At 29.7% G+C, this 57,671-nt stretch carries 48 protein-coding genes (1 of these 48 running past the window's edge); 28 read left to right on the top strand and 20 right to left on the bottom strand.

The features are described from left to right. The 6 genes from FJR74_RS07810 to FJR74_RS07795 form a co-directional block, all read right to left on the bottom strand. Nucleotides 1–125, bottom strand: partial view of an ABC transporter permease gene (locus tag FJR74_RS07810; protein ID WP_371688437.1) — the start only. 688 nt of this gene lie to the left of the window's left edge; 125 of the gene's 813 nt are visible here — the first part of the coding sequence; the start codon lies at nt 123–125; its stop codon lies off the left edge, out of view. Between the two features lie 70 nt (nt 126–195). Beyond that, nucleotides 196–1,578 carry an ABC transporter ATP-binding protein gene (locus FJR74_RS07805; protein ID WP_140914850.1) on the bottom strand — a complete coding sequence of 461 codons (1,383 nt, stop codon included), beginning with the start codon at nt 1,576–1,578 and terminating at the stop codon, nt 196–198. Nucleotides 1,579–1,595: 17 nt separating this feature from the next. Continuing rightward, complete coding sequence (locus tag FJR74_RS07800) at nt 1,596–3,263, bottom strand: hypothetical protein (RefSeq protein WP_140914849.1); 1,668 nt, start codon at nt 3,261–3,263, stop codon at nt 1,596–1,598. A 1-nt stretch (nt 3,264) separates the two neighbouring features. Next, nucleotides 3,265–4,152, bottom strand: coding sequence for a GTPase Era (era, locus tag FJR74_RS01825; RefSeq protein WP_140914848.1), 888 nt, complete (start codon nt 4,150–4,152; stop codon nt 3,265–3,267). Nucleotides 4,153–4,160: 8 nt separating this feature from the next. Continuing rightward, nucleotides 4,161–4,613: an rRNA maturation RNase YbeY gene (ybeY, locus tag FJR74_RS01820; protein ID WP_140914847.1), complete on the bottom strand. Its 453-nt coding sequence runs from the start codon at nt 4,611–4,613 to the stop codon at nt 4,161–4,163. Between the two features lie 58 nt (nt 4,614–4,671). After that, on the bottom strand, nt 4,672–6,741 hold the full coding sequence (locus FJR74_RS07795; RefSeq protein ID WP_170178329.1) for an Mbov_0121 family peptidase domain-containing ABC transporter: 2,070 nt from the start codon (nt 6,739–6,741) through the stop codon (nt 4,672–4,674). 97 nt (nt 6,742–6,838) lie between these two features. Between FJR74_RS07795 and FJR74_RS07790 the strand changes: the two genes are divergently transcribed. The 10 genes from FJR74_RS07790 to FJR74_RS07760 all read left to right on the top strand — a co-directional run bounded on the left by FJR74_RS07790 (nt 6,839) and on the right by FJR74_RS07760 (nt 16,759). Continuing rightward, the gene (locus tag FJR74_RS07790; protein WP_140914845.1) at nt 6,839–7,675 is read left to right on the top strand and encodes a variable surface lipoprotein; all 837 of its coding nucleotides are present in this window, start codon (nt 6,839–6,841) and stop codon (nt 7,673–7,675) included. 18 nt (nt 7,676–7,693) lie between these two features. Continuing rightward, a complete protein-coding gene (gene gltX, locus FJR74_RS07785) occupies nt 7,694–9,088 on the top strand; it encodes a glutamate--tRNA ligase (RefSeq protein WP_140914844.1) in 1,395 nt (464 codons plus the stop codon). Continuing rightward, on the top strand, nt 9,079–9,459 hold the full coding sequence (locus FJR74_RS01800; RefSeq protein WP_140914843.1) for a hypothetical protein: 381 nt from the start codon (nt 9,079–9,081) through the stop codon (nt 9,457–9,459). Before gltX ends, FJR74_RS01800 begins: the two co-directional genes overlap by 10 nt. Before the next feature lie 69 nt (nt 9,460–9,528). Then, entirely contained in the window at nt 9,529–10,203 is a 675-nt protein-coding gene (gene plsY / locus FJR74_RS01795; protein ID WP_140914842.1) for a glycerol-3-phosphate 1-O-acyltransferase PlsY, read from the top strand. Nucleotides 10,204–10,364: 161 nt separating this feature from the next. Next, a complete protein-coding gene (locus FJR74_RS07780) occupies nt 10,365–11,378 on the top strand; it encodes a hypothetical protein (protein ID WP_140914841.1) in 1,014 nt (337 codons plus the stop codon). A 69-nt stretch (nt 11,379–11,447) separates the two neighbouring features. After that, nucleotides 11,448–12,305, top strand: a complete 858-nt coding sequence (locus tag FJR74_RS07775; RefSeq protein ID WP_211333931.1) for a methionyl-tRNA formyltransferase — start codon at nt 11,448–11,450, stop codon at nt 12,303–12,305. Continuing rightward, entirely contained in the window at nt 12,295–12,936 is a 642-nt protein-coding gene (locus tag FJR74_RS07770; protein ID WP_140914840.1) for a uracil-DNA glycosylase, read from the top strand. The genes FJR74_RS07775 and FJR74_RS07770 overlap by 11 nt, the downstream gene beginning before the upstream one ends. A 111-nt stretch (nt 12,937–13,047) precedes the next feature. Beyond that, a complete protein-coding gene (locus FJR74_RS01775) occupies nt 13,048–14,412 on the top strand; it encodes a M17 family metallopeptidase (protein ID WP_140914839.1) in 1,365 nt (454 codons plus the stop codon). Between the two features lie 13 nt (nt 14,413–14,425). Then, nucleotides 14,426–15,799, top strand: a complete 1,374-nt coding sequence (locus FJR74_RS07765) for a M17 family metallopeptidase (protein WP_140914838.1) — start codon at nt 14,426–14,428, stop codon at nt 15,797–15,799. 96 nt (nt 15,800–15,895) lie between these two features. Beyond that, a complete protein-coding gene (locus tag FJR74_RS07760) occupies nt 15,896–16,759 on the top strand; it encodes an ECF transporter S component family protein (protein WP_140914837.1) in 864 nt (287 codons plus the stop codon). A gap of 54 nt (nt 16,760–16,813) precedes the next feature. Here FJR74_RS07760 and FJR74_RS07755 read toward each other — a convergent pair whose 3' ends face one another. The 3 genes from FJR74_RS07755 to FJR74_RS07745 all read right to left on the bottom strand — a co-directional run bounded on the left by FJR74_RS07755 (nt 16,814) and on the right by FJR74_RS07745 (nt 22,709). Further along, the gene (locus FJR74_RS07755; protein WP_140914836.1) at nt 16,814–19,099 is read right to left on the bottom strand and encodes a hypothetical protein; all 2,286 of its coding nucleotides are present in this window, start codon (nt 19,097–19,099) and stop codon (nt 16,814–16,816) included. Between the two features lie 174 nt (nt 19,100–19,273). Beyond that, nucleotides 19,274–21,952 carry a DNA gyrase subunit A gene (gene gyrA, locus FJR74_RS07750; protein WP_442785835.1) on the bottom strand — a complete coding sequence of 893 codons (2,679 nt, stop codon included), beginning with the start codon at nt 21,950–21,952 and terminating at the stop codon, nt 19,274–19,276. 142 nt (nt 21,953–22,094) lie between these two features. Further along, complete coding sequence (locus tag FJR74_RS07745) at nt 22,095–22,709, bottom strand: DUF402 domain-containing protein (protein ID WP_306766869.1); 615 nt, start codon at nt 22,707–22,709, stop codon at nt 22,095–22,097. 338 nt (nt 22,710–23,047) lie between these two features. Here FJR74_RS07745 and trmB point away from each other — a divergent pair, with 338 nt between their 5' ends. Then, a complete protein-coding gene (trmB, locus tag FJR74_RS01745; RefSeq protein WP_140914834.1) occupies nt 23,048–23,659 on the top strand; it encodes a tRNA (guanosine(46)-N7)-methyltransferase TrmB in 612 nt (203 codons plus the stop codon). An 86-nt stretch (nt 23,660–23,745) separates the two neighbouring features. Here the strand turns inward: trmB and FJR74_RS07740 are convergent, their stop codons facing one another. The 5 genes from FJR74_RS07740 to FJR74_RS07730 form a co-directional block, all read right to left on the bottom strand. Further along, on the bottom strand, nt 23,746–24,459 hold the full coding sequence (locus FJR74_RS07740) for a variable surface lipoprotein (protein WP_140914833.1): 714 nt from the start codon (nt 24,457–24,459) through the stop codon (nt 23,746–23,748). Between the two features lie 82 nt (nt 24,460–24,541). Continuing rightward, nucleotides 24,542–26,746 carry an ATP-dependent zinc metalloprotease FtsH gene (gene ftsH, locus FJR74_RS01735; RefSeq protein ID WP_140914832.1) on the bottom strand — a complete coding sequence of 735 codons (2,205 nt, stop codon included), beginning with the start codon at nt 26,744–26,746 and terminating at the stop codon, nt 24,542–24,544. A gap of 82 nt (nt 26,747–26,828) precedes the next feature. Continuing rightward, nucleotides 26,829–27,773 (bottom strand): tRNA lysidine(34) synthetase TilS, encoded by a 945-nt coding sequence (gene tilS, locus FJR74_RS07735; protein WP_140914831.1) that lies wholly within the window; start codon nt 27,771–27,773, stop codon nt 26,829–26,831. Beyond that, complete coding sequence (gene pth, locus FJR74_RS01725; protein WP_140914830.1) at nt 27,773–28,318, bottom strand: aminoacyl-tRNA hydrolase; 546 nt, start codon at nt 28,316–28,318, stop codon at nt 27,773–27,775. The genes tilS and pth overlap by 1 nt, the downstream gene beginning before the upstream one ends. A gap of 1 nt (nt 28,319) precedes the next feature. Continuing rightward, nucleotides 28,320–30,599: an ATP-dependent DNA helicase gene (locus tag FJR74_RS07730; RefSeq protein ID WP_306766868.1), complete on the bottom strand. Its 2,280-nt coding sequence runs from the start codon at nt 30,597–30,599 to the stop codon at nt 28,320–28,322. A 119-nt stretch (nt 30,600–30,718) separates the two neighbouring features. Between FJR74_RS07730 and serS the strand changes: the two genes are divergently transcribed. Beyond that, nucleotides 30,719–31,984: a serine--tRNA ligase gene (serS, locus tag FJR74_RS07725; RefSeq protein WP_140914829.1), complete on the top strand. Its 1,266-nt coding sequence runs from the start codon at nt 30,719–30,721 to the stop codon at nt 31,982–31,984. 55 nt (nt 31,985–32,039) lie between these two features. Here the strand turns inward: serS and pyk are convergent, their stop codons facing one another. Next, complete coding sequence (gene pyk, locus FJR74_RS01710; RefSeq protein ID WP_140914828.1) at nt 32,040–33,461, bottom strand: pyruvate kinase; 1,422 nt, start codon at nt 33,459–33,461, stop codon at nt 32,040–32,042. A 236-nt stretch (nt 33,462–33,697) separates the two neighbouring features. Here pyk and FJR74_RS07720 point away from each other — a divergent pair, with 236 nt between their 5' ends. The 4 genes from FJR74_RS07720 to FJR74_RS01690 all read left to right on the top strand — a co-directional run bounded on the left by FJR74_RS07720 (nt 33,698) and on the right by FJR74_RS01690 (nt 37,721). After that, the gene (locus tag FJR74_RS07720; protein WP_140914827.1) at nt 33,698–34,888 is read left to right on the top strand and encodes a phosphopentomutase; all 1,191 of its coding nucleotides are present in this window, start codon (nt 33,698–33,700) and stop codon (nt 34,886–34,888) included. 98 nt (nt 34,889–34,986) lie between these two features. Next, nucleotides 34,987–36,420 carry a proline--tRNA ligase gene (gene proS / locus FJR74_RS07715; RefSeq protein ID WP_140914826.1) on the top strand — a complete coding sequence of 478 codons (1,434 nt, stop codon included), beginning with the start codon at nt 34,987–34,989 and terminating at the stop codon, nt 36,418–36,420. A gap of 49 nt (nt 36,421–36,469) precedes the next feature. Then, on the top strand, nt 36,470–36,775 hold the full coding sequence (locus tag FJR74_RS01695) for a thioredoxin family protein (RefSeq protein WP_140914825.1): 306 nt from the start codon (nt 36,470–36,472) through the stop codon (nt 36,773–36,775). Between the two features lie 130 nt (nt 36,776–36,905). Further along, nucleotides 36,906–37,721 (top strand): Cof-type HAD-IIB family hydrolase, encoded by an 816-nt coding sequence (locus FJR74_RS01690; RefSeq protein ID WP_140914824.1) that lies wholly within the window; start codon nt 36,906–36,908, stop codon nt 37,719–37,721. Between the two features lie 105 nt (nt 37,722–37,826). Here FJR74_RS01690 and FJR74_RS07710 read toward each other — a convergent pair whose 3' ends face one another. Beyond that, nucleotides 37,827–38,036 carry a TM2 domain-containing protein gene (locus tag FJR74_RS07710; RefSeq protein WP_140914823.1) on the bottom strand — a complete coding sequence of 70 codons (210 nt, stop codon included), beginning with the start codon at nt 38,034–38,036 and terminating at the stop codon, nt 37,827–37,829. Between the two features lie 214 nt (nt 38,037–38,250). Here FJR74_RS07710 and asnS point away from each other — a divergent pair, with 214 nt between their 5' ends. The 7 genes from asnS to FJR74_RS01650 all read left to right on the top strand — a co-directional run bounded on the left by asnS (nt 38,251) and on the right by FJR74_RS01650 (nt 48,307). Continuing rightward, nucleotides 38,251–39,597, top strand: coding sequence for an asparagine--tRNA ligase (gene asnS, locus FJR74_RS01680; RefSeq protein WP_140914822.1), 1,347 nt, complete (start codon nt 38,251–38,253; stop codon nt 39,595–39,597). A gap of 5 nt (nt 39,598–39,602) precedes the next feature. After that, entirely contained in the window at nt 39,603–40,604 is a 1,002-nt protein-coding gene (locus tag FJR74_RS07705) for a glycosyltransferase family 2 protein (RefSeq protein WP_140914821.1), read from the top strand. Between the two features lie 224 nt (nt 40,605–40,828). Continuing rightward, nucleotides 40,829–41,251, top strand: a complete 423-nt coding sequence (locus FJR74_RS05470) for a hypothetical protein (protein WP_306766867.1) — start codon at nt 40,829–40,831, stop codon at nt 41,249–41,251. A 188-nt stretch (nt 41,252–41,439) separates the two neighbouring features. After that, complete coding sequence (locus tag FJR74_RS07700) at nt 41,440–43,647, top strand: ATP-dependent helicase (RefSeq protein ID WP_140914819.1); 2,208 nt, start codon at nt 41,440–41,442, stop codon at nt 43,645–43,647. Continuing rightward, entirely contained in the window at nt 43,640–45,232 is a 1,593-nt protein-coding gene (locus tag FJR74_RS07695) for an MHO_4530 family protein (RefSeq protein WP_140914818.1), read from the top strand. The genes FJR74_RS07700 and FJR74_RS07695 overlap by 8 nt, the downstream gene beginning before the upstream one ends. Nucleotides 45,233–45,244: 12 nt before the next feature. Continuing rightward, a complete protein-coding gene (locus FJR74_RS07690; protein WP_140914817.1) occupies nt 45,245–47,155 on the top strand; it encodes a M13 family metallopeptidase in 1,911 nt (636 codons plus the stop codon). 51 nt (nt 47,156–47,206) lie between these two features. Next, complete coding sequence (locus FJR74_RS01650; RefSeq protein ID WP_140914816.1) at nt 47,207–48,307, top strand: potassium channel family protein; 1,101 nt, start codon at nt 47,207–47,209, stop codon at nt 48,305–48,307. Between the two features lie 43 nt (nt 48,308–48,350). Here FJR74_RS01650 and FJR74_RS01645 read toward each other — a convergent pair whose 3' ends face one another. From FJR74_RS01645 to FJR74_RS07685, 3 genes are read right to left on the bottom strand one after another with little or no spacing between them, the layout of a single operon-like run. Further along, nucleotides 48,351–49,259: a nucleotidyltransferase gene (locus FJR74_RS01645; RefSeq protein WP_140914815.1), complete on the bottom strand. Its 909-nt coding sequence runs from the start codon at nt 49,257–49,259 to the stop codon at nt 48,351–48,353. A gap of 37 nt (nt 49,260–49,296) precedes the next feature. Continuing rightward, nucleotides 49,297–49,548: a hypothetical protein gene (locus FJR74_RS01640; protein ID WP_140914814.1), complete on the bottom strand. Its 252-nt coding sequence runs from the start codon at nt 49,546–49,548 to the stop codon at nt 49,297–49,299. Between the two features lie 29 nt (nt 49,549–49,577). Continuing rightward, nucleotides 49,578–50,909 (bottom strand): hypothetical protein, encoded by a 1,332-nt coding sequence (locus FJR74_RS07685; RefSeq protein ID WP_140914813.1) that lies wholly within the window; start codon nt 50,907–50,909, stop codon nt 49,578–49,580. Nucleotides 50,910–50,966: 57 nt separating this feature from the next. Between FJR74_RS07685 and FJR74_RS01630 the strand changes: the two genes are divergently transcribed. From FJR74_RS01630 to FJR74_RS07675, 5 genes are all read left to right on the top strand, one after another. Further along, a complete protein-coding gene (locus FJR74_RS01630; protein ID WP_140914812.1) occupies nt 50,967–51,737 on the top strand; it encodes an LD-carboxypeptidase in 771 nt (256 codons plus the stop codon). Further along, nucleotides 51,728–52,027, top strand: a complete 300-nt coding sequence (locus tag FJR74_RS01625; protein ID WP_140914811.1) for a S66 peptidase family protein — start codon at nt 51,728–51,730, stop codon at nt 52,025–52,027. The genes FJR74_RS01630 and FJR74_RS01625 overlap by 10 nt, the downstream gene beginning before the upstream one ends. A 342-nt stretch (nt 52,028–52,369) precedes the next feature. Further along, the gene (mnmE, locus tag FJR74_RS01620; RefSeq protein WP_140914810.1) at nt 52,370–53,710 is read left to right on the top strand and encodes a tRNA uridine-5-carboxymethylaminomethyl(34) synthesis GTPase MnmE; all 1,341 of its coding nucleotides are present in this window, start codon (nt 52,370–52,372) and stop codon (nt 53,708–53,710) included. 1 nt (nt 53,711) lies between these two features. Further along, complete coding sequence (rlmD, locus tag FJR74_RS07680) at nt 53,712–55,037, top strand: 23S rRNA (uracil(1939)-C(5))-methyltransferase RlmD (RefSeq protein ID WP_140914809.1); 1,326 nt, start codon at nt 53,712–53,714, stop codon at nt 55,035–55,037. Between the two features lie 173 nt (nt 55,038–55,210). After that, nucleotides 55,211–56,431 carry a protein NO VEIN domain-containing protein gene (locus tag FJR74_RS07675; protein WP_140914808.1) on the top strand — a complete coding sequence of 407 codons (1,221 nt, stop codon included), beginning with the start codon at nt 55,211–55,213 and terminating at the stop codon, nt 56,429–56,431. Between the two features lie 96 nt (nt 56,432–56,527). Here FJR74_RS07675 and FJR74_RS07670 read toward each other — a convergent pair. After that, on the bottom strand, nt 56,528–57,671 hold a 1,144-nt coding region (locus tag FJR74_RS07670), incomplete at its 5' end, for a site-specific integrase (protein ID WP_306766866.1).

Raw genomic sequence — 57,671 nt, 5'->3', positions numbered from 1 at the left:
TCTAATCTTTGTTCTCCGTTTAATGGTTTAAACGCATAAACAAAGATTAAAATTAAAGGCAAGATAATAAATAGAATTGAAAAAATTAAATAAGGTACTAAAAGCGAAGCCTGTAACTTTGTCATACCACCTAAACTTCTAGTTTTTTTCTTGCTTTGTTTATTATTATTTAAACGTTTTGAAGTGTTTAAAGCATTACTCATTTTCGATTTTGCTTTCTTTCTCTTCGGCTTCTAATTTCAAATCTTTTTTCATTAAATGGATTGAATCAATATCTCAATCTAAATATACTTCTTTACCAACGTTATGTTTTGATGAAGTTTCTACGTAAATAATTTTGTCTTTTACTTGAACATCATAGTTGTAGTAACTTCCGCCATAAGTTGATTTTACAATTTCACCAATTAATTTAGCACGACTCTTAACACGGGTAATCATCACATCTTCTGGTCTGATTAATGCATCAAGTCTTTCGCCTGGTTCAAATTCTTCATGAATAGTGTCGAATGTTTTATTCATGAATTTAACTTTACCTCCCTTAACAAATGTTGCATCAAAAAAGTTTGAATCACCGATGAAGTTAGCAACTCATTTGTTAACTGGATAGTCATACAATTCTTTTGGAGTTGTGAATTGTTCCACCTTACCATCACGAATAACAGCAATTCTATCGCTTAATTGTAGAGCTTCGTTACGGTCGTGGGTAACAAAAATAAATGTAAGTTTTAATTTTTGCTGAATATCACGTAGTAATATTTGCATCTTTTCACGTATTTTAGCGTCAAGTGCAGAAAGCGGTTCATCCAATAAAAGAATTTCCGGTTCAATAACCAAAGAACGAGCTAAGGCAACACGTTGTTTCATACCACCTGATAAGAAGTTAACATTTTTCTTTTCATTTCCTTCTAACCCGACAAGTTTCATGATTTCTTTAACATCATTATCCATTTCTTTTTCAGTAATACGACGTGTTAAATATCTTTTTTCATAGTCTTCGGTTTTTAAATCTTTATAGTTTTCTCAATATGAGTATTTGAAGTCCAAATCATCAATTCATGATTGATATTTGTCACGTTTTTTCTTAGAAAGTTTGTCATTTTCTAATAATTTTTCATATTGATCCATTGTTTTGTCAAGATTTTTCATCTCGGTTTGGGCTTTTTTAGTTCATTTCTTTTGTTGAACTTTTAATTTATTATAAAAAGATTTGGGAATATCATCTTTAGGTATTCTTTTTAGTCTTAAACCATATTTAATATTGTTTTCAACATTTAAATGAGGAAATAGGGCGTAATCCTGGAAAATAGTTGATACATCACGTTTGTGAGGCGCTAAATCTTTAATATCCTTTCCAAAAAATTTAACTTCACCCCTGGTTACTCATTCAAAACCACCAATTATTCTTAAAATGGTAGTTTTACCTGAACCTGAAGGTCCTAGAAGGGTAATAAATTCACCCTTTTCAATAGAAAGATTGACATTGTCTAAAACAGTTTTGTCTTCGAACTCTTTAACAACATCAACAAGTTGAATGATAGGTTCATCATTCTTATTTATTTTTCGAACTTTTCTATCCATTGTTATCCTTTCATTTATTAAGATTTAGTTTTTTGATAGTAGTAATCAATAAACAATGTTTTCAATTCAAGGTCTAGAGGTTGATATGCGCGATGTTGAACTGTTGAATTTGATTTAGGATTAAAAATTTCTAATGCTTTCGCATCAACAATTTTATTATCATTTAAAAAATATCATTTCTCTAAAAAACTATTTACATTAGCAAAACCTGGTGTGTAATTAATGGTGTTAAAATTGTTAATTACGGGCAGGCTTTCATCAGCGAATGCTTCTTGGAAAAAATCATAATTTTCTTTGAAAAATTTCTCCGTTATTTCGCTGATATCTTTAGCTTCTGTTCTTTGTGAATTTTTATACAAGTTTTGAATGTAATAATTTTCATTATTATTATTTTCAATTAAAAGTTTATATACGTTATCTATATATTGTTTTTCAATTTCCTTGACACTTAAGAAACTGCCGGCAAATAAATTATCGTGTAAGATTTTTAATAATTTGTTTGCATCTTCATCATCAGTATCACGAGAAATAATTCATGCATCGATGTTCATATAATTATGCTTAGGGCGAATAAAACCAATATGAGGATCGTCTCCTAAACGTTCAAAGTTATCTTTGCCATAATAAGCATCGAGTGCGTCTCCATTGTACATTATAGAGATATCAGATTTGCCGTCTCGAGGTTCTATAATTGAACTAACTAATTCTTGACCGTCGGTTACTAATTTATTTATATTAGAATCTTTAATTGAAGCAGATGTTGCAGTTTTTACTAATTTTAAAAAGTAATCAATGATTTGCTTGTAATTATCTGCGGCCATCGGTGCTCATTCACCATTAACTAAATAATTAGGTTCTTTGTTAGATTCGTAGCCATAAAATTCTCCAATCATGGCATTATCTTGGAATCAGTTTGTTCAATAAACTCTGGGCTTTTTATATTTTGAAGCAAGTGTTTTGATTATGTCTTCTCAAGTCGTTTGTGACTTGACATCATCAAATGTTGAACCAGGCTTTAAGTTACTGCGAGAAGTGCTATCGCTTGGCTCCTTATCGGTATTGTAGACAATCATTTTATCTAGAATAAAATAAGGTATTAGAAAATGATAAAAATGATCTTGTCCGGGTTTACCATCGATTTCGAAACCTGTTATTTTACCTGTCGCTTCATCTTTGTAGAGGAATGGTTTGAAATCGTCGTAATTCATTTTATCTCAATTAGCTTGAACATTATTTTGTGGGTTATCTTTTTTAATTTTTTCAATGATTCAGTTATCAAAGTGATTAAATTGGTTATTCACTAGATCTGGGTAATTATTTTTAATATCTTCGTCAGTATTAAATTTTTTACCGTAAGCTAATTCAAAGTTTATTTTTCTTAGTTTTTTATCATATATTAATTGCGCTATTTGATAATCGGAGCCGATACCAGCTACTGCTTTTTTATTATTAATAGCTCTTGTGAATTCATCTAAATTTGTAAATACGTGATATGAATAATTTTTCTTGAGTTTGTTAACAATTTGCTTATCTAGATATGATTCATAGTTATATATACTTACTTTAAATGGGTTAGCAAATTTTAAAGCAAGGATAAGTATAAACAACCCAAACGTAAAGACAACAAAAATTGAAATTAAAATTAATCTTGTTCTGTGGGTTGTCAATCTTCTTTCAGGAAACATTTTAGTAGCCTAACTTTTTGATTTTTTGTTCATTGTCAACTCAGTCTTCATCAACTTTTACCTTAACAAGTAAATATATTTTATGGTCAAAAACATCTTCCATTTTTTTTCTAGCGTTCATGGAAATAGTTTTTATCATTGTTCCGTTTTTACCAATAACAATAGCTTTTTGCGATTGTTTTTTAACAAAAATAGTCGCATCTAGAACATAAGGTTTGCTATCATCTTCAGGTTCTTTGAATTCATTAATCTCGACAGCAATTGAATGTGGAACTTCAAAATATAAATTTTTTAAGGCGATTTCTCTAATAATTTCTTTAGCCATGAATCTTAAAGAAACATCACCAATTTGATCTTCTGGGTATAGTGGTTCAGATTCATATGCATAAGTTTTTAACTCATCAATTAAATCTCGATAAGTATTTTGCATATTCAAACCAACACCGAATACTTTTTCGAAACCTAAATCTTTTAGTTCATGAGCTTTTTTATCTAAAAGTTCACGATCGTCAACTAAGTCAACTTTTGAAATCAATGCTATTTTATTTTCAATATCTAGGCTATTTAATTTATTTATAATGAATTTATCACCCTTACCTGTTTGTTCATTTGCCGGAGTGAGAAATAAAACAACATCAACTTCTTCTAAAATAGAGAATGATTTTTGGTTAAGTTTTTCAGAAAGTAAAAATTCTGACTTATGAATTCCTGGAGTGTCAACAAAAATTATTTGATATTCATCATCGTTATAAATTCCTCTAATGTCATCCCGAGTTGTTTGGGCTGTATTAGAAACGATTGACAAATCATATCCCAAAATATGATTCATCAATGTACTTTTACCAACATTTGGTCTACCAATTAAACCAACAGTACAAACTTTTTTCATATATCTCCTTACACTCTTTTTATATTTAATCTATTCATGATATTGTCAACATGTCCGTTCATAACATTTGCTTCTTCTTCTGTCATGTGATCAAATCCGTATAGGTGAACAATTCCATGAGCAAATATATAACAAAATTCTCTTCTTAAACCGTGATTAAATTCTTTTGCTTGTTTTTTAATTTTTCATGGCGAAATTATAATTTGTCCTAATTGAACTTCATCAAGAAAATCAAGTTCTTTTTCAGATTCCAAAGGGAAACTTAAAATATCTGTTGTGTAGTTTTTATTTCTATGTTCATTGTTTAATTTTTTCATTTTATTTTTAGTTACAAATAGAACATCAACACTGACTGGTTTTTTAGTGCCAAATTCCTTTCTTGCTTCCTCTAAAATATTAAAAAAATCTTCTTTAAATTTGAAACAATGAAAGCTCTTATTTTTAAATGCTAAATTATTCATATCGTAAATTATAAATAATATTTTTTTATTTAAACAAATTACCAAGATGTTTTTTATATTAAAAAACAGTTAATATATCATTATTGGGGTTAATATAACGTAAAGAATGGCTTATTTCAAGTAATATTTTACTTTTAGTGTATTGTTGAATTTTTTGTTGAAAAATTTCAAAAATTTCTTGAGAAATGTTCTCAAAAGCTTCATCAAATAATATCAATTTATAGTCTCGAGCAAAAAGGCGCAATAAAATCAAAATTTGCTTTTGGCCTGCTGATAAATTTTCACCATTATTTATCACGCGAAAATTTAAATCCAGATTGGCTAATTTTAGTATTTTTCATAACTCAAATTTATAATAATTATTTTGAAAGTAAAAAGCTGCATTTTTATCGTTAAATGTTATTAAATTTATTACTGTATCTTCTGGGAAATGCGCATTTAGATTATTAATAAATATGTGCTTTCTAAAAGCTTCAAGATTTATTAAATTCATCGGAATATTATTAATCAAAATATTACCCGTTTGCGGACTATAAAGGTGATATATTAATTTAAAGAGAGTACTTTTACCAGTTCCGTTTTTTCCTTTTATAATCAGGCTATTTTTAATTAGAGCCGAAAAGTTTTTAATTATTTTTGAAGAACCATAAGAAAATGTCGCTTTTCTAAATTCAATAGATTGAATTGGAACTTTGAATAAATATTTACCTCTGTGTTCTGATTTTAAATTTAATAGAAACTTTAATTTAATAATGTTTGCTTTATTTATTTTTCTTTCCGATATCAAATTTGCCATATTTAAAATTGGATTATTTAAAAATATACTTACTGAACTTAATAATAAAATATTTCCGATGTTAAATTGCTTTTGCAAATAAAGCAATGCTGTGGAAAAAACAATAATTAATTGTGTAAAATCAAAGATAAATAAATTTATATTATTATTCGTTTCATTAACTGTTCAAAGATGATTAGTAGAATCTTTAATATCTTTCAAAGAGGCAAAAAACTTGTGGGAATTATATACATTATAAAAAATGTCTTTACGACATTTATAGTCATTAAAAGAATTATTAAGAGATTCAAATCAAGACGTTTGATATTGCATTAGTTTGTAATATTTTTTTGCTAAAATTGCATTCGAGAAAATACTAATTGAAAATATTATTAAAGAACCGGTTAATGTTATCAATAATACCAAATAATTTAAAACAATCAATAAGCAAAAAGCAGCCAGTACTGCGATAATATTATTTAATAAAAAAATCATAAAAGTGGCCTTATATTTAGCTACAGAACTTATTAAAATAAGTTGTTGATGAAAATCCTTTTTATCAATCTTATCCAATTGAATTTGTTCAGAATTATTGAGTGAATTAAATGCTTCAATATTTAAATTTTGTTCATAAATTAATGTTATTTTTTTATTAATAAACCGGGCAAAAAATGCAGTCAATGTTTTTAATATTAATATTCACAAGAAAATTATAAAGATTACTATTACTCGATTTTTTGCTCCAAAATCAAATATTGCATCAAAAATATATTTTAAATAGAAACTGCTAGAAAAAGTCAAACAGTTTACTGTAGTATTCAAAATCACAAAAAGAATTAAATACATTGGATTAATATTGGTTTTCAATTGATAATTTTGCTTTGGAAAATTTATTTCGAAATTAGGTATTTTTTTAACTTTTATAATGAAATTCAAATACTTTTCTTTTAATTCTTCTTTTGAAAGATAATATTTCCCTCTAGCAGAATCTAATATTTCAAATGTATCTGCTTCTTTTTTAGAAATTATTACATAATGTAAAAAACCTTCAATATTCAATATCGTTGCTACATTTTTAAGGTCTTTAATTTTCAAAAATGCTAAAAAATCATCTTCTAAAATTTCACACTCTAAACCAATTAAATTCCCGAGTTTTTCAAAAGACGAAAGCGAAATACCGCAAGCATCATAAGTTGCTTTTTCTTTCAAAAAATTTATATCGCATTTTCTTTTGTAAAAAAGTTGTCCAAATGCTTGTAATACATACAGACCACAGTCTTTAATATTTAATTGTTTATCAATAGTCATACTCTGATTTTCTCGGAAATTTTTAGGCATTTTTATTAAAAGCAAAATATTTAAGAAAAGTTAACGAAAAAATTTAATAAATTTTAATATGACAATAAAAAAGGTATTCCTTTACTAAAAATAATCTATAATTTAAATTTATATGAAAAAGAGAACATTATTAAGAACTATTTTATTAAGTGCTGGAACTTTGACACCCTTGTTAGCAACACCTTTAGTTGCTGCCGCATGTCAAGCCCAACCAGAATTATTATTGAGTAATTCAGCTAAAGCAACCTATAAATCAAAAGGATATAATATCGCCGGTTCGGCAAATGACTGAAATCGTCAAAACTTTCAAATTCAAAACCCTATTTCACCAAAAGATCCACTATACTTGGTTCAAAAATATGCAGTTAATGAAAAAGGCGAACCAATTTATGTAACCAATGCTGAAGGTAAAATAATTTATTACAAATATAGAGAAGAAAATGGCAAGAAAATTATTTTAAGAAATGATCGGGGATACCCAATCGAAGCACAGAGCGCTGCCGATGGAATTCCTATCCAAAAAACCATTGCAAACGACGAAGCGCCAGAAGATCATGTTTACCAAATTATCGATATGTTTAAAGTTTTTGAAATTAAATCATTATCACCAAAATATGATTATCGTATTTTCACATTCACATGAGATCAGTTGACAGAAAACTTCCCAGCTACAGCAAATGACAGTAGATATAGACCATATAAAAACAATAAAAAAGCTTTATTCGCGATTTTATACTGAAATCTAAAAATGAATGAAATGAGCGTTAACTGAGAATCAGATTTCGTTTTACCTTCGATCAGAGCTTTAGAACGTATTAGACCTGATGTTTCAATACCTACTGCCCCATTAGAATTAGTTCCATGGCCATATTTTAAAAATATTATTGGTAAAGACCAATTTTGAAAAAATGCAACAGAACCAGTTGTATTACTATTCGAAAATGAATAATTTTTAGGAGATATAAATATGAAAAAAATTAGAACTAGATATGCTCCGTCTCCAACCGGTTATTTACACATTGGTGGAGCACGAACTGCTTTATTTAACTATTTATTTGCAAAACACTTTAATGGTGATTTTGTTTTTAGATTAGAAGACACTGACGTAGCAAGAAATGTTGATGGCGGCGAAGCTAGCCAATTAAATAACTTAGCATGACTTGGAATCATTCCAGATGAAAGCCCTTTAAAACCTAATCCAAAATATGGTAATTACCGTCAAAGTGAAAAATTAGATATTTATAAAAACTTAGCTAACGAATTAATTGCTAAAGGGCACGCTTATAAAGCTTATGATAGTTCTGAAGAATTGGAACAACAACACGCTGAATCTGAAGCTGCCAATATTGCTTCATTTAGATATAATCCTGAATGATTAAAAATCAGTGATGAGGAAAAAGCGAGAAGAGATGCTGCCGGAGAATATTCAATTCGTTTAAGATTACCAAAAAACACTGTTTATGAATGAGATGATTTAGTGCGTGGTAAGATTGCTGTTAACAGTGATGACATTGGCGATTTCGTAATTATGAAATCAGATGGATATCCAACCTACAATTTTGCCGTCGTAGTGGATGATCATCAAATGGAAATTACTAACGTTTTACGTGGTGAAGAACACATTACTAATACACCAAAACAATTAGCTATCTATGCTGCTTTTGGTTGAGAACACCCAATATTTGGACACCTAACCATTATTACCAATATGGAAGGTAAAAAGTTATCAAAACGTGATAAAACCTTAAAACAATTTATTGAAGACTATAAAAATGAGGGATACCGTCCAGAAGCTATTTTCAACTTTTTAGCTTTATTGGGATGAACCTCAGCCGACAAAGCTGAAATCATGTCTCGTGAAGAATTAATTACAAAATTTGACCCAGATAGATTAAGCAAATCACCTTCTAAATTTGACATTGTTAAGATGGAATGATTCTCAAAACAATACATGAAAAGAGTTCCAAATGAAGAAATCATCAAAGTTTTAATGTCACCAAAAGATGATGCATGAAATGAATTGTTTGTTTCAACTTATAAACAATCTTGCGCAACAATTGATGAAATTAGAAAAAACCTCTTAATTTACTTAAATCCTAAACAAGAATTAGAGGGTGATTTTAAAGTAAATAACGTTGTTATGACATTTTACAGTTTATTACAAAAACGTGATTTCACTGTTGAAGAAATTCAATCTGCTATTGACGAAACTAAAGACATTTGCAATGTTAAAGGTAAAGACTTATTTATGCCAATAAGATTAGCAACAACATTCGAAGAACATGGACCAGAATTAGCAAAAGCAATATATTTATTTGGAGCCGATGTTGTTATGGCACGTTTAAATAAATTATGCTCTTAAAATACACTCTTTTATCTGAAATAGATACTAACAAAGGCGAAGAAATAGTTTTAGAAACTGAGTTTGTTCCTTATGAAGAAAGTACTGAAGGCCGTTTTATACGCATTCATTTCAAAGACGAAAATAGTTTTGAGTGTGACTTAAAAGCTGCGCTAGATGAAGTTTTTTTATCTTATGCAGGACAAAATTTGCACATGATAAAAAATCAAAGAGTAAGCAACAAATTAAAAATCTCTGAAACACAAGATATTGCAATTGATTTCTATTTAAAAAATGTTTCAATCCTGGAAAAAGAAATTATATTGAGTTACGATCTTTTGCAAGGTGATAAAATCGTTGTTAAAAACACTGCTAAATGAACTATAGAATAATAAAAAATTAATAGAGGATTTCCTCTATTTTTTATATACACAAAAATTAAAATCTAGTATCATTTAATTATGTTTGATTGAAAGTACATATGAATAAATATCATTATCTTTATTTTAGGATATTTAATTGGATCAATTAACATAGGAATCTTATTGAGCAAAGCCAAGGGACGTGATTTAAGAGAATTTGGCTCTAAAAATGCTGGCGCAACTAATGCCTTAAGAACTTATGGTTTAGGATTTGCAACTGCAGTCTTTATATTTGATATATTGAAAGCTTATATTCCGATCTTAATTGCATTTATTGTTAAATTTGCTATTCAAGATAAATTTATTTTACCTTTAATGGCTGGGGCAGGGGCAATGTTTGGACATATTTTTCCACTTTATTTCAAATTTAAAGGTGGTAAAGGAGTTGCTTGCTTCTTTGGCATGGTATTAGCATTTGACTTTGGAATTTTCCTGATATTTGTTATGGTATATATTTCAATAGTTTTAATTAGCCGCTATGTTTCATTAGCATCCGCAATAACTGCCGGAACAATTCCATTTTTAGGGTTTATTCCCCAAATATACTCAGAAAATGCTTTGGCATTTATGCAATTTTATACGCCATATCCTTCACAAGCCATTATATTGGTCGCATGTGCAATCTTAATTATTTTGAAGCACATTCCAAACTATGTAAGATTGTCAATGCATAAAGAATCTAAAATATCTTTTATAAAAAAATCGGCAAAATAAATATTTTTGTAGTCTCGTGAATTAAATTTTTTATCAAGAAAATAAATAGATTTAAATTGAAGTGTTCTATAATTATTAAAAATAAAAGTTTTTTACAATACTTATTACGCAATTAAGTTATGAATATTTAAAAAAATTTTCGAATTTTAACGGAGAATTTTATGCAACAAAACGAAAATAAAAAAAAACCTCAAAAAAATTTAAAACCTCTTTTCTACTTCTTTGATTTTATTATATGCATTATTGGGGCAGTAAGTTTATATTGATTACTGAAAAAAATATTTGTGCCCAATTTAGATAACTTTTTATACTTATTATTTATACCGCTTTTATTATCAATTGGCTGAGTAATATATAGATTTTTCGGCAAGCGTTCAGCTATTGATGTTTCGCAAACTCTTTTGGCGCAAAAAAGATATGATGAGCTGCTTTTTGTTGAATTAGAAGCAAAAAATAACGCTAAAAAAATAAATAAAGACGAAAAACCTAAAACAATAAGCAACCTATCATTCACAGTTACATTTTTCTTTTTTCTAATTCTGTTTTTATTTAGCGCTGTTTTATCTGCAGTTTTATTTAGAGTTCCAAAAGAAAATAAAGGTTTGGGATTTGTACTTTTAATAGTTTCTTGAATCTTTACTTTAATTTTATTCATAGTAAGTTTTATCTTAGCAAGAAAAATAAAAAAAGCCTATTTATATGCAAAAGACAAAGTCTTTATCAATAATAAAGATACTTTGACTGATAAATCTTATTTCTTATTAACTTTCGAAAACATCGTATCGCAAAACAAACTTAAATACGCAATTGATAAAAAAGAAAATAGTTGAAATAGTTGATTTACAAATGAAGACTTTTTATTCTTTGAAAATCAAGCAGATCCATATGTTAATGTGACTTTTAAATCGAACCTAAGCGAAAAAATAAAAGTATTACTTCAATTTATAGTTGGTACAAAATCAATCAATGTCACCGACAATGAAATAAGCGTTGTTTATAATAAAAATAACGTTAGATATTCAGAACTTTTGGTCTTATTAATCAATAGCAAAGACGAAATAAACAATATAGAAACTAATGACTACTTCTTTTATTCATTTTTAAAAAGTAAACATTTTGATAATAGCGACATATTATCTTTAAAAAATGCATTGCCTTGACAAAAACAAGTATAGTAGAGTAAAACTCAATATAAGAGTTTTACTTTTTTTATTTGTTATTTTTATTCGTTATAATTAAACATTATGGAAAGAAAAATAAAATTAGTATTAGCGGGAACTGGAACTTTTTCTAGCAAGATTTTTAAATCATTAATTGATAATGAAAACTTTGAAGTTCTTGCTCTTGTTAGCCAACCAAATAATAAATTAGATCGCAATAAACAACCAATATTGACCGAAGTTGCAAAATTAGCTTATGAAAACAATATTAAACTATTTCAACCAGCAAAAATTAAAGAAGTTTATGATGAGTTAGCTGCCTTAGATATGGATTTTTTCATAACTGCTTCATTTGGGCAATTTATTCCAAATTCTGTCTTAAAATTACCCAAAATCATGCCTTTAAATGTTCATGGCAGTTTATTAGAAAAATATCGTGGTGCTGCGCCCGTACAATATGCTTTTTTAAACAATGATGATAAAACTGGAATTACATTGATTGAAATGGTTGACAAAATGGATGCTGGCGATATGTTAGGAAAAGCAGAAGTTAAAATTGAAAAAGATGATACAGCGCTCGAAATATTTGATAAATTAGCAAATGTCACTGTCAAAAATTTACCTAAATGACTTAATAACATTTATTCAAATAATTATATTCGCGAAATGCAAGACGAATCTAAAGTTACTTTTGCTCCTAAAATTCCTAACGAAATGGCCGAAATATTTGCCACAAATACTTGCGATGAAGCATTGGCAAAAATAAGAGCTTTTAATGACCAGCCTGGCGCTTTTATAATGCAAAATAACAAACGCTTAAAAATATTCAGAGCAACAAAAGATAAAGTTAAAACCCCATTGAATATTAAGTTTTCGGATGGGATACTTTATCTAACCGAATATCAATTTGAAGGCAAGAAAAAAATCTCTCATGAAATTTAATTTTGAGACTTTCTTAAATCAAGAAAAACAAAAACCTTATTTTAAAAAAATTGAAAATATTTTAGATTTAGATAATATAACTCCCAGAAAAGAAGATGTATTTAACGCCTTTAAAAACTTTGATTTCGACAATATAAAAGTAATTATTATAGGCCAAGATCCATATCCAGGAAAAAATGTTGCTGATGGTTTATGTTTTTCGTCAAAAGAAACTGAAACACCAGCTTCATTAAAAAATATGTTCGAGGAAATTAAAGCATCTTATCCTCAATCAATCCATTCATCAAATCAATTGACAAATTGAAAAGACCAGGGTGTGTTGCTTTTGAATACAATATTGACAAACGAAATCAATAAAACGTTGGCTCATAAAGATATTGGGTGAGAAATTTTTACAACTGAATTATTAAGAGAAATTAATTTAAATTACGAAAATATAATTTACTTAATTTTAGGCAAAAAAGCCGAGAATTTTGTTTCTAAATTAAACTTGGATAAGCAAATTGTATTGATTACTTCACATCCTTCGCCATTAGGAGTATATCGTGGATTTAGAGGGTCTAAAATATTTGAAAAAATAAACGATAAATTAGTATCTATTTATAAAAAGCCCATAATTTGAAATACATAGATAGAGCAAACAATCGCTCTATTTTTATTTATTTAAATTTAAAAAAATAAAACGATATAATTTAATCATACTATTTATAAAATAGTAAATTTATTTTCGAGAAAGGAAGATATGATTTCAAATTACGAAACAAAACGTAATGGCTCAATGTTATTAAAAGCTGCATATGAAGGCCAATCGATGCCAGAATTTGTCGCTCACTCAGATAACTACATTACAGAAGATTTTGAAAAAAATGTTGCATACATTTACATTTCAAAAGAAGTTAAAAATTACTATGATTTTTTAAAAGTTGTTGATTCAATTATTTTAGCTAAAAGAAGAAATTACCAAGTGGATGTACTTTCATTTGTTAATGGTACTTTTTTAAATGTTGAAGATGTTTTACGTGCATTCGTTTCACGTTTAGCATTCAATGAAGCTAAATTATACTCAGCAAAAGAAAAATCAAAATCAAAAGAAAACATCGAAATAACTTTATTTTATGAAGATAAAGCTTATGCTAAATTTGTTAAAAGATTAATTGTAATTGCTGAAGCTGTTAACTCAGCTCGTGATTTACAAATTACCCCTCCAAACGTTGCAACTAGTGAATATGTAGCGCGTGTTGTTAAAAAAGACTTATCAGAAATTGAAGGCGTAACAGTTAAAGTTCTAGGAAAAACTGAAATCGAAAAATTAGGTATGGGATTAATGCTTGCAGTTAATGCTGGTTCATCATACCAACCAAGAGTTTTAATCGCCGAATACAATGGAAATCCTAAATCAAAAGAAAAATTTGTTTATGTAGGTAAGGGTATTACATTTGATACCGGTGGATATAACACTAAAGGTTACCACATGGAAGATATGAAATTTGATATGTCAGGTTCAGTAATTTGTGCTTATGCTGTAGCTGCAATTGCTAAATTGCAAATCAAGGCAAACGTTGCTGCAGTTATGATGTTAACAGATAATGCAATTGATACTCATCCAACAACTCCAGAATCAGTAGTAAAATCGATGAGCGGAAAAACTGTTGAAATTACTGACACTGATGCTGAAGGTAGATTAGTATTAGCTGACGGTTTATTCTATGGTGCTAAAAATTTAAAAGCTTCGTTATTAGTTGACGTTGCTACCTTAACCGGTGCTATGACTCGTGCTTTAGGTAAAACTTTTTCAGGAATTTATGCTACAAGCGACGAAAGATGAGAAAGTTTTGAAGAAGCTGCCAAAATAGCTCATGAAAAAGTTTGAAGAATGCCAATGCATGAAGACTTTAACAAACCTAACAAGGCTTCTAAAGTAGCTGATTTAAATAACTACAATTCATCAGAAAAATCTGACTGTAACACAGCTGCTATGTTCTTAAAAGAATTCACAAACGGAGTTGACTTCATTCACTGTGACGTTGCTGGTACTGCTGATAGTAAAGGTATGGGTATGGGTGTTTTAGTTGCAACTTTAACCGAATTAGCTGAAGGTCAAAAATAATAAAGGAGTATTTATGGAATTAGTAAAACAATTAGAAACTAAAAGAACTAACGCAACTTTATTAAAAGCTATTTTTAAAGGCGATAACTTACCTGAAAACTTAATTGAAAAAGAAAACAAAATTACTGAATACTTACCAAAAAGATTAGCATACGTATACATGGGTGACAGAACCGCAGTTGACTATGATACAGTTTATGATTTAGCTGTTAACTTAGGTTACAATGCTGCTCGTGACTATCAAATTGATTTATCATCTTTTGTATTAGTTGAAAAATTAACATTAGCAGAAGTTATTGACGCTTTCACCAAAGGAATTAACTTTGCTGCGGCTAAACTTTACAACAAAAAAACTTTCACCAAAAAAGAAAATAAAAACAACGTTACTCTATTTTTAGAACAACCTACTGAAGAAGCTAAAAAAGCATTTAACAAAGCATCTATTTTAATTGACGCACAAAACTGAGCAAGAAATTTAGGTATTACAGCTCCTAATGATTTAAATTCAGAACAATTAGCTGACATTGTTGCTAAAGATTTTAAACAATACAAAAATTTAACAGTTAAAGTACTAGAAAGAAAAGAAATTGAAAAATTAGGTATGGGACTCCTATTATCAGTTAACCGTGGATCAGTTTATGAACCAAGAGTTGTTGTCATTGAATATAAAGGAAATCCTGCTTCATTAGAAAAAACTGTTTATGTTGGTAAGGGTATTACATTTGACTCAGGTGGTTACAACATTAAAACTGGACGTTACATGCTAGGTATGAAATATGACATGTCAGGTTCAGCAATCGTAGCCGCTGCTATGAAAGCAATTGCTCAATTAAAACCTGAAACAAACGTATCAGCAGTTATGTGTATTACAGACAACAGAGTTAATGGCGATGCTTCATTACCTGACTCTGTATGAACATCAATGAGCGGAAAAACTGTTGAAATTAACAACACAGATGCCGAAGGTAGATTAGTAATGGCTGACGGTTTATACTATGGTGCTAAAAACCTACATGCAACTAGATTAATTGACGTTGCCACCTTAACTGGTGCTATGATTATGGCCTTAGGAGAAACCTACACCGGAACCTGAGCTACAACAGATAAAGCTTGAAACGATATTTCTAAAGCTGCTAAAAAACAACACGAACTAATTTGAAGAATGCCATTTGATGATGACTATGAAAGATTCATGAAAGGTTCATTAGTTGCTGACCTTAAAAACACTGACCTAACAGGCATGGGTGGTTCATGTTCAGCTGCTATGTTCTTAAAAGAATTTACAGATGGTGTCGAATACATTCACTTAGACGTTGCTGGAACAAACGAACAAGATGAAAAACCAATGTTCGCAATGGTAAAAACTTTAACAGAATTAGCTCTATAATTTATTTATATAATTAACCCTTCAATTATTGAAGGGTTTTTATTATATTTTTTTTGTAATATTGTACAATTTTATAGAACCAAGAAAGGATTAGAAATGATTGCTTTTTTTCAAAATGTTCGTAGAAAAATTAAAGTTAAAGCTCACCGCTTAACAGTTTTTGAAATAGCAATGTTTGGTATTCTTTTAGCTCTTTATTTTATTGCGGCAACATTAGAAAAATTTGTTTTCGTTGGAGCTTTCAATATTGGAATAACATACGCAATTTTTATTGTGTTTGGTCTTGCCATCGGGCCATGAAAAGGAGCAATATTAGGCATTCTTTGCGACACATTGAATCAAGTTATTTATGGAATAAGTACTTGAATGATTGAATACGCCATTATACCTGCGATAATCGCTTTTATGTCTGGTTGATTCGTCAGATTTATGTTTTTAAAACAAAAAACCACATGAATATTTGGGTATATACTATTATCCTTATTAACAATTACCTTCGTTTTAATTTTAGTATTTAATGCACACCAATTGCCAGTTAATGAAGTGTCAGTTAAAAGAACAAAATTATTAACATTGAATTTTGTTTTAGGAGTCGGTATAACTGGGATCACTTTTATTTGAATTACAACCTTAGTATTAACAATAATTAATATTTCGACGCGCGATTTTAAAAAGAAAATGAATGCTACATTGCTGTTTAGTATTTTACTGACTGTCTTTGTAATATTGATTTTATCTAGATGACTATGAGGACCTTTTGCATACATTAACTACCACAATCGCTTTAGAAGTGGACATTGAGAATATAAGAAATATTATCCAATTTTTATGATTCCAATAATGTTTAAAAGTTTACTTGAAATACCTATTTACACCGCATTAATTTTTGCCGTATTTCCTTTATTGGCAATTATTAGAAGAAAAATTAATTTTTATTCAAATAAAATTCATACATATTAAACTATAGCAAAAAAACTTATTAATTAAAAATTAGGCCGGCGCCTAATTTTTTTATTAAGACTTAAATCCTTTAATAGTCTTGTATGATTTAAATGTTTGTTTCCCTTCAAAAGTTGCATAATAAATTACTTTTATTTGTCTAGGTTTTTCTTTGGAAATTTCTAATTTAAGCTCCCAGCCTTCTGGCAGTTGGATATTATGCTGAATATGTGAAACTTCAGTATCTTTTGAGTTTGTTTGGTCCGCGTTTTCATATGAAAAGGTAGGTGTGCCAATAAGCTCTTTAAATTTATAAGTTAATAACATTTTATCTAACATATCTTGTCCATATTCGTCTAACACTTCAACTCTTGTCGAAACTTGGCGGTCATATGCCCCGCTTTTTGCGTCTTGTAAACCAACTAAACTTAATTTAACCGATTTAACCTTATCATTTTCAATAATTGGATTAGATAATATAAATACGTTTTGAATATCATAAAATGATTTGTTTTTAAAAACAAAATAAATCGAATTTATTAACTTACTTTGTTCTATATCATAATTAAAACTTTGAGGCAATAAAATAGCATCTTTATTTTGAATGATTTGTTCTTCTATTTCTCTGCTTAATATAGAAATTTTCGATTTTTTTACATTTTCTAAAATTGTTTTATAAACAATGTTGTTCGGATTGTCTAAGCCATATTCATCTTCCGGCGTCGGTTGATAATTTTTTAACTCAACTTTATTCAACTTATCGCCTTCATCGATAGTTTTTTCAGCTGCATATTGATCTTCGAGAGGTTCTTTGTTCTCTTCGGCTCTTTTTTTATTAACTTCTTCTATTCCTAACTTTTCAATGTCAATGTTAACAACCGAACTTTGTTCGGGGCTCTCATCTCAGTCAGCAAATTTAACACTAACATTTACCTTATAATTTTCATTTTCTTTTATGACATCGCCAATTGTATAAACTAAGCTGTTGTTGTATCCATTAATTCAAAAAGATTTACGGGTTAACTTATCATTTTGCAATGATTCAATATATGTTTTATCCTTTGAATAGTAGGGATAAATTGAGCTTCCCGCTAGTGCAGCTTTAAGATAATTATTTTGTTCTTCCGCAGTCATTGAATGTGGATTGATTCCCTTACTATATTCATTTGATACAATAATTTCCTTACTTAAAGAAATTTGATTGTCGCTAATTGAAGTTAATTTTAAAGTTACTTTAACAAAATCGCCTTCGCGCACTAGATTTTCCAATGTTGGTATGTAAAGACTTGTTTCATAGTTTGAGATTACAAAGTTAGGCTTGTTTTCAAAATTATTGATTTGATTATTTTTTAAAACATCTTGATAGGCTTTTTCATTTAAATATTGAACGATTGACTTATCTAATTCAGCTTGAATTTTAGCTTTAGCTTTATTTTCATTTTCTAATTGTGTGCTAGATTTTTTTCATCCGCTAATTACTTTAAATTGATTTTTTGCATTTTCAATCTCTGTATTAATTTTTTTAAGTTTGTAAATAATAGTAATATCATTAGTTTCCACGTTAATTGCTGGTTTAAATACTGAAAGTTCATAACCTTCAGGCACTGTTTTTGTAATTAAGTCTAAATTAGCTTCACTTACTAATGTATTTTCAATATTAGGATATCCAAATTGAACTTCAGCAGCTTTTGAATTGATTTCCTCTTCAGTTACTAGTTCTTCTGTTGATTTCAATTTACCTAAGTTAACTGTATAAACTTTGGCACTTATAATTGGAGTGGTATTACTATAAATTGCTCCACGATAAGATAAAATAATATTTTTATTTTCATCTACTTTTATATTTAAATATGTATTCAGTTTCCCATTTTTTTGTAGTGGTGATTCAGCGTTAACTATTTCATAGTTTGAGCTTTTATTGTGATTAAAATCTACAATCATTTTTGAAGTATCTTCATAGTCATTTTTTTCATTTTTTAAGAAAGCAAAGATTTTTTTAGCTATATAACCATAAACAAATTTATATTTATTTGCATTAGCTATAGATTCGTGAAATAAACGACTATTTTCTGGTTTTAATACAAATGAATCTGCTATTTCATTAGCAAAATCGTCTGCCTTATTGGTGTTTATTGGCGTTGTTTTTGATTCTGGAGTAGGTTCGTTATTTGAATTATTTCCAGATGATGGATTAGCTGGAGTAATAGTGCTACTTCCTGTATTATTTCCTGATTGTGGTTTTGGTTTTTCGTCTTGTTGTTTCTTTGGTTGTGTTTTATCACATCCTGCCGCAATAACTAATGGTGTGGTAAATACTGCTAAAGTCGCAATATTTAACAATAATATTTTTCCCTTTTTCATTTTTCCCCTTTGCATAATTGTAATAAAAAAGGCGCCCAAAAATGGGCGCCTATGCAACTACAATCTATATTCATCTAAAATAATTATTAATCGTTTTAAATGCATACAAATATATTATAAACCTTTTTATAGTATAGATTATCAAAAAGAAAAAAGTTGACAGCAGTTTGTCAACTATTCTTCGTCTTTTAATTCCTCTTCGGTAGGTAAATTTAATTCTTTTGTCACATTTGAAAGCTCGTCATTATTCATTACTCTTTCAACAACTTCTTCGCTTTCGTCTAATATTTTGGCAACACCAACAATTCTTGAATTTCTTCCTTTTAGGTTTACCAATTTAACTCCCTTAGAGTTTCTTCCTACGATTGCAACATCTTTCAATGAGAATCTAATGCTGATACCATCACTAGCAATGATAATCAAATCTTCTAAGCCGTGAACACAAGCTGCATACGCCAATTTTCCTGCTTTGTCTTGATTTAACGCAATTACGCCCCGAGAATTTCTCTTAGTTTTTCTAAATGAATCAGCCAATGTTAGTTTTCCATAACCTTCATCACCTAAACTAAATACATATTTACCTTCACGTGAACTTGAAACGGCAACAACTTTATCATCTTCATCAATTCTGATACCACCAACACCTCGAGCGGTTCTACCCATTGATCTAACTTCCGATAAATCAAAACGATTCATTCTTCCGTTACCGGCCGCAATAAAGATTTCATCTTTGTCTTCTACCACTAGTGCGTCAACAAGCTCGTCTTCTTCGCCTAATGCTAACGCTAATTTACCATTTTTATTGATTCTTTCGTATTCAATAATAACTGTTTTTTTAATAATACCCTTCTTAGAAACGGTTACTAAGAATTGGTTCTCTAAGTATTCATTAATTGAAAGAATTTTAATAACTTTTTCTTCTTTTTCAATTGCAGGAACAATGTTTACAATTGGAACACCTTTTGATTGTTTAGTACCAATAGGAATCTCATGTCCTCTAATACGGTATACCTTTGCCTTATTTGTAAAAATCAACAAGTCAGTGTGGGTATTTGCAACCAAGATATCTTGAATATCATCATCTTGATAAGTCTTAGCCGTTGTAACACCAACGCCACCACGTTTTTGTTCGCGATATTCTTCTAAATCTAAACGTTTAATGTAATTATTTGTTGTTAAGGTAATAACAATGTCTTTTTGAGGAATTAAGTCTTCACTATCAATATCACTTAATTCATCTCAATTTATTTCACTTCTACGTTTATCACCATAAGCTTCTTTAATTTCTTGTAATTCTTTAATAATTAATTCGATTAATAATTCGCGAGAAGCCAAGATTTTTCTATATTCAGCAATTCTTGCATGAACTTCATTTAACTCTTCATTCATTTTTTCAATTTCTAAACCAGTTAAACGTCCTAAACGCATATCAACAATGGCTTTAGTTTGAATTTCGGTTAAATTAAATTCTTTACCTAAAATTACTTGTGCTTCGGCGCTGTTTTTTGATTTTTTAATGATTTCTATTACCCTATCAATGTTTTCAATTGCAATTTTCAATCCTTCAAGTACATGGGCACGAGCTAAATCCTTATCTAAATCAAATTGCAATCTTCTCGTGACTACTTCAACTTGGTGGTCTAAATAAACTTCTAAGCATTGTTTTAGGTTTAATAAACGAGGCTCATTTTTTACTAAAGCAATCATATTAAATGAGAAGTTTGTTTGTAATCTAGTAAGTTTATATAACTTATTCAAAATGACTTCGGGAACAAAAGTCTTTTTCACTTCAATAACAATTCTAATACCATCACGGTTTGACTCATCTCTAAAGTCACCAATTCCTTCAATTTTTTTGTCCTTAATTAATTCAGAAATTTTTTCCATGATTTCTGTTTTTTTAACTTCATAAGGAATTTCAGTAACAATAATTTTACTTTTTCCGCTTGCCAACTCTTGAATGTGAGCTTTTGAACGCATGGTAACTGAACCACGGCCAGTCGAATAAGCATCTATTAATCCAGCACGGTTGAAAATGATTCCGCCGGTAGGGAAATCGGGAGCCAATACATATTCCATGAGTTCTTCAATTGAAATTTCAGGGTTTTTAGCAAGGGCGCAAACAGCATCAATAACTTCGCCTAAATTATGTGGCGGAATATTGGTAGCCATACCAACGGCAATACCACTTGTTCCAGAAACTAATAAGTTAGGAAAACGAGCTGGTAAAACTGTAGGTTCTTTTTCGGTTCCGTCGTAGTTGTCAATGAAATCAACCGTATTTTTTTTAATACCATCGACCATGGCTCCGGCAATTTTGCTCATTCTAGCTTCGGTATAACGCATAGCAGCAGCTTCGTCACCGTCGATTGAACCAAAGTTACCATGTCCATCAATTAAGGGATAACGCAATGAAAAATCTTGTGCCATTCTAACCATAGCTTCATAGACAGAACTATCGCCATGTGGGTGATACTTACCTAATACATCCCCGACAATACGGGCAGATTTTTTATGAGGCACATTGTGAAACATTGAAAGTTCACTCATGCCATATAAAATTCTTCTATGAACTGGTTTCAGACCATCACGTGCATCAGGTAATGCCCGAGAAACGATAACACTCATTGCATATTCGATAAATGACGATTTCATAACCGAGGCCAAATTAGCTGGTTTTAACCCATTTGTTTCGGTTTCTAATATTTGAGAAGTAACTGTATAGCCTTCTTTATCTTGTGGAACTTCTTCTTCGTCTTCCTCTTCAATCACAACTGGTTCTTCAACAAAAACTTTTTTGATTTCCTCATCAAAACTATAATATTTGCTGTCGTCGTCTTCTTGTTCATTCATTTTTTTATTTAGTTCTTTTTCGTCATCATTATTTGACATAAAGACCTCCCGAATTAATATATTAAAAATATATTAAAATTATAACAAAAAAAGCCGGATTTATTCCAATCTGGCTTAGCTTACAATTAATGAATAGATAAAATTAAATATCTCCTGATTCTTTTAAAACTTTTTCAATACTATCAATAAGTTTTTTTGAAAAAATTCCAGATTTAGTACAGTGTTGTTCTTGTAAAAAATCAAGTTCATCATAAATTTTGTAAATCAATTTAAGTGAATAATTATATTTAACAATTGAGTTTTTAAAATCCTGTCAATCAATAACGTTAAAATCTTTGTCCACATAGCTTTTAATATCAATATCAAAATCTATATATTTAATTATTCCATTGTCTATATAAAATGGGCTTGCAAGGTTTATATAAGTATAATTATTTTTTTCTTTGTTAAGAGTAATGCTTGCATTATAAAAGCGATTTTTAGCAAAGAAGAACAAAATCGGATCCGAAACAACTCAATTAATGTTCTCTTCCATAACTTTACTTTTTACTAACAAAACAACTACGAAATCATCTAAATTTGCAATGATTTTTGCGCCTTCATATTGACGATAAAGTGTTCCGTCATATTTAAATGCTTGTATAGAAGTAATTTGCCCCATCTCAAATAAACGACGATGGCTTTTTTTAGTTTTATTGCTGTAATCAGGCTCATTGAACAAGTCCTGAAAACTACTTATTCTATTTTCGTCTCCCATGAGAACTCCTATTTTTATATATAGATTTAATTGAATAATAAAAGTAGCGAATAAATAAAAATACAATTAGTTAGAAAATATTCTACTAATTAAATAATATCAAATAATGAAAAACTATTTTATACAAAAGGAAAAATCAACTTTTACAAAAAAATAAAATCCAGGCTTTTTTAAATTAAAAAATTACAAAAAATTAGGTGTTTTTGCTCTGTGGTGTATAATAGTAAACGTGATTTAAATAAGCCTAAAATAAACTCTTTTGATTAAAATTAGGCTTTTAACGCCCTTTTGGGTGTTTTTTTATATAAAAAATTTTGAATACTATATCATTATTAAATATGAGATTAAGACATAATAAAGACGCAATTAATTTAATAGAAGAAAGTGAATTTTCAATCAAAAAATTTCCACACAATTTAAATGATAATACTGTATTAGAAATCGGCATGGGAAAAGGAAAAATGCTTTCAGAATTAGCTGAAAACCATCCCGAAATAACTTACATTGGTATTGAAAAATACTCAACTCCAGCCCTTTCTGCATTGAAAAAAATTCAAGAAAAAAACTTAAAAAATATGTATTTATTAATTGGGGACGCAATTAAAATTAATGAATATTTTACTGGAAAAATAAAAACAATTTGATTGACATTTTCTGACCCTTGACCTAAAAAACGTCACTTCAAAAGACGTTTAGTATATCGTGATTTTCTTAAAGAATATAAAGAATTATTAACTGATGATGGAATAATATATTTCAAAAGTGATAATGATGGTTTATATCAATATGCATTAGAAGAATTGACTGAATTTAAAGCCAATATAATTTATCATACAACCGATTTGCATAATTGTGATTTTGAGATTGAAAATCATTTCACAGATTATGAAAAGAAATTTAATGAACTAGGAAAAAATATTAATTTTATTGCTTTCAATTTCAAAAAATAAAATATTAAAACACAGCTTCTGGCTGTGTTTTAATTATGTGTTTGACGTTCTCTGCTTTGGCAGCTTTGTCTTTCAATATTAATTACTTATCTTGTTGATCCTGTTGATTCTTCGCTTGTAGCGGATGCTGCTGGAGCTGTTGTTGTTTCGGTGGTTGGTGCTGCTGCAGGGGCAGGTGTTGCAACTTTAATTGTTACTTGTTCGGTTCCAACTACTGGGTTTTTACCATTATCTGATGCTGAACCTAGTAATGTAAATGTAACAGTATTGTCGTCGTTTACTGTAAATGTTAAGAATGTACTAATTGCTTTAACTTGCTTACCATTTTTTAATGTTTTATCATATAGTGGGCTTGTTGAATTAGCAAGTTGGAATTGTTTTCCACTAGCAGTTCAATTTAAGCCGGCTTTTGTTGTAAAGGCTACCTTATTTCAATCAGTGTGTTGATCTGTACTTGATTTTAAGACAATGTTGTGTGATTGTCAGCTGTAAAGTAATATTGCGCCTTGTTCTTTAATTTTTTCTAATGTAACACCGGCTGCAGGTGCTCAAGTAAAGTTTTCAGGAACGGCAATTTCTTTTAATTTTGTATTAATTGCAGTAACTAACTCTTTATTTGGATCAGCTGCTGGTTGTGCTGGTGTAGCAGGTTGTGCTGGTGTAGCAGGTTGTGCTGGATTAACAGGTTGTTCTGGTTTTTTTGGTTCTTCTTTTTTCGCACAAGAAGCGGCCACTAATGGCATAAATGCTACTGCGGAAACACCCCCTAATGATAGTAAAAGTTTGAATGATTTTTTCATTTTATCTCCTTATTTTTTTTCATATTCATTATATCATATAACTAAATTATATGAATTGAGTTTGTGAATATAAAAAAGAGGATTAATTTTCCTCTTCTTTATCTTCTTCCTCTTTAATATTGTGTTTTTTCAATTCTTTATCAAGATCATCTTTATAGTTATCAATATCTAATTTTTTGTTTCCTGCCACTTCATTAAATAGTTCATCGAAATCTTCTGATGAATATTCTTTTTTAAGAGCAGCTTTTGTTTTATCTAGAGCAGGTGGTAATTTCATATTTTTTTCAATATATTCAATTTCTTCTGCAACGATGGTTTCATTGATAATTAAAGCATCTTTAATTAGTTCAAGTAGTTCACGATTTTCTGAAATGATTTCATAAGCATCTTTTTGTGCTTTTAAAATTATTTTTCTAATTTGTTCATCAATTTCTTGACCAACTTTATTAGAGAAAGAAACGCTCTTCATGTAATCTCTTCCTAAGAAAGGATTTTGAGAATCTTCTTCATATTTTATAGGTCCTAAATCAGATAAACCTCATTCGGTAACCATTCTACGTGCAATAGTTGTAGCTTTCGCAATATCATCACTTGCTCCGGTAGATACATTATCTGCGCCATAAATAATAGCTTCGGCAACACGACCGCCCATAAATGAAGTTATCATCGCCAATAACTCGGCTTTTGAACGATTGTATTTTTCTTCTTCAGGCATCATTAAATTATAACCACCCGCTTGTCCACGAGGTATGATGGTAATTTTTTGAACTTTGTTTCCACCTTTTACTTTTAGGCCTACGACTGCATGACCAGCTTCATGATAAGCAACGGCGATATTTTCTTTTTCTGAAATTGTTCTACTTTTCTTAGCAGGACCTGCCATAACTCTATCTATAGCTTCGTCAATTTCATCGGTAGTGATTAAACTGTGGTTTTCACGAACACTCAATAAAGAAGCTTCGTTAATTACGTTTTCTAATTGAGCACCAGAGAATCCAGGAGTTCTTCTTGCAATTAAAGCAAAGTTAACTTCAGGTGCAATTCTTTTTCCACGTGCATGTAATTTTAATATTTCTTCACGTTCTTTAATATCAGGTAATCCAACAGTGATAGTTCTGTCAAAACGACCAGGTCTTAATAAGGCAGGATCTAAAACATCAGTACGGTTTGTTGCTGCCATGATTAAAATACCACTGTTTTCTTTAATACCATCCATTTCAACTAGCAATTGGTTTAAGGTTTGTTCACGTTCATCGTTTCCACCACCAATACCAGCACCTCTAGATCTCCCCACGGCATCTAGTTCATCGATAAAAATAATTGCAGGTGCTGCTTGTCTTGCTTCGTTGAACATATCACGAACTCTTTTAGCACCTAAACCTACAAACATTTCAACGAAGTTTGATGCTGAAATGAAGAAGAATGGTACATTAGCTTCGCCAGCAGTAGCTTTAGCAATTAAAGTTTTACCTGTTCCTGGAGGTCCTCCTAATAAGATACCCTTAGGAATTCTTGCTCCTGCCGCTTCATATTTTTTGGGATATTTTAAATAATCAACTAATTCGGCAACTTCTTCTTTAACTTCTTCGTTACCAGCGATATCTGAGAATTTTTTATTTGAATAAACTCTTTGTGCAACAGATTTTGAGTTTGTTGCTCCGAACATTCCGTTTTCTCTCGCTGATAAACTTCATCTAAATGAATAGAATAAAATTAACACGAAACCTATTGCAGCGAATGCTGAAATACCAGGTTGAATGTATTTACTTCATGCATTTTGTTTTGGAAAACCTTGGCTTGCGATAACACCAGTTAGTTTAATTGTTGTTTCGTTAATTGTTTTTGATCCAGTTGTAAGTCTTGTTAAAGCTTCAATATATGTATGAGTAGTTCCGTCTGCTGTTGGATATGCTCATTGAATTACAGAATTTGGTAATTCTTTATTTAGTGTTCCACTTAATACAACTGAGAATGAGTAAGTAGAATCGACAAATCTTGGGTTATTTAAAACAGCTCCAATTTCGGCTGGAGTTCCTGATACGGTGACTCTAAGGATATCATCATATGTCCCTTGGTATCAACTAGATATATAGAAACTGTCATTTGTGCTCTTACCGGTAGCTTTAATAAAATCGCGCAATTGACCAATTGTAGCGTATGTTATTCTGCTTTCGCGAATGTAGTCTACTAAAAATCAAATTAGCATAAAACCAGCAATAACTGCAAAGGTAATTAATAAAGCGTACCCTAGCGATAATCCACGTTTTTTCTTTGGTTTTTCTTGCATACCACTCCTTTCGATAAATAATTTTAAATTATAATTAATTTATATTTCTTTTTTTATTTTTAAATAATAATGAGCGAAAAAACTAGAAAATTAAATGATTTTTCTTTTTAAATAACACATTTTCGTCATCCAAAATATATTTAGAGCTTCGGTTTGCGCTTTTTAAAAAATCAATAATTGAGGCGATTTTCCCTTTAGTAAGATTGATATTTTTATATTTATCGTTAATTAAAAAATAAATTAATTTATCAATTAAAGGATTATTGAAATCAAGTCAATCACATGAAAATTCTTGATTTTTTCATTCAATATATCAATTAATAACTTTCGCTTCAATGATTAAATTAGCTTGATTTTCAATCATTATTTCATTATATAAATTTTGTTTTCATTGATTAGAAAAATGTAATAAATTTGCCCTAATCTTATTACGTGTATATGTTGGCATTTTGTTTGTATAATCAGTTGCAAAAAGAATCGAAAATTCATTGCATAAATCAATTATTTCCTGTTTTCAGAATAATGAAAGCATTGGTCTGAAAATATTCATTTGATAAACATAATTAATATGTTTAATTCCAAAATGCAAAGTTTCACGACTACTTTCTTTTTGCATAATCGCGGTTTCTAAAAAGTCATCCTTTTGATGCGCTAAGAGCAATAATGAGCAATTATACTTTTGATATATTTCTTTATAAAATAAATATCTTTCTTCTCTTGCGATTGCTTGAAAATTACCGTTTGCATTTTCTTTGTGATCTAAAGACAAAATTTCACATGGGATGTTGTTTTCTTCACAAAATAACTTAACAAGCGATGCATCATAATGACTATCAAAACGTTTATTATAATTGACACAAGCAACAACAACGTCATAATCTTTTAGCAAATATAAAAGCCACATTGAATCAGGACCACCGCTAACACCAATCAACATTTTTTGTTTTATGCCAATGTTATGCTTTTGAAATTCAAATTTAACTTTGGCTAATAAGGATTCATATTTTTTAATTAGATGTTCTTGCATTATAGTTTTCCTGAATATTTATTCATAACAAAACGAATATCATTGCTAATGTATGAGATAACAGCATCTGAAGAAACATCAATAACTTGTTCAATAATCTTCAAATCATTATAACTAAATTTGCCTAAAACAAAGTCAATGACATTTTCGCCCCGGCCAATACCAATTTTCACTCTTTTAATTTCTTCGGTACCTAATTTATTGATAATGTCTTTCATACCGTTATGTCCGCCGGCCGAACCTTTTTGCTTAATGGTTGCTTTGCCTAGCGGTAAGTCCATATCGTCATAAATTATTAAAATATCATCAATAGGAATATTGTAATAATCTTTAATAGCTCTTACGAAATCACCGCTTTTATTCATATAAGTTAAAGGTTTTGCCACACAGATATCTTTGTCTCTGTAATAAACACCATTGAATTTTTTTTCATCTAATTTAATACCTAGTTTTTCGGCAATCTTATCAATTGTCATAAAACCGGCATTATGTCTAGTCTTTTCATACTCTGGACCCGGATTTCCTAGTCCTACAATTAATTTCATATTATTCCTTTCATTCTTCTTCTCACAATTTTTTAATATTAGTTATTCGATTTGAATCATTATCTCGATGAATACCCTCATACAATGCATCAAGTTCACCCATTATACAACTGTATTGTTTTGCTCTAGTTATTGCGGTATAAATTAATTTTTTACTTAACAATCTTTTGGCTTCCGAGAATAAAACCACAATGACAGCCTTACATTCTGAACCTTGATATTTATGAACACTAGTACAATATGCGAGCGCTGTGTTGTTATTAAAATCGCTCTTTGAATAAGTAACGGTTTTATCATCGCCCTCAAAGTCAACAGAAATATTAGTTAAATTCTTTTCGAAACTATCTTTTTTATCTTCAAAAGTAAATCAAGAAATATAACCAATTTCACCATTAAACACATGGGCCCTTGGGTCGTTAACAAGGTTGATAATTTTATCATCAATTGCAAATGTTTTATCACGGTATTTCACTTGCTGTTCATTATCAAGTTTTCTAAAATATGTACTTAGTAAATTATTAAGTTCATTAATACCAGTTTCATAATTATAAATTGGACTCAAAACCGCAATATCACGTTTGCTATAGCCCTTAAGCATCAAATCTTGAATCTTTTTAATTAATTCTTCATGCAAATCTTCGCTACGAATTCTTAAAAATTGTGAATGTTCTCCTTCGAATGATGGAATTTCACCACGGTTAATCGTAATCGCATCGTTGACGATGTCATAATTTTCTGCTTGCCGGTATATTTTTTGCAAATAGATTGTGTCAAATATTTTGTTTTCAATGAAATCATGAATTAGATAACCAGGACCGATTGCTGGCAGCTGATCCTTATCCCCAACTAAAATTATTCTTTTTAAATAACGTGGGTTTATACCTTTTAATAAGGCATAAAATATGTCAACCGAAACCATTGAAAATTCGTCAATAATTAAACATTCAATGCTCTTTGGATTTTTTTCGTTTACATTGAATTTATCATTTTCAGGATCTCATTCTAAAAAGCTGTGAATTGTCACTGCTTTTGCTTTTTCATTTTTATTATTAATATTAATAGTTGCTCTTCCTGTTGGAGTTAAAACAGCCAAAGAGTCTTCATGGTATATTTTTAAAAATGAACTTATTATTTCATTAGTAATTAAAGTCTTACCAGTGCCGGGACTGCCTGTTATCAATAGTAACTTTTCGCTTAATCCCTTTTTAATTGCTTCTAATTGAAGGTCATGAAAAATACTTTTTTTATTATATTCAATAGGTTTTAAACCGCTTGATAATTCAATGTCTTTCAATCTTTTTATGATATATGTTTCCATTTCATAAATATTTTTAGTGGTGATATATTCACCATCAAAATATTCAAGAGAAATCAAATAACCATCTTCTTTTAGCAGCCTAACAGCGTTATTAAATGCCATAATTTCAGATGGTCAATCAACATCAGAAGTCGCATATTTTAGCAATGTATCATATAAATCTTGACGCAGTATTCTTGTATTCCCGGTATCAAAAAAGTATTCGCTTAAAGAACGATAAATATGAGTGGCGGGTTTAAATGGATGTGCGCCTTCTAAAAAATGATTAGTTAGCTTATCCATATCTTCTAACTTAATGCGTTGATTATCCAAATAAAAACGATAAAAATTATCTTGATATTCATCAATAAAAGCTGACAGGTTTTCAAATTTCTTTAAAATAATTTCATAAAGCGAAGGACTTAGATTCAATTTTAAAAATAACATTTGGTCTTCAACTAATTGAGGATTTTCTTTCAAGAATTTTTTTGCTTCATCCCAACTAGCTTCACTGATGCCCAAAGCGGTATAATTAATTTGACCGCTGTCTTCGGCAATCTTTTTTAAAGCATCCAATCCTAATTCGTTCACTATTGCTCAAGCTTTTTGCTCGCCAATACCTCTAAAGTGAGCGCTCTTTAAAAACTTAACGATGTAATTCTTTTGATATGTATCATCATCGTTAGTTTCTCTTAAATCAACTAATTGATAACTATTTGGATATTTAGATTTGATTACTGGAGCGACTATGATTTCATAGTTTTTTTGACCTAGTGAAATTTCTTTTTCAATAAAAGTGTTGTTTTTTATTGTTATCGCAATTGAATTAAACTTATTTAGTTTAACTTCATTGGCAGCATCATTTTTTAAAACCTTGAAGGAAGCAATTACAATACTTTTATCAGTAGAAGCTCATAATACCTTTGTAAAATTACCTAATATAATACTTTGTCTGTCATTCATAATTATTTTAAATTTTAACACATTTTTATACTAAGGCTTCGTTTGCGGCCAACAATTTGTTTGCGATAACTTTTAAGTTTATTTTTAATAAAAAAATTTATAATATACTTGTATTATTCAAAATATAAAGAGGTAATTACATGCTAGACTTAAAATACATATTAAATAATAAAAATGAAGTTATTTCAAAATTATCTACTCGTAATTTCGACTTACAAATTATTAATGAAATTTTAGAAAATGGTGACAAGAGAAATGAATTGATTCACCAATTAGAATTATTACAAGCTAAAAGAAATAAATTGAGTGAAGAAATTGGTATTAAAAAGAGAAATCACGAAAATGCTGATGAATTATTAGCAGAAGTTAACGAAATCAAGACACAAATTGAAGAAGCAGATAAAGCTGCTGACGCTTTAGTAACTAGAGTTAATGAATTGATGTTACAAGTACCTAACTTGCCTTATGATGATGTTCCTGTAGGAAGCAGTGATGAAGATAATGTTTGCATAGCAGAACACCCAAACCTAGGACGTGGTCTTGTTAAAGGTGTTGAACCACATTATGAAATTGCAACAAAATTAGACATCGTTGATTTTGTTAGAGCAGTTAAATTAGCACGTACAAGATTCGTTTTATACAAAAATGATGGAGCTAGACTAGTAAGAGCATTAGAAAACTTTATGTTAGACACCCATATTAAAAATGGATATAAAGAAATTATGCCAGCTCATTTAGTTAACTCAGCCATGCTATACGGAACCGGCCAATTACCAAAATTCCAAGAAGATTTATTCAAAGTTCAAGACAATGACCTTTGATTAATTCCTACCGCCGAAGTTCCCGTAACTAATTATCACTATGATGAAATTTTAGACTTAACTAACCCAGTTAAATATGTTGCTTATACTAAATGTTTCAGATCAGAAGCAGGTTCAAGTGGTAAAGATACTCGTGGTTTAATTCGCCAACACGAGTTTCACAAAGTTGAATTGGTAAAAATTGTGACCGAAGAAGTTGCTTTAGAAGAATGACAAAAAACCGTTAATGACGCCAAAAGCATTTTAGAATTATTAGAAATTTCATACCGCGAAATGTTATTGTCAACCGGAGATTTAGGTTTCGGTTCAGCCAAAACCATTGACCTAGAATTATGAATTCCGTCAGAACAAAGATACAGAGAAACAAGCTCTATTTCAATTTATAAAGATTTCCAAGGAAGAAGAGCAAAAATTAGATATAGAGGGGCTGACAATAAAACTAAATACGCATACACAATCAATGGTTCAGGTTTAGCTATCGACCGTGTAATTGCCGCCATTTTAGAAAACTATCAAAACCCTGACGGAACAATAACAGTTCCAAAAGTACTTGTACCTTACATGGGGAAAGAACTAATTAAATAACCAACATAATGATTTTAAAAACACAGCCGCGTGGCCGTGTTTTTAAATTTTTAAATTAATATTCGTGTGTGGTAATGTTTAAACTATCAACAACAATGAACTTGTCACCTTTTTTGACTCCGTAGTTTTCTAAAACTTGCGCTCCGGCAGCATGGTTAAATTTAATTAGGTTTCTGATTGCAACTGAGTGTTTTTCACAAAATACGCCAGCAGTAATTCCAAAGCTTCAAACTAATTTATCGTCGCTTACAACACCAATGATGTTTGCATTTGGTCTGTATCTAGAAATTTCTTTTAATAATTGACCCGTGTGGCTTAATACGATTGCAAATTTATATTCACCAGATTGTAAAATTTTAGCAACTTCATAAGCAATTAGCATACGTGAAGAAGGTTGAGTAGCAACTTTTTCGATTTGTTTGTTATAGAAGTGTTCGGTAAAATATTCTTTTTCAGCTCTTTTTTGAATTTTAGCCATAGTTTTAACAGCATCAACTGGGTATTTTCCACTTGCTGTTTCGCCTGATAACATTGTCGCATCTGCCCCTAATTCAACAGCATAATAAACGTCAGTTACTTCAGCACGAGTAGGCATTGGGCTGTTTTCCATTGAGTCTAGCATTTGAGTAGCAACAATAACTTGTTTTCCTGCTAAACGACATTTACGAATGATTTGTTTTTCATAGTAAGGAACATCATAGTATGGAATTTCTAATCCTAAGTCTCCTCTGGCAATCATAATCGCGTCACTAGCTTCAATAATTTCATCAATGTTATTAATTCCAAATTGTGATTCAATTTTTGAAACTATTTGAATGTGTTGTCCACCATTAGCATCTAAGATTTCTCTAATTTCTTTAACGTTTTTAGCTGAGTTTACGAATGATGCTGCAATATAGTCAACTTTATATTTAGCTCCTCATGCAATATCGTTACGATCTTTTTCGCCTAAGAAAGGTAATGAGAAATCAACGCCAGGAATGTTAATTCTTTTATTTGTTTTTAATTTATGTGCATTGACTGTTTCAACAGTAATTTCCATTGGATTAACTTCTTTAACAACTGTTACTAATTTACCATCATCTAGTAAAATGACGTTGCCAGTTTTTACGTCTTTATCCATACGATATGATACCGAAATAACATCAGCATTACCTAATAGGTTTTTGTATGAGTTTTCATCAGTTTTAATTAGTAAAGTTTTTTTAGCAGGAATTTCGACTGCATCATTTTCCATTTTACCAATTCTAATTTCTGGGCCTTTCGTGTCTAACATTAATGAGATTGGACGATCAAGTTCTTTTGAAATTTGTCTTGCAATTTCAAATTTGTGCTGGTGCATGCTTGGATCGCCGTGTGAAAAGTTAGCTCTAATTGTTGACACACCTGCTTTAATTAATTCCTTCATTGTTTCATAATTATCTGAAGCAGGTCCGATAGTTGCAACTATCTTAGTTTTGTTTTCATTATATTTCATGTATCCCCTTTGATTTGAAATATTTATTAGATATTCTTGTATTAATTACTCTTTAATTTTATCATATAAATTTTTAATGATTTTTTCTTAATCAATTGATGTGTAGTCGAAACTTGTCTTTTGAGTGAAAAGGGTCATTTTAATGTAAAATAATAGATGTAAAAACATTTTCTGTTTTTTATATTGAAGCAAATCAAAATTTTAAATTTATAGATAAAAAATAACAAGGAGACGATATGCCTAAATTTAATCGTGTTTTCTTCATTGTTACTGATGGACTTGGAATTGGCGAAGAACCAAGACAAGCCGAATTTGGTGACAAAGGAGCCAATAGTTTATTACATGCTTCTGAAGCATTACCTCTAGAAATCCCTACATGAAGAAAATTAGGTATTACTGAAGTTGCTAAAATTTCAGGACACGTTGCAAGAAATAAAAACCCACTTGCTTATGTGGGAAGAATTCATGAAATGTCAAATGGTAAAGATACATTGACTGGACACTGAGAAATGATGGGAATTTATACAAAAGTCCCTAACCCACAATTCACTGAAAATGGTTTCCCAGCAGATTTATGTGAAGAATTATCTAAAGCCTTTGACGGACGCAAAATTATTGGTAACAGAAATGCTTCTGGTACAGTAATTTTAGCTGAACTTGGACACCAACACATGGAAAAAGGAGATATGATTATTTACACATCTCCAGACTCAACTCTACAAATTATTGGGGACGAAAAAACCTTGGGTGTTGAAAAATTAACTGAATATGCTAAAAGAGCTCGTGCAATTTGTTCATCACGTCCAGAATGAAACGTAGCAAGAGTTATTTCAAGACCTTTCGTTTATGAAGATGGTAAATTCACAAGAACATTTAACCGCCACGACTTTGCCAACAAACCAACTGGTCACATCATTTTAGAAGACCTACAAAAAGCTGGTGTTGAAGTTGTAGCTGTTGGTAAAATTAATGACATCTTTACCCACGTTGGTATTGACAAAGTTTATGGTCCTGCTTCTGATGATGAAAACATGGACGTTGCAATTGACATTGCTAACTCAGATTCAAAAAACCAATTTATTTTTGTTAACTTAGTTCAATTTGATAGCCACTATGGACATAGAGAAAATCCAATTGGTTACAGTGAAAACGTATCAAGATTAGATGTCAAATTAACCAAACTAATTAATGCAATGAAATCTGATGACTTATTAATTATGACTTCAGACCACGGAAATGATCCAACTATGGGACCAGACCATACTCGTGAAGCATTGCCACTAACTGTATTTTCTAAGTCATTTAAATCACCTAAAGCATTCAAAGAACCTTTAAAAGGTTTAGGAACTGCCGGAAACATTGTTGCAAGAAACTTTGGCGTTCCAACAGTTGAAACTGGTGAAGATATTTTCGATGAACTAATTTAATTGAAGAGAAGGGATAATATCCTTTCTTTTTTATTTGCACTTTGTTTAGTTTTAAAACTAAATAAAAAAAAATAAAAAGCGTATAAAATAATTATGTTATGAAAAAGTTAGAAAAAGTTACCCCACAAAGTGAAAATTTTGCAAGATGATATACTGATGTTATTCAAAATGGAGACCTAATGGCATATGGTGCTACGAAAGGTTCAATCATTTTTAAACCTTTATCATTTGGTATTTGAGACAATATTCGTTTAAACTTAGACCGTAAATTCAAAGCTGTTGGAGTTCAAAATGTTAATTTACCATTATTAATTCCTGAAAGTTTATTGCAAAAAGAAAAAGACCACCTACAAGGCTTTAACCCTGAGTTAGCTACCGTTACTGAAGTCGGTGGAAAAAAACTAAGTGAAAAATACTATATTCGTCCAACCAGCGAAACATTATTTGGAGATTTCTTCAAAAATGAAATCAATTCATATAATGATTTACCTTTAATTTATAACCAATGAGTAAATGTTTTAAGATGAGAAAAAACAACCAACCCATTTTTAAGAACACGTGAATTTTTATGACAAGAAGGGCATACAATTCACTCATCAGAAACTGAAGCAAAAATTTTAACTACTAAAATGTTAGAAATTTATAAAAACTTTGTATCTGATTATTTAGCTATTCCAGTAATGGATGGTCAAAAAACTGAACATGAAAAGTTTTCGGGTGCAGACTTTACATTTACTATTGAAGCAATGATGAAAGATGGTAAGGCATTACAAGCCGGAACAAGTCACTACTTAGGACAAAACTTCACAAAACCTTTTAACATTAGTTTCAAAAATCGCGAAAACAAACAAGAATTTGCATACGGAACTAGTTGAGGCGTTTCAACTCGTTTACTGGGCGCCCTAATTATGACTCACGGAGATGATAGAGGTATTATTATACCTCCGAAAATTGCTCCAGTTCAAGTTGACATTATTGAATTATTTGCCAATAAAGACGAAAGAGTTCACAAAGTTGCTTCACAAATTAAAGAAGAATTACTATCTCACAATATTGAAGTTAAATTAGATGATTCAGACAAGGGTGCAGGTTTCAAAGCCGCAAACTCTGAAATTCATGGAACACCTCTAAGAATTGAAGTTGGACCACGTGACTTAAACGAAAATCAAGTTTTATTAGTAAGACGTGACACCTTAGAAAAAGTTTATGCTCCAATCGAAAACATCGCCATAACCGTTGAATCATTATTAACAGCAATTCAAAATAATTTATACGAATCAGCAAAACAAAGATTATTCAACAATATCGTCGAAGTTTCTAACTATGATGAATTTAAATCCCAAATCGAAAAAGGTCATTGAGTTTTGGCGGCATTTGAGGGTAATGGCGAAGATGAAGCCAAAATTAAAGAGGAGACTGGCGCTTCAACCCGTTGCATTCCATTTGAATTACCTATAAAAGTTAATAACGATGTGTGTTTTTATACACATAAAAAATCAAAAAAATACGTAATTTTTGCAAAAGCTTATTAATTCTGCTACAATTGTTATGTACAAATAAAACAAAAAAGGAGAGAATATTATGATGAAAAAATTAAACAACAAATCAGATCTACAAGATCAACACTTAAACGGTAAAGCTATCGTAGCTTTTAGAGCAGTATGATGTCCTCCTTGCCAAATGATGGGTCCAGAATTACAAAGACTATCAGAAAATCACGAAGACATTAATGTATTTGACTTAGATGTTGACCAAAACATTGACTTTGCTCGTGAAATGGGAGTACAAGGGATTCCTTCACTATTCTTATATGAAGATGGAAAACTTGTAAACCACGTAGTTGGATACATGCCTGCTGAAGAACTTGTAAAAAGATTCCAAAAATAATTGTTTAAATATATTTAAAAATTTACTCAAAAGCCTGGTCAAAAACCGGGCTTTTTTATTACTATTTTTAAGTTTAATTTTTTAATTAAATTTTTTTATATAATTTTTTTTGTTATTAAGGAGAAAAACAATGTTAAATTTTAAACCAAAAGCTTATTTCACAGACCTAGATGGAACCTTATTAGACAAACCAAGAACAAAAGAAATGATTTCACAAGAAAACGTTGAATATATGAGATTTTTAAATGACAATAATATTCCAGTAATCATTTCTACTGGTAGAAAAAATTCAGAATTTGTTATGAATTTAGCAAAAAAAATCCACTCGCCTTATGTAATTTGTCAAAATGGTGGATTGATTGTAGATATCAATAATAATGTTTTACATAAAGTTGAAATGAAATCTGATGTTACAGAAAAAATTGCTCGTTTATTAATGAAAGAAAATATGTTCGTAATTTTTAGTTCAGGAAACGAAGTTTACGGAAATAAAGCAAAAATGAGAACAATTAGACCTTGAGTTAAAAACTTGGTGCAACACTCATATGAAGATTTGGTTGTTTATCCAAATGCCACAAAAGTTTTAGCATTCGGAAAAGCTTCTAAATGAGCAACTAAAAAATTAAAAGAAAAATTACAAAAAGAATTACCTGAATTATGTGTTGACATTATCTCAAAAGGTTACGCTTTAGAAATCACAACAGAAGAAGCAACCAAGGGGGCAGGAAATACATATGTTGCCGAAAAACTGTTAAATATTGACGTTAAAAAAACTGTTCACTTTGGTGATTCAGGAAACGATATTAGTACCAAAGATTATAATGGTGCTTTCATTGCAATGAAAAATAGTATGAGATCTGTCAAGAAAGCAGCCACTTTAGTGACTAACTCATATAAAAAAGCCGGTGTAAGAAGAGCAATTGAAAAAATTAGATTAGATAAATAAAGATATAATTTGAAAATTATAAAAACGCGCCCATAATGGCGTGTTTTTAATTTCGAAAATTATTAAAAGTTTTGCGTTTTTAATCATGCAGACTTTAGAGTTTATTTAATCTTTAATGTATTTTCCGTTTGAATCTTTCATTGCTCCAATGGCTACTAAAATTAGGTCAATTAATCATCAAATACCAAATCCACCTAAAGTGAATAATTTTAAAAGCCCCAAGCCAATACGGCCCGCATAGAAACGGTCTATTCCTAATTCTCCCAAGAAAATTGATAATAATAAAGTCACTAATCAATTTTTTTCTGATTTCATTTTTTTCTCCTAAGTTTTATTTTAATTTCAAATAAATTATACATTGCTAATGCTATTGTTTTTTAGTTTTTTGATCTAAGTCATTAATTTATTTAATTTGTGGGCAGTTTTTAGAAAAAATATCAGTATTTTTTTTGTTTTAAAAACTTACTATATAATTTTAGTGTATTATACATTTTAATATATATTAAAATACTTAAATTTAGGAGAAAAAATGACAATTAAAACTATGTATTTAGACATTGAAAGTCTAAAAGAAAAACAAACAGTTACTGTTGAAGGTTGAGTAATCTCAAACCGTGGTAACGATAAAATCAGATTCATTACAGTTAACGATGGTAGTTCAATCGCTAACTTACAATTAGTTATCAAGGGCGAACTAAATGCTAAGTTCGCTGCTGATGCTATTTCAATGGGTGCTTCAATTAAGGCAGAAGGTGAATTACACTTAACACCAGAAGCAAAACAACCTTTTGAATTAATCGTGAATAATTTAGTTTTAATTAATAATGTCGCAGAAGATTTTCCAATCCAAAAGAAAGAAACAACTTTAGATTTCTTGAGAGAAATTCCACACCTAAGACACAGAACCAACTTATTTAGAGCAGTTATGTTAATCCGTAACTCGCTAATGTTTGAAATTCACAAATATTTCCAAACACACGATTTCATTAACATTGCCGCTCCAATCATAACATCTAACGACGGTGAAGGCGCTGGTGAAACTTTATTAGTTGACGACGAAAGCAAAGATTATTTCTTTAAGCAAAAAGCTTTTTTAGGAGTAACAGGTCAATTACACGCCGAATCATATGCCGCAGGATTTAAAAAAGTTTATACCTTTGCCCCAACATTCAGAGCAGAAAACTCACACACTTCTCGTCATTTAGCCGAGTTCTGAATGGTTGAGCCAGAAGTTGCATTTTACGAATTAAAAGATATTATTACCTTGGCCGATGACTTATTAAAAAAAGTTATTTCTAACACAATTAAAAACTATCCAGCTGAAATGGAATATCTAAATAGTTTGCAAGATGGGCAATTAATTCCTACATTAGAAAAATTTTTAAGCAAAGGTTTAACCGTTATGGATTACCGTCAAGTTGTAGAAGAATTGAAACCACACGCTGATAAATTTGAAGAAAAAGACATACACTTTGGCATGGACTTAGCTTCAGAACATGAAAAATATTTATCAGATAAAATCGTAAACGGACCAGTTGCAGTTATTAATTACCCAAAAGATATAAAAGCATTTTACATGTATCAAAATGACGACGATCAAACCGTTGCTGCATTCGATTTACTAGTGCCAGGTATTGGTGAATTAATAGGTGGAAGCCAAAGGGAATCAAGATATGAGAAATTAGTTAAAAGAATGACTGAACTAAACATTTCCCAAGAACCTTTACAATGATATTTAGATCTAAGAAGATTTGGATATGCTCCATCTAGCGGTTTCGGTATTGGTTTTGAAAGATTAGTAATGTACGTTACCGGCGTTTCAAACATTAGAGATGTTATTCCTTTCCCAAGAGTTGCCGGACAAGTGAAAATGTAATAAACATGGCAAATAAAAATTTAACAATTATCGTTCCTATTTATCGTCCAAGCATTTCTCTTGATGACATCTTTTATAACATTACCAAACAAAAAGACCAAAATTTCAACGTGATAGTGGTGATTGATCACCCTAATGAAGAAGCTTTTGATTCAATTACTAAATTTCAAGAAAAATTTGGTTCTGAAACAAAAATTATTATTAACTCAGCTCACCAACATATCGACCTTGTACTTAAACAAGCTGCAGAATATGTTCAAACTGATTATATTTATGTGCTTTATTCATATTCAAAACTAAAAAGTGAATTTACAAAACACATCAATGAATACTTAAATAAAATCGCTTTAAAACCGGATGTTATTGAAATATCTAGTTCGCTAAGAGGATTAGTAAACTTTGATTTTCGCAAACAAAAAGTTGAAGAAAATATGGTGATTGATTTAGACAAAAATTTTGATCCATTGGCTTTAGCTACCCCTTTTAGTTTTGACTGCATTATTAAAAGTTCAATCTTTTCAAAAGTATATGAAACATTGAAAAACAAAGATATGAACTTACAATACTCACCAATTTTGGTATACAAATCTTTAATTCACGCTTCGACTTTTACTTATTTAAAAACCACTTGAATTGAAGATTGAAATTACGAAATAATGTTATTAAATCCCAAATCAATATCAAGAGGTTGAAATACAATTTTAGCTTCTGCAACAAATTTAAGCGAGGAAAAACAACAAGCTTTAAGATTCGCAGAATTTATGGATTTAGCATTTTATTTTGCGGGCTACGTTGGGGCATGTAAATTCAAAAAAAACACTCAAGAAGCGCGTTCAATCAAGAATATTAAAATCGCTTTAGAAGCTGAAATTAAAAAACGTATGCCAACTTGAATAGAAGAAACTGAAACCAATCCTTACTTTGTAAGATTTAATGCCAAAAGTTTAATCAAAATCATTGAAAACGTTTCAGACTGAGAATCTATTCTTAAAAAATTCTTATGATAAAAGTAAATCGAAAGGCCGGTTTTTGAATTAGGTTTTTGGCAACTATTATTGATTTATCAATCTTTTTAGCAATATTGGTTGGAACTTCGTTTATGGTATTCAATTACCGCATTGGCAAAATGTATAACTATTGGACTTACTATATATGACTTTCAATCATAATTTTATGCTTAATCTTTTTCTGAATTATTATTCCAATAATTTGAAAAGGCAAAACAATTGGAATGGCAATGTGCAAAATTAAAACAATTCCGCAAGATACAAAAACTAAATTAAGCAAGGCGATATTTGACCGCCAAAGATTATTTTCTTTCACATGAGTTTTTGTTTTCTTAGCCTTTATGATAATGGTTTCGCCACAAACTTTTGAACAAGCAGCATTAATTAATAAAGATACACACCCACTAAATCAAGTTCAGAAATTATTTTTATTGCTACCAACTGTCTTAGCTTCTTTTGCTGCTTTTATTGAATGTTTTTTTATTCTAACAAATGCAAAAGGCAACCGGGTTGGATTGAATGATAAATTTTCAAGAACATTTACAGTGTATATAAATAAATTCGATGAAATTGAAGAAGAATTAATTTTAGAAGAAAAAATCAAACCTGTTCGTAGAGAACTACCACATATTGAATACGAAAACTAGTCAACTGGCTAGTTTTTTTATTTTAAATTAGTAATCATTCGCAATATTTTCAATTTTCTTTACACATTTTGGTAAAATTTTAGGCTTTTAATTACGCCGTCTCCAGGCTTTTGTTGTCCTTTGTGTTATAATAATACATTATTAATAATTAATAATTACTTTAATTACAAACTGCATATGGGGGAAAAATGATAAATATAAATCTTCTGAACGAACAACAAAAAAGTGCTGTTATTTATAATGAGGGCCCTTTAAGAATAATCGCTGGAGCTGGTTCTGGAAAGACCAGAGTTTTAACCTATAAAATTGCTTATTTAATTGAAAATCTTGGTATTAAACCTTCTCGTATTTTAGCTTTGACTTTTTCAAATAAAGCTGCTAATGAAATGAGACAAAGGGTATTTGGTATTTTAGCTAATAGCAACTTAGAATCTGAACCTGTAGTTTCAACATTCCATGCTATGTGTGCAAAGATTTTAAGAAAAGAAATTCATAACTTTGGTTATACAAACGATTTTCAAATTTTAGATGAATTAGATCAAAAAGAAATTCTTAAAATTGTTTATTCAGAACTTGATATTTCTCAAACTGAATTTACATATTCTTCTATTTTGTCATACATCCAAAATAGAAAAAATGAAATTATTGATTTTAATAAACTAGATTCAAATCAAAGCAAAGAAGATGAGCATTTGATTCCCATCGAAAAAGAAGTAGCTAAAACTAAAGAAAAAATTTATGAACAATATCAAGCGCACTTACAAAGATCACGCTCTCTTGACTTTGATGACCTTTTGGTATTTGTTTTTCGTTTGTTCTATGACCCAAAATTTTCTGCAATTGCAGCCAAATGGGAAAAACGTTTTGATTACGTCTTAATCGATGAGTTCCAAGACACTAGTTTATTGCAATATAAAATTATGCAAAAATTAGCAAGCACAGAACATTTAACTATCGTTGGTGACCCTGACCAAACTATATATTCGTGAAGAAATGCCGACATTAATATTATTATGAACTTTGATAAGGACTATCCTGAAACTGTTACAGTTAAATTGGAAGAAAATTATCGTTCAACTAAAAAAATATTAAAAGCAGCCAACAACTTAATTTCATATAACAAATTAAGATTAGATAAAAAATTATTTACCGAAAATGAAGAAGGTGAAGAAATCGAATTCTTCTGCGGCTTTAACGATGAAGCCGAAGCAAGATGAATTGCTAACAAGATTTCTGAATTGAAACGTAACCGCGTACAATTGAAAAATATTGCTATTTTATACAGAGTTAATAGTTATTCACGTGCAATTGAAGAAGCGCTAGTTCGCGAAAACACCATTTATAAATTATTTGGTTCAATCAAATTCTACCAACGTGAAGAAATCAAAGATGCTCTTGCTTATTTAAGAGTAATTCACGATGGTTCTGAAATTTCATTGTTACGGATTATTAACAAACCTTCAAGAAAAATCGGACAAGTAACAATTGACAAATTGTTAAACTTTGCTAGAAAAGAAAATCTAGATTTATTCCAATGTTTAGAAACTAATTTTTCAGAAATTCAAAAAGAATTAAGAATTTCAATGGATACTTTAAAAAATATTGCTAATTTGATTAATGAAATCAGATGAGCAAGACGTGCTATCCAAACAAATCCAATTCATTTGACTTTAAAAGAATTTATGTTGAATAAAATCAAATACTTCGAGGAATTCAAAAACTCTGAAGAAGAATATGAAAGCAGATTAGATAACTTCAACTCATTAATTGAAGCCATTGAAACTTGAGAAAACAAAAACCCAAGCGGAAGCATTGATGAATACTTACAAGAAATTACTTTAATTACTGATCGCGATGTGGAAGATGATGCTGCTAGCTATGTTTCATTGATGACAGTGCACAATGCAAAAGGCCTTGAATTTGATTATGTATTCATCGCCGGTTTATCAGAAAACATTTTTCCACTAAAAAGAGCTATCATTCTTTCTCCACAAAAAGATTTCACTTTCTTAAAAGACCAAACAGAAGAAAATCCTGAAGGATTAGAAGAAGAAAGAAGATTGGCATACGTTGCTATGACTAGAGCTAAAAAAAGATTATTCTTATCATTCTCTGTCGGACGTAATGGGATTAATAAAAAAAGTAGATTCCTATCTGAATCAGGCATTAATGAAGGTCGGGCTATTAGAATTGCAAACAACTTTTCTATTGCTGCCGAAGTTACAAACAACAATGATTTTATCGTCGGAGATTTTATTACTCACAAAACCTATGGTAAAGGTGTAATCTTGGAAATTTTTGATGGTATTATCGAAGTTAAATTTGACATAGATAAGAAAATTAGAAAATTAGATAAAAACCATGCCGCTATTAAAAAATGGGATGAAAATGAATAATATTAATTTAGCGACAGTTGCGCCAGCGACCACTAATAAAAGCGCTCATGCTATAATTTTTATATGAATAATTTTGGTTATATTATTAATCGGATTACTTACATTTTTAGCTTTTTGAGTTACTACTAAAAAAATAAAAAAAGTCAGAAATTCAACCGGTTATTTTGTTTTTTTAATCGATACAAATAAGGCTAGAGTAAAAATAGCGAATGATGATCCCAATATCAATATTGAACCATGATTTTACAAAAAATCTAATTTAGCAAGTGGTCAATGAATCAAATTAGATGATTTTTTAAATGTATATAATTCTGAAACCAAAGACCGCTTTTTAGAAGCTATACAAAAAAATATTTTGACTCAGCTTGAAACAGAAGTAACTAATCAACATGATACACGTCTTATTTCGAAAGTAAATATCAATATTGATAATTACGAGCAAGATTTAATTTATGGCACGCTTTATTGACAAGATCGCGACGGTAAAGAAGATGAGGTTTTCGAGCCGATTCAATCTAATTTGTCTTATTTGAGCAATGTCGAAAGTAAATACAATGCAGTGTTATTTATCTTAGACATTAAAAACGTATATAATGCCGCTAACTTCGTTGCCCTATTCAAAAAACATTGTGTTAATGAAGGGATATATGGAATAAAAGTGTTTCTAGATTGAAATAAATTATTTTTTGTATTTCCGCATGATACATTCGGAGTTAATCGCGCAACTTATGCGGCTTCGCTTATAACAGAATGGTCAAAAATTTATATTAAATTATATTCAAAAATATTTTTATTAGATAACTCATTTTTTTCAGGAATGAACATCAAGAGCATGCAAATTTTCATTGATTATTTGAAAATTAATTACAAACCAGAAAAAAATTATGAACCTTTTAAACCCAATAACAATATTTTAGATTCGTATGAATACAAAGACTTTGTTACTGTGTATAAAAATATTTCAGACTGAACTAATAACTTAGATTTACAAACTAAGAAGATTAGTGTTAGAAATTTACAAGGCCAAAAAAGCGAAATGAAGGAATTCATTGTTCCTAACCAATTTAATGCGCTGGGTTGTGTTGATAATGAAACCCTAAATCAACTTGATATATATCGGCAAATGTTTGTTAATATCTATACTCAATTAAAGAAACTCAAACCAAGTCACTCGGCGCTAACTTTAAAAGATTACATATTTAATGCTATTGATTTTAAAAAGATTGCTGAAGCTGCTAAGACTTATGAAAGTTTTTTACAAATTATTGAATTCACAAGTTTTAAAAGTATTAATAAAATCAAAGATAATGTTGCGAAACATCCACGCACTAAATATTTATTTGGTTTAAAAATAAATGAAATAAATGAAGATATCTTAGCCATGATTGATCCTTGAGTTAAGATTGTGTTAATAGATGAAACTTTAGCAAATAGATTGAACGAACCCGAAATATTACTATACATGAATACCTTATTTGAAAAATCAAGCGTATACAATATCAAAGTAATTTTTGACAGACTTGATTACAAGAGTTATCGTAAGGTTTTATACAAACATACACATAATATTCTTTATACATATTAGGAGGATAAATATATGAATAAACAATTAATAAAAACAGACTTTTTTGAGGCAGTTAATGGCGAATGAATTAAGAAACATGAAATTCCTGCTCACAAATCGGGCATTGGATCATTTGAAGACATTGATTCAAAACTAACTAAATTAAAAGTTAAATTATTTAAAGAATGAAGTAAAGATGCTTCTACAGTTCCTGCCGATCCATTAATAGTGGAAATGGTTAAATACTACAATCTTGTACGTGATGGTAGACAAAGACGTATGAGCGGTGTTAAACCTATTTTAAAATTATTAAAATTAATTGAAGGCTTAAATTCATGAAGTGATGTTGCTAATAAATATGCCGAATTAGCTTTAATGCGTTTAACAGTTCCTGTTCCATTCAGCATTATGACTGACTTTAAAAATAGCGACGTTGAAACTATTTATATGAGTGACCCTGTTGCCATTTTACCTGAAAAAGGTTATTACTCAAACCAAGAGAAAAAAGATAACTTATACGCCGTATGAAGTGGCATGGCAATGCAATTACTAAGAAAATTCAACAAAGACGAAAATCACAACAAACGTTTAGTTGAATTAGCTCTAAAATGAGATACCATTGTTTCAGAATTACTTTTAAGCGCTGAAGAGTATGCTGTTATCGCCAACATTTACAACCCAGTCTCAATGGACGTAGTTGACTCAACTATTAAAGCTATTAAATTCTCACCAATTCTAAATACTTTAACTAAACAAAATGTTGACACAGTTGTTGCTGTTTCAAAAACTTTAGTCGAAGGATATGACAAAGTTTTAGTTGAAGAAAATTTTGAAGCATATAAAGCCTTTTTATATATTCAAACTATTATCGAGAAAGCTTCTTTATTAGACTATCAAACACGTGCCATTGCTAAACAATATGAAATGGCGTTAAAGGGTCAAAAGAAACCAAAAAGCAACGAACACACAGCAATCGATGCAGTTACATTCGGTTTTTATAAAATGGTATTTGGAAGATACTACGGAAAAACCTTCTTTGGGGAAGAAAATAAAAAAGTTATTGAAAATATGATTCAAAAAATGATCAATATTTACAAACACAGATTAGAAAATAACACATGATTAAGCGAAGCAACTAAAGCTAAGGCAGTTCTTAAATTAAACAAAATGGAAGTATATGTAGGTTATCCAGAAAAGATTGACGCATACTATGAAAAATTCATCGTTAAACATTATGAAGGTTGAAACGACTTATTTGAAAACAGCTTAGAATTTACAAGAATTATAGTACAAAGCGAATTCGATAAGTTCATGAAAAAAGTTGATAAGGATTTATGATCAATGACCCCTGCAATGGTTAATGCTTACTTCAGTCCAACTCAAAATAAAATCGTGTTCCCTGCTGGTATTTTACAAGCTCCTTTCTATAGCTCAAAACAATCAAGCAGTGCTAACTATGGTGGCATAGGAGCTGTTATTGCTCACGAAATTTCACACGCATTCGATAACAACGGTGCAAACTTCGATGAAAACGGTAACATGATTAACTGATGAACCGAAGAAGATAGAAAACAATTTGATTTAAGAGCTGAAAAAATGGTTGAATTATTCAATGGCGTTAAAACCGAATACGGTAAATGTAACGGTCGTTTAACAGTGTCAGAAAACATTGCTGATGCCGGCGGTATGTCGTGTGCTTTTGAAGCTGCTCAATCAGAAAGTGATTTCAATATCAAAGATTTCTACATCAACTTTGCAACAATTTGAAAATGCAAATACCGTGAACAACTTGCTAAGATGCTTTTAGAAACTGACGTACACGCTCCTGGTAAATTAAGAGCCAATGTTCAAATCAAAAACTCAGACGGTTTTTATGAGGCATTTGATGTCAAAAAAGGTGACGAAATGTATTTAGCACCTGAAAAACGGGTAAAAATTTGATAATTTTATTAAGAAAATAGCTTATGCTATTTTTTTATTACTATAATTTTTAGTATGAAAGATTCGAAAAAACAAGAAAAACCAATTAAAGAATTAGATAAAATAAACCCTATATTTAAGGTTATGGCTCACACAATTTGATGTGAACGTGACTTGCCAGAAAGTCTAAAAAGAAAACGAAAAAGGATTTTAGTTTATCAAATAGTTTATGCATTGATAATTACGTTTGCATGTACTCTTTCATTTTTGGCCCTAATCAAACCAGGCGATGATTGAAAATCACAATGAGAACAAACTATGAAGATTTTTCAAATTTCTGGTTTATTCATTTTTATTTTCGATTATATCGCTCACTTTATAACGTTCCCTTATATCGATGCATTTAAGAAAAAATATCAATATGAACATCGCAGCGCATTTGCTAAATATTTAATTTCCGGAACCGCGATAGTAATTTTTCTATGTATTGTTTCATCACTTAACGTTATTTCCTATTTCATGCCAGAAGATACTACAGAAAGAGATAGTCTCAAATATTTAGGTGCATTGAACATCGTTAAAATCTTTAGACTATTTTTAGTTCTAAAATTAATAACCCCATTTAGAGTTGTTTTAAATGTCTTTACAAGACAAAAGAAAGTTTTAATTTATGTTTTTACGATTATTTTATTTTTAATCGTTATATTTGCCTTATTGATACTAAACAACGAAATCCGTTGATTGCACAATGAGCAAGAAGCTTGGATCAAGGCAAATCCAGAAATCACCGATTACCAACAAAACCCTGGATATCAAGCCTTGAGTAATGGGGTTGTTCAAAACTTCTTTGAGGCTTTATACTTTGCAACTATTACATTGACCACAATTGGTTATGGTGACTTTGCCCCTCACTCAGTTAACGCAAGGGTTATTGTAATGATAATTTCATTACTAGGAATAGCAATAATCGCTATCCCTTCTGGTCTTATCGCAGGTGCATTTATGAATGATCTTAAAACTAGAGTACTTGAGAAAAAAGAAAAAATTCCAACTAGCGAAATTCAAGCTAAGAAGCGCAAAGAAGAGCAAGAAAAAGCTGAAGCTCAAAGAATTTTGGAAGCCGAGAACAATGAAGTTACCAACGACGGTAATAACAATCAAATTTCAAATACTTAAATTTATATAAAAATAACCGCCACTTAGTTGTGGTGGTTTTTAATTAATTATTTTGAGACTTTTTTATACCAAGAAGGGTGTAAAGCATAACTCTTTTAATTCTTGATTTTGTGTATCTTTTTGAAGTACACTCATCAACAAAAGTATCATAATCTTTAGCTTCTATATTTTTCTTAAATAGATTTTCCATACCTTCTGACATCAACATTATATTAGCTAATTCTTCAGCTGATGATTCTCTTACAATCCGTTGAAATTCAGGATACTTGTCTTCAATTCTAGAAAAAGGAATTTTAACTTTCATTGGTGAATATGGACTAATGTCTTCACCTTTTTTTAGCATATCTCTTAACTTGGTTGCTGAAGCATATTGTGCATTTGTTTCCAATGAGTTGTGAGCCGCTGTTCTTTTTATACATCTCAATTGAATTGGCAAATCATTAAACACAACCGTTTTTGTATATTCTAATCCTAAAATATCAGCAGGGATGTTTTCTTGACCAATTAGTTCGCCCAACGATAAATATGAACTCAATACATAAGAGCGGCCTTGTTTTAGGTTCTTTTTAACACCTTGATTATAAGTATCTAAATTACTTTTAATCGCCAATGTGGCATTAATATACTTATTAATATCGTCCGTATCACTAACGCCGAACGCAAGGCAATCAATCCCCTCTCTTAATAATATTTTAATTGCTCCTTCGGAAAAGATGTGCGCAGCTTGCGTTGATGTAAAAAAGTCAATTTCTACGACTTTATCAACGCCGTGTTTCAGTGCTATTTTCTTTCTATCTTCAAAAGAAGCACAAGCCATTTCGCCTCTTTGTACATAATCTGATGATAAAGCTACAATTAATTCACATCCAGGGTATAATTCTTTGATTTTATCTATTAAATATTTGTGTCCGTTATGAAACGGGTTAAATTCAGCTACCATTCCTATTTTCATTTCAAGTCTCCTTAATTAAAAAAATGCCAAAAAGGCATTATTTATTGTCTTCTAGATCAATGTCTTCGAAGTCGTCCATTTCTTGGCCTTGTCATAATTCCATTTCAGTAGTTTCTTCATGAAATTCATCTGCGTCTTCGTCATCTAGTTCTGCTTCTACAAAGCCTTCGTCTACTTTTTCTAATTCTTGAAATTTAGAATTTTTTTTGTTTTTCTTTGATTCTTTATCAAGATTTTCTAATAGTTTTTCCTTATTAACTTCTTTTTTATTTTTACCAAAATTTTTCATAGTTACCTTTTATGTTATTATACCATAACCTATTTATTAAACACAACATAATCTTTATCGTGAGTAGCATATTCTTTGGCGATTAAAGCTCTTGATAATTGACCTTTTCCGAATACGCTGACACCTTGGTTTTTAATATAGAAATATAAGCTTGAAGAGGCCGCAAGTGTTGCTAGTGGAGCAAAAACAAAGATTGTTCAAATGCTTCTAATTAGTCCTTTGCTTCAAGCATAGAAAACATAAATTCAGCTTCCTTGCAAAACAACCGTGCCATTGTAACCTGCTAGAATAGCAAATCAACTAAATAGCGGAATCATTAAACCTAAAATAACAAAGAACATAATTGGGGAAATAAAGAATAATGTTGCTTCTAAGCTATGCACCTTACCAAATAAGATTGCAATAATAATTGAGAAAATATATAAAGCGTTCGCATGTAATTGACTCTTTTTATCAGCGCTAATAATATAAACAATTCCAAGTACAGGTATTGCAAACATTGCGCAAATAAAACGGAATACATAAATATTTGAAATTGAAAAGGTGTTTATTATACCTTCATTAATTTCTAGCATAGTTGAAAGCAAGATAAACGAAATCGCAAACAGTGATTTGGAACTTCCTTTTTCTAGTGCCACACTTTCTGAAATTAATTTATTTAATTTGATAAAACCTAAAGCTAGCGGCATCATTATTGAAACATGAATAATTCCCACAAGTAATGAAATCATAATTATTATTGTTGAACACATAATATTTTCGTTGAATATCAAGGCAATTTTTCTTTGTGGATTTGTGCATATTCAATTTACTGCTTTAGCATTGATATAACCCATTATAAAACCTAAAATTAGATTGCTTTGAAAGTATCTTAGTTTGAATTCAACTTTACTTGCGCTTGAAATTCCACCATAACTATTGATAAAACCGGCGCCGTCAAATTTAATCACCTGGCTATTAAATAAACCAAATTGATAGCCTGTGTATTCTTTAATAAAAACCGTTTGGATCATTATGAAGCAAATATATCCTATTGTTGTTGCTATCCCGGCTAAAGATTTATTTTTTGAGAACGCAATTGATATTGAAACCGCCGCAAACATAGGCACAAAATTAATCAATTCTTTAAACACAAGCTGAGCATTATATAGAACACGGTTAGTCGGAATATGGCCATACAATGTTATTGATTCCAATATACCATAAACGATTGATAAAAATGTCAATACTCCTATTGGTAATAACATTGCCCTGAATACCGAACCACAAAATTTGTGTCATCTCGCATTCAATGTCATATTTTTATTAGCTTCTATATTATTGGTTCGTTCTGGCGCTATATTTTTATTATCTGTTTTCATGTTATCATTATTATAAATGATAAATTTAATCATGTTTTGAGAAATGGAGAAAAATAAATGAGCAAAATAAAACCATTAAAAGATAATAATCAAGTAGAAATTATTAGTTTATCAAGCGGTTTGCTTGGCGAAAAATTTTGTGCCCATCAAGTTGAATTAGGACAAAAAAGATTGCAAGAATTTAACCTTTTGCCCCGTTTTTCTAAACACTGTTTAATGGGGTTAGATTTTATTGATAAAAACCCGGATAAAAGAGCAAAAGATTTAATTAATGCCTTTCTTGATAAAAATATTAAAGGCATCATTTGCGCTATCGGAGGTTTTGATACTTATCGGACAATTCCCTACATTTTAGATAATCCTGAATATGTAGCAATTATTAAGGCAAATCCTAAAATTTTCTTAGGGTATTCAGATACAACGATAAACCATTTAATGCTAAATAAATTGAACGTTCCTTCATTTTATGGACAGGCTTTTATTACTGATTTGGCTGAATTAAATACAGAAATGCTTCCATATAACAAAGATGCTTTTGAATGGTTGTTTAAAGGTGATAAAAAAGAATATAAAATTTCTGATGTTTGATATGAAGAGAGAAAAGATTTTAGCTCGAAATCATTGAACACTTCAAGAAATATTCACAAAGAAGAATACGGATTTTTACTATTACAAGGAAAAAGTAAATTTTCGGGCATTTTGCTAGGTGGATGTTTAGAAAGTATTGCAGCTTTATTGGATAAAAATAATAGTGCTCAATATGAGATAAATAAAAATACGATCTATTTACAAATAAGACTAATTTTGATAAAAAAGTTTTATTATTAGAAACTTCTGAAGAGAAAAAAACTCCAGCCGAAATCAAACAAATGCTTGAATTAATTGCAACGTCTGGTTGTTTTGAAAAATTAAGCGGGATTATTATCGGAAAACCACAAGATCAGGCTTACTTTTTAGAATACAAAAAAGTTTATGAAGAGTTCTTCAAACAATATCCTAATTTATCAGTTCTTTACAATGTCAACATAGGACATGCGTATCCTAAGATGATTTTAGAACTAGGCTCAGAAATTGAAATTGATTTTGATAAAAAAACTATTACAACTTTATGAACATAATTTTCTACACTTTTGTAAATAAAATGTATTTTTATTAACATTGAATAAATTACTTAAAATAAGAGTAATAATAAACTTATTAACATAACCGACAACACTTATATATATTATTAATTTAAATAAGTAAAAACTTTTTAGTTTAAATATTATTAATAATTATTTATTAATTAATAGTATTTGTTGATCAATTATCTTTAGAATATAAAAAATTTTTAATTAGATAAATCAAATAATTTGTTATTAATTTTTCAAACCGCAGGCATTAAGTACGCTATTTTTATATTTATTTTTGAAAATTCAATAACTTAATGTTATTAATTTTTTTATACTATAATTTAATTTATGATTTTAAAAGATACTATAGCAGCTATTTCATCAGGTAACATCAATCAAGCTATTTCTATTATCAGAATTAGTGGTCCAGATGCTGTTGAAATTATAAAAAAAATATATACCGGGAAAATCGGTACTGATAAAACCATAACCTATGGAAACATTATTGACAATACCACTAATAAAGTTGTTGACGAAGTTTTAATCAATTGATTTATTGGTGATAAAAATTACACAGGGGAAGATACTGTTGAAATTAATGCTCATGGTGGAGTGATTGTAACTAATAAAATTTTAAATTTAATCCTAGCTAATGGAGCTAGATTGGCAGAGCGTGGGGAATTTACTAGAAGAGCTTTTTTAAATGGAAAGATTACTTTAGACAAAGCTGAAGCTATTAATAATCTAATCCATGCTAAAACTAACAAACAAGCCGAAATTGCAATTGCTCAGTTTGCATCAAAAGATAATGAGCTAATCGAACAACTAGAACAAGAGCTATTGAACATAATTTCGATCACCGAAATAAATATCGACTACTCAGATTATTATGATATTGAGCAAATGGATAAAAACAAATTACAACCTTTAGTAAACGCCCTTAAGCAAAAACTAGATGTAATTATTAATAAATCTGAAAATGCCGGAGATATTTATCGCGGCATCGAAGTTGCTTTGGTGGGGCGCCCCAACACTGGTAAATCATCATTATTGAATTGTTTATTAAGAAAAGAAAAAGCTATTGTCACGAATATTCCTGGTACAACACGTGATATTGTAGAGGGTGAATTCCAAATTAATGGAATTCTATTTAAACTTATTGATACAGCCGGAATTCGTGAAACCGATGATACGGTTGAATCAATTGGTATTGAACGTTCGAAACAAGCTATTAAAGAAGCTAAGATTGTCGTACACTTACATGACCCTAATAATAAAGAAAATGAAGAAGATAGAATGATTGAAGAGTTATCGATCGGTAAAGAATACATTCCAGTAATGAATAAAACTGATTTAATTGAATTAAAAGACTGACCTAAAGACATAGTATGTATTTCAACTAAAACCAAAAGCTTATGAGAATTAAGAAATGCTTTAGTCAAAAAATATAACACCGTTAATTTAGATGATCCGGAAATTATTTATAATACTCGTAAATTATCTTTATTAAAACAAGCGGCAATATCATTACAAGAAGCATCAAACGGACTAGATGCTGGATTTGGTCCCGAAGTTGTAATTTTAGACTTAACCAAAACATGAGAAAGTTTACGTGAAATTTTAAACAAACAACATGACAATGAAGCTTTACTTGATAATATGTTTAGCAAATTCTGTCTAGGAAAATAAAATGGAAATAAAAAATAATCAAATCATAAATAACGTTAAAGCAACCGAAGTTAGTTATGAAGGATATGGTGTAATCCGTTATCCGGATTTTACTATATTTTGTGAGAATTTATGACTTGATGAAGAGGCTAACATCCAAATTTTTTGAAGCAATAAAAAAATTGCTTTTGCAAGAGTGATTAAATTGCTTAAAACATCACCTTTAAGAATTGAATGTGAGTTTCCTGAACTAATCGAAAGTGGTTCGGCCCCGTTAGCAATTTTGTCATATGAAGACCAATTAAAATTCAAACAAGAAATAATTGAAAAACTTTTTAACCGTAATCTACCTGAAATTAAAATAAAAAAAATATTAGGATCACCGCAACAATATTATTATCGTAATAAAATAACATTGCAAGCTGAATTGAAAAATAATAATTTGTATTTTGGATTTTATAAAAAAAATACCCACACATTAATTGAACAAAATTCCTTACCTTTAGCTCACAAAGAAATTGAAGCAGTTTATATAGCTTTATTGCCAATTTTTAATAAATTACCATTAAAAGAAAAATGAAAAATCAATCAATTAGTTCTAAGACATTCAAATCAAACAAATCAAATCCAAATTATTTTAGTATCATCAAGCAAATTAAATATTGAAGTAAATAATTTAAAAGAAATTATTGATTTAGAAAATGTTGCTTCAATAATAAATGAAGTTCAAAATAATTATTCTAAACAAAATTTTATTTTGCATGGCGATAACTTTTTAGAGTATTCGCTTGATGATTTGCGTTTTAACGTTCATTATGATGCTTTTTATCAAGTTAATGATAAACAAACCATTAACTTGTATCACGAAGCTTTAAAGGCCTTGAAGGCTCAAAACAAAACTGTTGTTGATGCATTTGCGGGAGTGGGAACTATCGGAATGTTCTTTGCAAAAAAAGCGAAAGAAGTATATAGTGTAGAAATTAATAAAGCAGCTTCTAAAAGTGCTGAGCAAAATGCAAAATTAAACAATATTGACAATATTAAATTTTTTGCAGAAGATGCCACAAAGTTCTTTTTACGTGAAGACATTTCAAACATAGATGCAATAATTTTTGATCCACCTCGTAACGGAATGACTAACGAAATAATTAATAAAGTAGCTGACGCACAAATTAAAGAAGTTATATATATTAGCTGCAACCCGCGTACAATGCTACGAGATATTGCGGAGTTTAAAAAGCGAGGGTATGTATGTGATGAATTACAACCGGTAGATATGTTTCCTCAAACATATCATATTGAAGCAGTTTGTGTATTAAAACTAAATAGCAGAATTGCAAAAAATTAAGATACGGCAAAACAAAAAAATTCGCGTTTTGAAATTACAACGCGATTTTTTATTTTAATTTGGTCATTTCAATATAATAAAAATATAAAAGTAAGTAATATCTTACCTAAACTAATAAGTCGCTTTATTTAAATGTTTATGCGTTTTGGTTTTGCTAAATAAAAGGAGAGATTATGCTAAATAATTTTTATTCTAAATTAATAACTTGAATTAAATCAAAAGATTATGAACACCATGTTGATTTGTGGAAAAACAAACAAAAAGAATTAGAGAACTTTAAGAACAAATTTAGTATTGAGTATATAAACATAATGCTAATTGAAGAATATGTTACCGGAAGAGAGAATAAAACATCGTTTTGTTATATGGTAGAAGAAGCTTTTGATTGTTTTGGGGCAATTAGTGGCAGAACAACGGCATTTCATAAGTTTGTAGTATATTGAGACAAAAGAAAAAATAAATATGTTTTCAGGGATAAAAGAACGAAGTATAGAAAGAATTTTGGCAACACAATAGAAGATATTTATAAGAATATTAAAAAAGCCTTAGTTGATGCTATACATGCGGCTAATATTAATGATTATAAAAGTCTTGAAAAGAACCCATTAAACCCGCAATTTAAAAATAAGATAGCATATTTATATAATAGTGACAAACAACTACCTATTTATAGCGAAGACGATTTAAATATTATTTTAACTTTGTTTAACATACCTTTTGTGCCAGAAGAAGGGCGCACAATTAAAAGAGAAAAATTATATAAATTTTATATTGATAATGAGATTAACAAACTTATCAACCCTTATTTATTTATGGTTTTTTTATATAGCTGATATGGCTATCGAGAATATTTGAGAAAAGATGAAAAACCAACAATTGAAACAGAAAAAATAAGCGAATATTCAACTATTGACGTAGAAATAGAAAAGAGCTATCAAACAATAAGGACTGGTGAGGGATTAAAAAATAAATTAATATATGACCCAAGTTCTGAAGAAGTTAAACGATTAACCGGAAGAAAAGCTGAAGAAATTGTTTATAAATACTTAAATAACCATAAAAAAGATTTGAACATAAAAGAAATTTTTACATGATGCTTTGATTCAAAAAGAGACGACGGAAAAGGGTATGACATTAGTTATATTCAAAATGACGGCTTAGAAATTTTTATTGAAGTAAAATCAACATCTTCTAATCTAAATAATAGAATATATTTTGAAATGTCAGCTAATGAATATTCGGTAATGAAAGCGCATTCAAACCGTTATTATATTTATTTTGTTAATGATGTCAATAACGGGATGACAATCAAAAAGATTTTAGGTAAGGATTTGTACGGGGAAGAACCAATAAAATATAGATACAATTTCGAATCTAAAACGAAAAATAATTAATTTGTAAAAAATATTTAAAATCTCTATTAAAAAAGTTTTACAACTTTAATATTAATCAAAGCGTTAAAAAGTAAGTTTGAAACTTGTTATTATATCTTAGACAAGACCGGCAAGAGAACGCATTACCAAGTCAATGTCTTTGTTTTCGAGCTCTTGTATTATGTGCAAATAAACTTTCTGTGTAGTGGACATCGAAGAGTGACCTAGTCTTTTTGCTACGCTAGCAACAGAAACGCCAGCAAACAATAATAAAGATGCATGAGTATGTCTTAAGCCATGAATGCTTATTACTGGTATCTTTGCTTCTAAACATCTGCGTTTCAACACTTCGTTGGCAGTAGAATTATAAATATGTTTGTTTATAAAAAAAGGTTTATCGGGCGGCAGATCTTTAATTAGATTAGAAAATTGAGAAACCACCATTCAATCAATTTGTATTTTTCTTACCGAAGATTTATTTTTGGTAGGTTGAAAAGTTCCTGAGTCTTTATAGTCTCAGGTTTTATTTATGCTTAATGTTTGTTTTGCAAAATCAAAATCTTCAGGAGTTAGTGCGATTGCTTCGGAAAACCTAATTCCCGTTTTCGCAATTAGCAAAATTAACCAATCCATATTTGGCTTATCTTTTAGATGCAATGTTTTTAGCAGAGTGTGAAGCTCATATTGATTTAAGTATTTTATTTTTTTAACTTTAGGATTGACGCCCTTGATTATTACTTTTCAAGTCGGGTCTTTTTCTATATAACCTTCTTCAATTGCATCTAATATAGCTGACTTTAATTGCCTATGAAAATCCATAGTTGTTTGTCTTTCATGGGTTTTTGCAAATTCATTTAAAAGTGTTTGGTAACAAATTCTATCTATTTCACTTATTTTTAAATTTTTAGCTAGTTTTTTTACTCATGTTAAAGCGAGTAAATATTTTTTTAAGGTCACTTTTCTTACGGCGCCTTCTTTGTAAATCTTTATTCAATTCTCATAATATTCATAAAAAGTTATTTTTGTCCTTTTTTTATTCATTTTTACCTCTTTTTTTGTAACTCTGATGAAGAGTGATAAGGCTATCAAGTGTAGATAAAAAAGCAGTAATTTTTTTATCCTCTTCCGAAGAACAATATTAACAATGGAATTCTGCACAATAGAAATATAATGACGCGCATGCCCATTAGATATAATTTTCACATTACTTAACAAATAATATATAAATTTTAAATTTTTATTAGCTATGCTAGTTAGTATT

The sequence above is a fragment of the Metamycoplasma neophronis genome, assembly GCF_006491995.1.
Taxonomy (GTDB): Bacteria; Bacillota_I; Bacilli_A; order Mycoplasmatales; family Metamycoplasmataceae; genus Metamycoplasma; species Metamycoplasma neophronis.
Note: the sequence above shows the minus strand (reverse complement) of the source record. Positions and strands in the feature narration are given on the sequence as shown.